Source organism: Porcincola intestinalis (assembly GCF_009696445.1).
GTDB classification, from domain to species: Bacteria; Bacillota; Clostridia; order Lachnospirales; family Lachnospiraceae; genus Porcincola; species Porcincola intestinalis.
Map to the genome: position 1 here is coordinate 115343 of NZ_VULZ01000007.1, position 45251 is coordinate 160593.

At 53.7% G+C, this 45251-nt stretch carries 42 protein-coding genes and 1 other RNA gene (1 of these 43 cut by a window edge); 27 read left to right on the plus strand and 16 right to left on the minus strand.

Going from position 1 to position 45251, the window contains the following annotated elements; all coding sequences use genetic code 11:
• Nucleotides 1-428 carry the beginning of a Trk system potassium transporter TrkA gene (gene trkA / locus FYJ35_RS08000; protein ID WP_154525343.1) on the minus strand. 931 nt of this gene lie to the left of the window's left edge, so the window shows 428 of its 1359 coding nt (coding positions 1-428); it begins with the start codon at nt 426-428; its stop codon lies off the left edge, out of view.
• Nucleotides 429-709: 281 nt separating this feature from the next.
• Between trkA and FYJ35_RS08005 the strand changes: the two genes are divergently transcribed.
• Nucleotides 710-1654, plus strand: a complete 945-nt coding sequence (locus tag FYJ35_RS08005; protein ID WP_154525345.1) for a pyridoxamine kinase — start codon at nt 710-712, stop codon at nt 1652-1654.
• Nucleotides 1655-2392: 738 nt separating this feature from the next.
• On the opposite strand, the gene FYJ35_RS08010 is transcribed toward FYJ35_RS08005, so the two are convergent.
• From FYJ35_RS08010 to FYJ35_RS08075, 14 genes are all read right to left on the minus strand, one after another.
• Nucleotides 2393-4753, minus strand: coding sequence for a hydratase (locus FYJ35_RS08010; protein ID WP_154525347.1), 2361 nt, complete (start codon nt 4751-4753; stop codon nt 2393-2395).
• 163 nt (nt 4754-4916) lie between these two features.
• Nucleotides 4917-5873: a class II fructose-1,6-bisphosphate aldolase gene (fba, locus tag FYJ35_RS08015; RefSeq protein WP_154525349.1), complete on the minus strand. Its 957-nt coding sequence runs from the start codon at nt 5871-5873 to the stop codon at nt 4917-4919.
• Between the two features lie 200 nt (nt 5874-6073).
• Nucleotides 6074-10921: a hypothetical protein gene (locus FYJ35_RS08020; RefSeq protein ID WP_154525351.1), complete on the minus strand. Its 4848-nt coding sequence runs from the start codon at nt 10919-10921 to the stop codon at nt 6074-6076.
• Nucleotides 10922-11162: 241 nt separating this feature from the next.
• Complete coding sequence (gene rpsR, locus FYJ35_RS08025; RefSeq protein WP_154525353.1) at nt 11163-11420, minus strand: 30S ribosomal protein S18; 258 nt, start codon at nt 11418-11420, stop codon at nt 11163-11165.
• A gap of 43 nt (nt 11421-11463) precedes the next feature.
• Nucleotides 11464-11958, minus strand: coding sequence for a single-stranded DNA-binding protein (locus tag FYJ35_RS08030; protein WP_154525355.1), 495 nt, complete (start codon nt 11956-11958; stop codon nt 11464-11466).
• Nucleotides 11959-11979: 21 nt separating this feature from the next.
• Nucleotides 11980-12267 carry a 30S ribosomal protein S6 gene (gene rpsF / locus FYJ35_RS08035; protein WP_154525357.1) on the minus strand — a complete coding sequence of 96 codons (288 nt, stop codon included), beginning with the start codon at nt 12265-12267 and terminating at the stop codon, nt 11980-11982.
• 204 nt (nt 12268-12471) lie between these two features.
• A complete protein-coding gene (locus FYJ35_RS08040) occupies nt 12472-13200 on the minus strand; it encodes an NAD-dependent protein deacylase (RefSeq protein WP_154525359.1) in 729 nt (242 codons plus the stop codon).
• 87 nt (nt 13201-13287) lie between these two features.
• Nucleotides 13288-14337 carry a class B sortase gene (srtB, locus tag FYJ35_RS08045; RefSeq protein WP_154525361.1) on the minus strand — a complete coding sequence of 350 codons (1050 nt, stop codon included), beginning with the start codon at nt 14335-14337 and terminating at the stop codon, nt 13288-13290.
• 36 nt (nt 14338-14373) lie between these two features.
• Entirely contained in the window at nt 14374-15768 is a 1395-nt protein-coding gene (asnS, locus tag FYJ35_RS08050; RefSeq protein ID WP_154525363.1) for an asparagine--tRNA ligase, read from the minus strand.
• Between the two features lie 190 nt (nt 15769-15958).
• Nucleotides 15959-16501, minus strand: coding sequence for a QueT transporter family protein (locus FYJ35_RS08055; protein WP_154525365.1), 543 nt, complete (start codon nt 16499-16501; stop codon nt 15959-15961).
• A 51-nt stretch (nt 16502-16552) separates the two neighbouring features.
• A complete protein-coding gene (locus FYJ35_RS08060) occupies nt 16553-17680 on the minus strand; it encodes a GntR family transcriptional regulator (protein WP_205839772.1) in 1128 nt (375 codons plus the stop codon).
• A 58-nt stretch (nt 17681-17738) separates the two neighbouring features.
• Complete coding sequence (locus FYJ35_RS08065; protein ID WP_154525369.1) at nt 17739-20210, minus strand: hypothetical protein; 2472 nt, start codon at nt 20208-20210, stop codon at nt 17739-17741.
• A gap of 23 nt (nt 20211-20233) precedes the next feature.
• Complete coding sequence (locus tag FYJ35_RS08070; protein WP_154525371.1) at nt 20234-21457, minus strand: transglutaminase domain-containing protein; 1224 nt, start codon at nt 21455-21457, stop codon at nt 20234-20236.
• A 34-nt stretch (nt 21458-21491) separates the two neighbouring features.
• Nucleotides 21492-23186 (minus strand): MBL fold metallo-hydrolase RNA specificity domain-containing protein, encoded by a 1695-nt coding sequence (locus FYJ35_RS08075; protein ID WP_154525373.1) that lies wholly within the window; start codon nt 23184-23186, stop codon nt 21492-21494.
• Nucleotides 23187-23357: 171 nt separating this feature from the next.
• Here FYJ35_RS08075 and FYJ35_RS08080 point away from each other — a divergent pair, with 171 nt between their 5' ends.
• Nucleotides 23358-24116: an HAD family hydrolase gene (locus FYJ35_RS08080; protein ID WP_154525375.1), complete on the plus strand. Its 759-nt coding sequence runs from the start codon at nt 23358-23360 to the stop codon at nt 24114-24116.
• A 118-nt stretch (nt 24117-24234) separates the two neighbouring features.
• Here FYJ35_RS08080 and FYJ35_RS08085 read toward each other — a convergent pair whose 3' ends face one another.
• Complete coding sequence (locus FYJ35_RS08085; protein WP_154525377.1) at nt 24235-25197, minus strand: AEC family transporter; 963 nt, start codon at nt 25195-25197, stop codon at nt 24235-24237.
• A gap of 251 nt (nt 25198-25448) precedes the next feature.
• Between FYJ35_RS08085 and FYJ35_RS08090 the strand changes: the two genes are divergently transcribed.
• The 25 genes from FYJ35_RS08090 to FYJ35_RS08210 all read left to right on the plus strand — a co-directional run bounded on the left by FYJ35_RS08090 (nt 25449) and on the right by FYJ35_RS08210 (nt 45199).
• Nucleotides 25449-26840, plus strand: coding sequence for an NAD(P)/FAD-dependent oxidoreductase (locus tag FYJ35_RS08090; protein WP_154525379.1), 1392 nt, complete (start codon nt 25449-25451; stop codon nt 26838-26840).
• Nucleotides 26837-27526 carry a class I SAM-dependent methyltransferase gene (locus FYJ35_RS14700; RefSeq protein WP_154525381.1) on the plus strand — a complete coding sequence of 230 codons (690 nt, stop codon included), beginning with the start codon at nt 26837-26839 and terminating at the stop codon, nt 27524-27526. Before FYJ35_RS08090 ends, FYJ35_RS14700 begins: the two co-directional genes overlap by 4 nt.
• A gap of 52 nt (nt 27527-27578) precedes the next feature.
• Nucleotides 27579-28142, plus strand: coding sequence for an alpha/beta hydrolase (locus FYJ35_RS08100; RefSeq protein WP_154525383.1), 564 nt, complete (start codon nt 27579-27581; stop codon nt 28140-28142).
• 53 nt (nt 28143-28195) lie between these two features.
• The gene (locus FYJ35_RS08105) at nt 28196-29272 is read left to right on the plus strand and encodes an undecaprenyldiphospho-muramoylpentapeptide beta-N-acetylglucosaminyltransferase (RefSeq protein WP_154525385.1); all 1077 of its coding nucleotides are present in this window, start codon (nt 28196-28198) and stop codon (nt 29270-29272) included.
• A 384-nt stretch (nt 29273-29656) separates the two neighbouring features.
• Nucleotides 29657-29869 (plus strand): Flp1 family type IVb pilin, encoded by a 213-nt coding sequence (locus tag FYJ35_RS08110; RefSeq protein WP_154525387.1) that lies wholly within the window; start codon nt 29657-29659, stop codon nt 29867-29869.
• An 80-nt stretch (nt 29870-29949) separates the two neighbouring features.
• Nucleotides 29950-31740, plus strand: coding sequence for a DUF5702 domain-containing protein (locus FYJ35_RS08115; RefSeq protein WP_154525389.1), 1791 nt, complete (start codon nt 29950-29952; stop codon nt 31738-31740).
• A 283-nt stretch (nt 31741-32023) separates the two neighbouring features.
• Nucleotides 32024-32686 carry a hypothetical protein gene (locus tag FYJ35_RS08120; RefSeq protein ID WP_154525391.1) on the plus strand — a complete coding sequence of 221 codons (663 nt, stop codon included), beginning with the start codon at nt 32024-32026 and terminating at the stop codon, nt 32684-32686.
• A complete protein-coding gene (locus FYJ35_RS08125) occupies nt 32683-33126 on the plus strand; it encodes a prepilin peptidase (protein ID WP_154525393.1) in 444 nt (147 codons plus the stop codon). Before FYJ35_RS08120 ends, FYJ35_RS08125 begins: the two co-directional genes overlap by 4 nt.
• A gap of 13 nt (nt 33127-33139) precedes the next feature.
• A complete protein-coding gene (locus tag FYJ35_RS08130; RefSeq protein ID WP_154525395.1) occupies nt 33140-33634 on the plus strand; it encodes a TadE family protein in 495 nt (164 codons plus the stop codon).
• Nucleotides 33631-35082: a DUF6382 domain-containing protein gene (locus FYJ35_RS14985; RefSeq protein WP_205839773.1), complete on the plus strand. Its 1452-nt coding sequence runs from the start codon at nt 33631-33633 to the stop codon at nt 35080-35082. The genes FYJ35_RS08130 and FYJ35_RS14985 overlap by 4 nt, the downstream gene beginning before the upstream one ends.
• A gap of 45 nt (nt 35083-35127) precedes the next feature.
• Complete coding sequence (locus FYJ35_RS08140; RefSeq protein WP_154525397.1) at nt 35128-35745, plus strand: rhomboid family intramembrane serine protease; 618 nt, start codon at nt 35128-35130, stop codon at nt 35743-35745.
• Nucleotides 35732-36139 (plus strand): HIT family protein, encoded by a 408-nt coding sequence (locus FYJ35_RS08145; RefSeq protein ID WP_154525399.1) that lies wholly within the window; start codon nt 35732-35734, stop codon nt 36137-36139. The genes FYJ35_RS08140 and FYJ35_RS08145 overlap by 14 nt, the downstream gene beginning before the upstream one ends.
• Before the next feature lie 41 nt (nt 36140-36180).
• Nucleotides 36181-37287, plus strand: coding sequence for a GDSL-type esterase/lipase family protein (locus FYJ35_RS08150; RefSeq protein ID WP_154525401.1), 1107 nt, complete (start codon nt 36181-36183; stop codon nt 37285-37287).
• A gap of 200 nt (nt 37288-37487) precedes the next feature.
• Nucleotides 37488-38312: a CpaF family protein gene (locus FYJ35_RS08155; RefSeq protein WP_154525403.1), complete on the plus strand. Its 825-nt coding sequence runs from the start codon at nt 37488-37490 to the stop codon at nt 38310-38312.
• 941 nt (nt 38313-39253) lie between these two features.
• Nucleotides 39254-39511 (plus strand): hypothetical protein, encoded by a 258-nt coding sequence (locus FYJ35_RS08160; protein WP_154525405.1) that lies wholly within the window; start codon nt 39254-39256, stop codon nt 39509-39511.
• 1 nt (nt 39512) lies between these two features.
• An RNA gene (locus tag FYJ35_RS08165) (hammerhead ribozyme type II) lies at nt 39513-39579 on the plus strand.
• Nucleotides 39580-39601: 22 nt separating this feature from the next.
• Entirely contained in the window at nt 39602-39883 is a 282-nt protein-coding gene (locus FYJ35_RS08170) for a hypothetical protein (protein ID WP_154525407.1), read from the plus strand.
• 2 nt (nt 39884-39885) lie between these two features.
• Nucleotides 39886-40383, plus strand: a complete 498-nt coding sequence (locus FYJ35_RS08175) for a J domain-containing protein (RefSeq protein WP_154525409.1) — start codon at nt 39886-39888, stop codon at nt 40381-40383.
• Nucleotides 40384-40489: 106 nt separating this feature from the next.
• Nucleotides 40490-41191 (plus strand): hypothetical protein, encoded by a 702-nt coding sequence (locus tag FYJ35_RS08180; protein WP_154525411.1) that lies wholly within the window; start codon nt 40490-40492, stop codon nt 41189-41191.
• Between the two features lie 363 nt (nt 41192-41554).
• A complete protein-coding gene (locus FYJ35_RS08185) occupies nt 41555-41755 on the plus strand; it encodes a hypothetical protein (protein ID WP_154525413.1) in 201 nt (66 codons plus the stop codon).
• Nucleotides 41756-41883: 128 nt separating this feature from the next.
• Nucleotides 41884-42594 carry a DUF3560 domain-containing protein gene (locus tag FYJ35_RS08190; RefSeq protein ID WP_154525415.1) on the plus strand — a complete coding sequence of 237 codons (711 nt, stop codon included), beginning with the start codon at nt 41884-41886 and terminating at the stop codon, nt 42592-42594.
• Nucleotides 42595-42610: 16 nt separating this feature from the next.
• On the plus strand, nt 42611-43093 hold the full coding sequence (locus tag FYJ35_RS08195; protein WP_154525417.1) for a hypothetical protein: 483 nt from the start codon (nt 42611-42613) through the stop codon (nt 43091-43093).
• 58 nt (nt 43094-43151) lie between these two features.
• A complete protein-coding gene (locus FYJ35_RS08200; protein WP_154525419.1) occupies nt 43152-43826 on the plus strand; it encodes a hypothetical protein in 675 nt (224 codons plus the stop codon).
• 41 nt (nt 43827-43867) lie between these two features.
• Nucleotides 43868-44059: a hypothetical protein gene (locus tag FYJ35_RS08205; RefSeq protein ID WP_154525421.1), complete on the plus strand. Its 192-nt coding sequence runs from the start codon at nt 43868-43870 to the stop codon at nt 44057-44059.
• Nucleotides 44060-44122: 63 nt separating this feature from the next.
• On the plus strand, nt 44123-45199 hold the full coding sequence (locus tag FYJ35_RS08210; RefSeq protein ID WP_154525423.1) for an AcrVA2 family anti-CRISPR protein: 1077 nt from the start codon (nt 44123-44125) through the stop codon (nt 45197-45199).
• Nucleotides 45200-45251 lie beyond the last annotated feature (52 nt).

Genomic DNA, 45251 nt, shown 5'->3' on the forward strand with positions numbered 1-45251 from the left:
TTGATCTCGATCGCGCTCGGGAACTTCAGAACCCGCGCCACCTCCTGCGCCGAGGTAAATTCCTGATTGATGACCAGCGCCAGCCCCAGCTCTTCCTTCAGGAACCCGGCCTCCTGGTTATACTCCGGGTTCTGAACCCTTGCGATGGTCTGGCAATGTCCCGCCTTTCGTGCAATCAGGCAGACAAGAAGGTTCACCTCATCCACGCCTGTCACCGCGATCACCAGATCGGCATGTACAATGCCCGCTTCCTGCAGAACCTGGTAGCTTGCTCCATTTCCTGAAAAACCCATGACATCAAACCGGTCGCAGATCTGATTCACGACAGAATCGCTCTTGTCCACGACTGTGACATCATGCCCTTCCCGGCACAGATCGGCACAGAGCTTCGCTCCGACCTTCCCGCACCCTACAACTATGATATTCATATCGTCCGCTGGAATCTGTTCAGATTCCGATTTCCCCGTTGCGCCTCAGTAGTTCTTCCGTTTTTCTGTATCCTGCACTGAAGCCCGATGCAGGCTGTCTGCAGGTGCCATCCCGGCCGCCTGTACAGAAGACAAAAATGCACAGTAACTATACCACGATTGCCGGTGGGTGGCAATCGGAGGGAAACAGCGTAAACGGACGATGCATCATCGGACACTGCATCCTGGTTGTATGTCCTGTGCGCTGATGCTAGACTAACGGAAAAAGGAGGATATGAACGATGCATCATCCGGATCAACTGGATCTGAGAAACGAGACAGAAGATAAGGATCAGACGAAACCCGGGATTCCTTCCGGCAAACGGCTTCTGACAATACAGGACATATCCTGTATCGGGAAATGTTCCCTCACCATTGCGCTCCCGGTCATCTCGTCGCTGGGTATCGAGACGGCCGTTCTTCCGACCGCACTGCTCTCCACGCATACCCTGTTTGACGGCTTCACCTTTCTGGACCTGACAGACCAGATGGTTCCCGTCACCGACCACTGGAAAAGACTGGGATTCTCATTCGACACCATCTATTCCGGTTATCTGGGGTCTGTGAGACAGATGGAGATTGTTCAGGATATCATCCGGAAATTCCAGGGCACTCAGAATCCGCTCGTCATCATCGATCCTGTCATGGCGGATTATGGAAAGCTCTATACCGGTTTCGACGAAGCCTTTGCGAAACAATATGCTGCCTTCTGCGGCTGTGCGGACATCATTCTGCCCAACCTGACAGAGGCGCATTACCTGACAGGTCTTCCCTACCTGGAAAGATATGAGAAGGATTATATTCTCGATCTGCTGAAAGCACTGTGTGCGCTTGGTCCGGAGTGGGCTGTGCTGACCGGGGTCTCCCTCAAAGATGGTCAGACAGGTGCCATGGCAAGAAACAGCAGAACCGGGGAGGTTGTCTCCTGTTTTACAGACCGCATTCCGGGGAACTATCACGGCACGGGAGATCTATTCACCTCCGTTGTCGCCGGTACCCTGACAAGGGGGCTTCCGCTGAAAAAAGCCCTTCGGCTTGCGGTCGACTATGTCCGGGAAACAATCCGTGTGACGCAGGCATCCGGCAGACCGGACAGCTACGGAGTCGAATTCGAGGCAACACTCCCGGCTTTGATCCGGCAGGCAGATCAGCTCTCCGCTTCGCCACAGCCATCTCCTTCCCCTTGAGACGCAGAATAACGGTTTTATAAGCCGCCATTATAAAGAAGGAGCCGGTGACTCATCTCACCGGCTCCGGAACGATTGACTTGAACGATTTACACTTCGAGTAGCTATTCAGTTGTGATCTTTCTCACATACGAATCGGAGGATTCTTCCCTGCTCTTCTATGACTCAAGATGCTGTGCTCTACAGCACCATCGCATAAAATAAATAATTGATATCGATCTTCGTTCCCTTTCTCGTCAGGAACGGATTCTGAAAATCATCTTCCCAACTTTCTACTGCAAGAATTCTTAACGATAGAATCTTATCCGGCAGCTTGCTTTCAATATAACAAGTGAAAGGCGCTTCTGTCGGTTCTCTACTTTTCTTCTCCGATTCTCGCTCTATACTGCGATTCCAGAAAACCGATCATCAGAAATCTTTTTCGCAGGGACCTGTCACTCTGCCTCTGTTATATTGAACTGAACTGTACGGTGTTCCACTGTCGATTTCCATCGGTCCAGCCCTCCTTTCTGCGATCAGACCCATCGGTTATGGATTCTTCTGTTTCCTCTGACTTTCAACCGATGTTCTTTGTGTAACTACATACTAGCAAAGGGCACTTGTATTGTCAATACGATTTGATTATATTTTTAATATTTTTGTATTATAATTGTTTCATATTATTATTGTATATATAATTTATACAATCCAGACAGTTCAGCCAGGTACCCATCCTGCCGCATCACACTGAAACGCCGCTCAAGCCTGGCGCTCATGCAGCTTCCGGTTGTAGTTGATCAGGCAGCCGTCCATGATGATTTCACGCTCATGGTCGGTCAGCTCACCCAGTGTCATATAGAACTCTTTCATGGCGCCGTTCTTCACGACAAAGCCCATGATACGGTCGCGCTTCTCGGCGACAGCCGCCCGAATATCCGGAAGGAAGACCCAGTCTCCATTTGCAAACGGGAGATCGCCCTCCCCGATCACAAGCGGAAGCATGCCCCAGTTGATCAGGTTCGAGCGATAACGCTTTGTCGCATACGAAAATGCAATGTTCGCCCAGCCGCCGAGCACCTTCTGGCAGGAAGCAGCCTGTTCTCTCGCAGACCCGTCTCCCGGCTTCACCGCAAAGATGGTCGAACCGACACCGAACGCCTTCGGGTCCTTGAAGCTTTCAACGACACCAGGGAGCTTCTCTGCGATCAGGCTGACTGTGTCCTGATAGGAATCCGCAAGCGGCTTCGAGCCCGCATCCTGTGTCTCTGCTGCGGAAAGCGCGGATGCAGGATCTTCTCCCGACTCAATTGCCTTCTGCACCAGCTGCACCTGCTTTGCCCGCGGCACATACGCCGGATCCTTTCGGGACAGCGTGAACTCCGCAAGTCCCAGCGGATTGGAACGGTAAGAGCTTGTCTCCCCGGACGGGATCAGCTCATCGGTCGTGGTCACCGGATCATGAATCTCGGACACAACACGCAGGAGAAGATTCTCCGGCAGCGGACTCATCGCCGGCCAGTCCTTGATATTCGGCCCGAACACCAGCTCTTTCTCCGGCTCCGCCTTTCCCCAGGCATTGAACACACGATTCTCGTAAATTGCCTTGTCAAAATGGTACTCCGGCTCGCTGTACTTCACATCCATCTCTGTCGCAGCTGTCAGGAAGCCCTTGTTTGCCGCCGTCGCTGCGATGGAACGCGCATCCATCAGCGCAACCGAAGCAATCTGGCCATTCTGCACCTTCGAGCCTTCCCGATTCGGGAAGTTCCGGGTCGAATGGCGGATGGAGAAGGCCCCATTTGCAGGGGTGTCGCCCGCACCAAAGCAGGGTCCACAGAACGCTGTCTTGACAACACAACCGGCTTCGATCAGATCAGCAAAGCGGCCATCCTTCACCAGCTCCATGTAAATCGGCATGGAAGCCGGGTAAACGCTCATCGTGAACTCGTCGTTGCCGATCGAATGGCCACGGAGAATGTCCGCAGCCGCGCAGATATTCTCAAATCCGCCGCCTGCACAGCCGGCGATGATCCCCTGGTCGACATAGAGCTTCCCGTCCACAATCTTGTCCTGAAGCGAATAGCTGATCTTTCCGCCGAAGGAAACCTTCGCACGCTCCTCCACATCGTGGAGCACGTCCTTCAGGTTCTTCTGCACATCCTCAATGGCATAGACATTGCTCGGATGGAACGGCATCGCGATCATCGGGCGGATTTTAGACAGGTTCACGCGGATACAGCCATCGTAATAGGCAAGGCTGCCCGGATTCATTTCTCTGTAGGCGGATCTCCTGCCGTGGATCTCATAGAAGTTCTTTGTCTTCTCATCTGTTCGCCAGATCGAGCTCAGGCAGGTTGTCTCCGTCGTCATCACATCGACACCGATTCGGAAGTCTTCACTCAGGCGTCCGATGCCGGGTCCGACGAACTCCATGACCTTGTTCTTGACATAACCCTTGTCAAACACCGCGCCGATGATGGCCAGCGCAACATCCTGCGGTCCGACCCCGGCTGCCGGCTCTCCCTCCAGATAGACTGCAACGACGCCGGGCATGTCGATGTCGTAGGTCTGGCTGAGCAGCTGCTTGACCAGCTCGCCGCCGCCCTCTCCCATCGCCATCGTCCCGAGTGCCCCGTAGCGGGTATGGGAGTCAGAGCCCAGGATCATCGCCCCGCACTCGGCAAGCATCTCGCGTGCGAACTGGTGGATGACGGCCTGATGCGGCGGGACATAGATGCCGCCGTACTTCTTCGCCGCTGAGAGGCCGAACATATGGTCATCCTCATTGATCGTACCACCGACAGCACAGAGCGAATTGTGGCAGTTCGTCAGGACATACGGGATCGGAAACTGCTCCAGGCCGGATGCCCTCGCTGTCTGGATGATGCCCACGTATGTGATGTCATGAGATGCCATCTTATCGAAGCGGATCTGGAGCTTCTCATCATCCCCGGACAGGTTATGGCTGTGAAGAATCGACCATGCCATCGTCTCCCTGCGCGCCTGCTGCCTGTCCGGTTCCTTTCCGGTCATCTGCCGTATCCGGGCCGAGGCCTCCTCCGTATCCGGCACGATATCGGTTCCATTGACCAGGTATACACCCTTCTCAGATAATTCCATATCTTCTCCTGTATTCATACATGAGGACGCCATGATCTCCGGCATCCGCCGCTGGTTACATCATATCTTCGGATACAGCAAAAGGGGCATTCCCGGGATCTTCTCAGATCCTGAGGATACCCCCTCCGGTTATTCAGGCCTTCTTCATCAGGCAGCCTGATCCTTATCTCTTGGACAGCTCAGCAGCCTTGCCATCGGATCCAAGGACATCCTTGATCTTGTGTGCAACGATGTCATGGACGTTCTGGCGGCCGACCTTCAGATACTGACGCGGATCGAAGATGGACGGATCGTCAACAAAGGTCTTACGGATACCAGCGGTCATGCCAAGACGAAGATCGGAATCGATGTTGATCTTGCAGACAGCGCTGCGTGCAGCCTGACGAAGCTGATCTTCCGGAACACCAATGGCATCCTTCAGAGCACCGCCGTTTGCGTTGATGATCTTGACATACTCCTGCGGTACAGAGGAAGCTCCGTGGAGGACGATCGGGAAGCCCGGCAGTCTCTTGACAACCTCATCGAGGATATCAAAACGAAGCTGCGGCTTTGTGCCCGGCTTGAACTTGTATGCGCCATGGCTGGTTCCGATTGCGATTGCAAGGGAATCAACACCGGTCTCGCCGACAAATTCCTCAACGTCGTCCGGATTGGTGTAGGAGGAATCCTCCGCCTTGACAGCGACAGCATCCTCGATGCCTGCCAGAGTGCCAAGCTCAGCCTCAACGACAACGCCATGAGCGTGTGCGTACTCAACAACCTTCTTTGTCAGCTCGATGTTCTCCTTGAACGGCTTGGAGGAAGCATCGATCATGACAGAAGTAAAGCCGTTGTCTACGCAGTCCTTGCAAACCTCGAAGTCTGCACCGTGATCCAGATGAAGAACAACCGGCAGGTCCGGATGAATCTCAAGAGCAGCCTCTACAAGCTTTACCAGATAGACGGAGTTAGCGTACTTTCTTGCTCCCTGGGAAGCCTGAAGGATGACCGGAGAATTCAGCTCGGCAGCTGCCTCGGTGATTCCCTGGACAATCTCCATGTTGTTGATGTTGAAAGCGCCAATTGCATAGCCGCCCTTGTATGCCTTCTGGAACATCTCGGTAGATGTGACTAATGACATGATTTTTCCTCCCTTTTTGAGTTGATAAAATCTGTTTGCGGGCGGGCAGACGCTTTTCTGCCCGCATCCACCCGCATTATACCTGCTTTGAATCCGGTTCGCAATAGACACGAATCTGTTTTTCTCTTCTGAGCCCTGTTAGTTCGATTGCCGAACCAGGCCAGACGACCAAAGATGCCTTTTCCTCAGGCGTTTAGCCCTCAGGCCTTGCGTCTGCGAAGAACAAGATAAAGACCCGCAGCCACACCGGCACCGGCGATCACAAGCAGCAGCGCATAGCGCATCAGCGGCGAATCATCACCAGTCCTGCTGTTCAGATTCGAACTGGAGGCAAGCGCCTGCGCATCCGCAAGAGCAGCTGAATCACCTGCAAACCCGGAATTCGGATCGGTCAGCCGCTCCGCCGCCCTGGAGCCGTCCAGAATCTCATTCGTAACGGTCACACTCGCATTCATATTCGACCGCGACAGCGTCACCTGGGGCGAGCTGATCGAGATATTGTAACCGGTCTTCTTTCCGCTCTCGACCACCTTGCCGTTTCTGTCCGTCTCCGCAAAGTACAGGGTGATGGTCCTGCCCTTCTGGGAGTTGATGTTGACCTTCAGTGTATCGGACATCGAGCTGGCATCCTTCAGGCTCATCGCCTTCTTGAACAGCAGCTTTGTGTGCGCTGCATCTGCGAAGATCCCGATGTAATAGGTCGCATTGACCCTGATCGGCGTCTTTTTATACATCACCGACTTTGTCAGCGTCAGCGAAGCCTTCTCGTTCGAGTCATTCTTTCTCAAAACGAAGACGACCGGTCCCTGATTCTCAGCATCTGCGTTGATCGTAAATGTCCGTTCGCCGGTTCTGCTCCCAACCTTCGAGAAGTTCAAGTTGATCAAATTTTTGAGCTGCGTGTAGTCCGTAAGCTGCGTGTAGTCTGTGAGCAGCGTGTAGTCCTTCGCAAGGCTCACACCTGCTGTCGTCCTGATCGACATCAGCGTGACCCCCATCGCCTGCTTCCCGATATCAATCGGAACAGGGAAGGAGATATTCTTCCGTTCTCCGACAGATGTATTTTTGAGTGTAATCTTCTGGTTGTTCTTCAGTGCCAGCTTCCCGTCCCTGGTCCGCACCCTGAATTCCGCCACCAGGTTGTCTACCGGAAGTTCATTGCCGGATGCATCGACCACCCTCAGCTGGATGTCAAACGTTCCGTTTGACATGAACTCGTTTCGGTGTGAATTGTAATACGAATCGGTATAAAGATTCTGGATCCTGATGGTCTTGTTCGTGACCACATAAGTTCTTTTGGTCCCGTTGCCGTAGGAGTCCACTTCCATCGCCTTCATCGTAACAGCTGCACCATTTCCACTGGTACGATCGCCGCCCTGGATCTGAATCTTCATGTCACGACTGTTCTTGATGGGCTTTCCCTCTGCATCGACCTCATATACATAATAGGTCGTCCCATGCAGTGCATCGACCGGAACGGTGAACCGCGCACTTCCGTTTGTCCCGGACGTCGAATTATTCTTCGATACTGTCAGCGTCTGGGCATCCCCATACGGAAGGGTTCCTCCCGCATCCATGAAAACCCGCACCTGATACTGTTTCTGAACTGTGACCGGAAGGCGCTTTCCTGTGGAAGCCCGGTACAGATCCATGTACACTACGATGGTTCCGACAGTTGACTGGCTGTCCAGCTTCGCATTAACCGTCACCCCGCTCCCATCCGCAGCCTGGTTTGTGCCCGTTATGATACCGTTCATCGGATTAAATGCATAGCCATTCCAGTTCTGTGTTCCAACGATGTGTGTCGTCTGTTCGTTGGGACCAGTCTGAAGCATCCCGACGACCTCATCATCCAGATTTGGATCGTTCATAACAAATGCTGTTGGATTCGCCTTGATCTCTCCCGCTGTCCCCGCAACCTTTGCCATGACAATTCCGGATGCCCCCGACAAATGCGCATTTCCGGCATCGTCGAACGAGCTGAGGTTTACAACCGCCTGGATACGACTCTTCAGCGTCAGAGTTAGGATCTGGCTGGAATAGGTTCCGGTCGTTGCATCTTCAGACGGTGCTGTAAGTGCGCCGGAAGCCTCACCGGGCATCTTGGTTCCAACTTTGACGAAATGGTAGTGGGAATCTTTCTCCCACGTTCCGGTTACCCCGACTGATTTGCCACCTCCGGCCTTTCCACTGAGAAGAACCAGCTGAACCGAGTTTTCCGGCATTGAGAAGCTTTCACTGCCATCGGAGACAGTCTGTTTCTGATCCGCCTTCCCGTCCTTTACCGTATAAACCAGATAATCAGCACCGGCTTTCAGAGGCTCACCGTCCGCCTGAACCGTTATGGATGCCCCAGCCAGATTCTGGACAAGCGTCTTTTCGTCGCTCTCTTTTGAATAGTAGTTTACCTGGCTGGAAGTCAGAGACATGAGATAGGCATCTGTAAAGGTGACTGAAGCAGCTGTCTGCCCTTCGATCCCCGGATCTGCATCCTGCGAACTTCCATCAGCATATACACGCGTCCTGGAAGTCATCTGCCACCCTGCCCCCGTCTCCTGACCTACCTTAAAAGTCAGAGTTGTGGAAGCCTGCTCTGTTTTCTGGGCTTTGCTGTCATTTCCGTAAGCCAGGGACGTCATCCCCGCCGGTGCACGTTCGGTTATACGGAAGACCGCAGTATCTCCTTCGTTCGGCCAACTGTCATTCTTTGACAGACCGCCTCCGAAATCAAAAGACACTGCACTCCCCTGCATGGTGAATGCCGCCACCTGCTCCCACTGAGCATTTCCGGACGCATCTGTCTCCGACGTTTGCCTTTCAATCGTAACCTGAGAACCCGGTACACCTGTTCCGGAAGGATCCTTCGACTCAATGGTGACAAGATTCCGCGGCGTCTCAGGTGTCTGACTGGATTTATGAATGTAATCCAGCTCATAATCGCTGCCACCTTCCATCAGCAGCTTCAGAGTTCCTCCGTTATTGTTTCCCGTAAGCTTAATTCCTGCTGAGGTTCCTGTGCCTGTCGCCGTTACGGTGAACACCGTCTCCGCCAGCTTCGCATAGGCAACCGTGCCAGCATTGCCTGTGCTGTTCTCGGAAACCGGCATCGCCTCCTCGCGGACAACATAGGTTCTGCCTTCCTTCAGAAGGCCTGCCGGGATCTGCTTTGCCTCTTCACCTGATGTCCAGCTGTACACAAGCTGATCGCTTTGCCCGTCATTCTGTCTCCCTGTCCTTTTATAAAGGGAGAAGACAATGCCTTCCAGCGGCTCCTGCTTCTGTGGATCCTCTGCGTTCTGACTGAAAGCATTCACTTTCAGTGTACCGGAGAATACCTTCCGGCTGTCATCTGTGCTGTCCTTGTCAGCGGCATTCTGGCTGACTTCCGCCGCTGTCTCCTCCATCAGAGCTGCCGAAGCCTTCTTTGTAGCAGCCTCTTCTGTACTCTCTTTCGACTTTCCTGCCTGGTCCGCTTCAGTAGCATAGGACAACTTTCCATCCACCGCAGCGTTTTTCGCATACACAGCTCCTGTCAGTGCGCCTGAAAACCGGATGGTTCCCGCCGGTGCCAGATACCTCCCTACTGCGCCGCCCCGGTCGGCCGTCCCTGTATAGGAGACAAGGCCAAAATTCTTCCCATCCTTGCCGTTTCCCGCAGCGATGTTGACGATCAGACGCCGGGCCAGCTCCGGATGCGCATCCGCTGTCACCGCCTGCGCCTTCCCGTTCTCCGAATAAGTAACGGCAAAGTCCGGGATGTGAATGCTCTGATTCGTGCTTTTGGCAATGATATTGACGACTACATAGCCGGAGCTGACATCGATTGTCCCATCCTCGGCCTTCACGCCGTACATCGGGTCGGTGACGGCATCAGCCGCTGTGTTCACATTGCCGCCATCATCTGCATACAGGTTCACCACGCGCACGCTGTCCGAATCCTGCGCATCTGCAAGCGATACCGAGTAAGATGCAAGTCCTCCCAGAAGGCTCTGCGCCTTCTTAAGATTCTCCGCCCTTTCCCTGTCATCCTTTCCGTTGTCTCCCGCGAGAACCTGTGTTTTTTCATCCTTCTTTCCATCGAAGTGTTCCGCAACAGCCGCATACGCGCCTACTCCGGCAAAGCCGTTCACGTCACCAGCCGACAGTTTTCCACCCCTGTTTTTCCTGTTCTGGAGGCTCGCAGCAGCATAGGTCAGGCTTTCCTTTCCTTCGCTGCCGAGGCTGACGGATGCAGAAACCAGCTTTGTCTGATCCTGCGATAATTTCAGCGATGCACCGGCATCCGATGCCTGATCCCCCATCGCCAGAAAATGAACCTCGCCTTCTCTTCTCTCTGCGATTCCAAGGTCAAGCCCGTTTCCGAATGAAAAGCGGAGGGTCGTTCCTTTTGGGAGCGTGACGTTTTTTCCGTCCTTATCAACGGCTGTGATAGTCAGAAGACGGACTTTTTCGACCGTATGCTGTGCCTTTTCGAGGGCCTTCCGGACAAGCACCGTCTGCTTCTGACCGCTTTTGGCATCTGATGTCTTCAGCGTAAGCTTTATATCAGCCGGAAGCTTTTCCCCTTTCGGCAGCGTCAGCTTCAGCGAAACACCATCCGCCTTTGCCTCGAAGCTCCCCTTTTCTACCTTTTTGTCCTTTTCTGCCTCTGTCTCGAACTGCAGCTCAGACGTTTCTGACGTTTCCGATATCTGGGCACCCGGATCGGTATTTTCCTGCTGCTGTGGCTGCGTCTCTGCTGTTGACTGCGTCTCGGAAGTGGATTGTGCTTGTGTCTCCTGTGCGGTCTGAGTCTCTGAAGCAGACTGTGCCTGTGTTTCAGCCACTGTCTGCGGCTGTGCCTCGGCTGCAGTCTGTGCCTGCGTTTCCGTTGCTGTCTGTGGCTGTGTCTCAGCCGCCGTCTCCGGGGCAGGCTGTGCCTGTGTTTCGGCAGGTGCCTGACTTTGTACCGATCCCTGTGTTTCCGCTGCGGATGCCGCAGGAGCTGCCGGGAATGTCATCACTGCCGACAGCATGAGTGCCATCAGACTGCGTGATCTGATCTTCATAAAACAGTCCCCCTCATCGTGGTTCTTTCATCTTTTCGCAGTCCCCGCTCCCCAGCGGACATGCCCCGCGCATCATGCTTTTCATGGCACTGCATGTTCAAATAGACTACACTAATTTATAGTATAGACTGCCCCGGAAGGATTGTAAACTTTTCCATTCTTTCGATTCTGTCACAAAAAAGGAACCATCCCGGCCGGAACGGTTCCTTCTTTTCATAACATTCAGTCTTCTTAATCAGGATTACTCTGCCACATACGGCATCAGTGCAACCTGACGAGCTCTCTCGATGGCAACCGTCAGTGCTCTCTGATGCTTTGCGCAGTTTCCGGTGATTCTTCTCGGAAGAATCTTTCCACTCTCGGAAACGTACTTCTTCAGCTTTGCAACATCCTTGTAATCGATCTCATTGTTCTCTTTTCCGCAGAACACACAGACCTTCTTTCTTCTGTGCATCGGTCTGCGTCTCGGAGAATCGCTTCTATCCTTTGAATACGGCATAATTGTTCACACCTCCATCTGTTCACTTCTTCAAATCAAACGGTCAATCCCACGGGAGCTTCTCGTCAACTCCCTCCGGGAACTGGGCAAATCCATCATCCGCACCTGCCGGGGCGGGCATCGCCGGCGCCGCTGAGGCCGGCGCCGGAGCACCTGCTGAAGGCGCTCCCGGGTATGCAGCCTGCGAGGCGTTCCTGTCAGACACCGCCTTGCTTTCTGCGAACTCCTGGTCGTCTATCACGACATCGGTCGTATAGACGGTCTGGCCATCCTTGTTCGTGTACTTTCCAGTCTGTAGTCTCCCTGACACCACAACCTTCGTGCCCTTCCGGAGATACTTCTCGGCAAATTCCGCCTGGCGTCCGAACGCCACGCAGCTCGGGAAATCAGCGGTCTGCGCATTCGGGTCATTGTTGTCCCTGCGCATCCTTCGGTCAACCGCAAGCGTGTACCTTGCAATGGCCATCGACTGATCACCAGCTGAATAACGGACATCGGGATCTCTTGTCAGACGTCCCATGAGGATGACTCTGTTCATACGAATACCTCTCTTCTTTATTTATGCATCCTGTCTAACGCATAAATATCTGAGAACATTGTCCATGATACGGACCCTGTCGACAACCTCTGCCGGGCAGGACGCCTCAGACTCGAAGTGTACGAAGTAGTAGAAGCCTTCCGTCTGCTTCTGAATCTCATAAGCAAGCTTCTTCTTGCCCCATTCATCGACGTCGGAAACCGTTCCGCCGAAACGGACGATCTGCTCCTTGATCTTCTCGATCAGTGCAGTTCTCTCCTCGTCTTCGAGCTTTGCGCTGACAACAACGCACAGTTCATACTTATTCATGTTCCTTGCACCTCCTTATGGTCTCGGCCCACCCTTGCACGCGGGTGAGCAAGGCAAAATGATACATCACGTTGTGGTATTATACGCTGGCTTTCAATCCCGCGCAACCACTTTTTTACAGCCTTGCCTTCAACCCTTGTCTTCAGCGCCTCACCTTCAAGCAGCCTTGCCTGCACTGCATTCATTGCGGCACTGGAAAAGCACTCAGACCGTAATCCTTGAAAAAACCTCCCCGATCGGATCCCGGATCACCAGATCTGCCCTGGTCTCCCGTCCGGTCGCTCCCTTATTGATCAGAACCAGACATCTGCCGCTGAAGTAATCGATCAGTCCCGCTGCCGGATAGACGACCAGTGAGGTTCCGCCGATGATCAAGACATCCGCTTCCGAGATCGCCCTGATGGATGCCGTGAGAATCCGCTCGTCAAGACCTTCCTCATAGAGCACGACATCCGGCTTGATGATTCCTCCGCACTTGCTGCATCTCGGGATCCCATCGGCATTCTTTACATATTCCGCATCATAGAATGCTCCGCACCGCGTACAGTAATTTCTCATGATGGAGCCATGCAGCTCATATACGTTCTGGCTTCCGGCCTTCTGATGAAGACCGTCGATGTTCTGCGTGACCACCGCACGCAGCTTCCCGGCCTGTTCCATTTTTGCAAGCTTTTTGTGCGCTGCGTTCGGCTGCGCATCGAGCACCAGCATCTTATCCTTGTAGAACCGGTAAAACTCCTCCGGATTCGCCTGAAAGAACGAATGGCTGATGATGGTCTCCGGCGGATACTTGTACTTCATATGATACAGTCCGTCCTGACTTCGAAAGTCCGGGATGCCGCTCTCGGTCGATACCCCGGCGCCGCCGAAAAAGACAATATTGCTGCTTCCATCCACGATTTCCTGAAGCTTCTGTACCTTTTCAAGATCCATCCTCATGCCTCCCTGTCTGAAAATTTCTTTATCTGCCGGTCCCCTTCAAAAAAGGCTGCCAAAGCCTTCGCTTCAGCAGCCTTTTGTTTATTCCCTGTACTTTGCCACATACACCTGCTGCAGCTTTCCCTGCACGATCCGGCGTGTATTGTCATCGCCCGTGCAGGTGGACAGCGTCACAATCCTGTCCTTTGTCGTGACAGAAACGTCGCCCCAGTTCACTTCCGATGCCTTCTTGCATGTGTCGATGAAGGACTGGAAGTCCTCCGTCAGAAACCTTGTCCGGTACGGGTCCCCGATCTTGCTCACAATTGAGCTGGAGAAGATCCGGTACTGGTAGATGAAGTCCGGTGTGAACACCCAGAAATACGGGTTGTCCGCCGCGTCTTTTTCCTCCCAGAACTTTCTCAGGGATGCGAACATCGAGCCATCCTTCATATTATGCCCGTAGATGATCGTATTCTGGTCTGTGAAATACTTCGAATTGTCACAGTTCAGGAAAATGCAGCCGGAGAACACCGCTTCCTTCTTAAATGTATGGTGCAGGTAAAAATCATTGTTGTCCGTCTGCGCCACCGGGTACGATATCCCGGCGCCGCCAACCCGGATCCAGCCGATCACCTCCGGGTTAATCGACTGAAGTTCTCTGAAATCAACCGGATTGTACATCTCCGGAAGGATCTGCGCCGTCCCGTTCTCCTCAACCTCTTCCTTCTTCGCTTCCTCGATCTTCTGAGGCAGGGTCGCCTCGGTCTCCAGCTCCCGGACATCGGACAGGATCACACCCTCCCCCGTCTTCCCGCCTTCTGCCTTCGTCTGGCCGTCCGGCGCTGTTTCCGGTGCGGGCTCAATCTGGACATACTTCTTGTTCAGATCGCTGTACTCACTTTCGCCGGCACGGTATTCCCGCCAGTAGCCGTACAGCTTATAGGCTGAATAGCCGAATACCCCGATCGCAATCACGAGAAGCAGCGTGGTGAGAAAGGAGCCAAAGCCGCCCTTCCTTTTCTTCCGGGCTCCGGTACCCGGAGCCGCCTGATACGGTTCCGGGTATTGTTCATCCGGATAGCGGCTGCCTCCGCGCCTCTCTCCTTCGTATTGTTCATCGTACGCTCTGCGGTCGCTGCGTCTTCCCAACCTGCTGCCACCTCCTTTATCATGGTCTCCCTGATTTTACTGAAGGTTTCCGACTGTCCTCGGATACGGCAGCACGTCTCTGATGTTGCCGACACCTGTCAGATACATGACCAGCCGCTCGAAGCCGAGGCCGAAGCCGGCATGTCTGGTCGTCCCGTACTTCCGGATATCGAGATAATTCGAGTACTCGCTCTCATCCATCCCGAGTTCCTCAATCCTCGCCTTGAGGATGTCATAGTTCTCCTCACGCTGGGAGCCGCCGATAATCTCGCCAATCCCGGGAACCAGACAGTCCATCGCCGCAACAGTCTTCTTGTCAGGGTTGAGCTTCATATAGAACGCCTTGATCTCGCGCGGATAATCCGTGACGAACACCGGTCTTTTGAATATCTGCTCCGTCAGATACCGCTCATGCTCCGTCTGCAGATCGCATCCCCAGTATACCTTGTAGCTGAACTGGTCGTTATGCTCCTCAAGCATCTTCACCGCATCCGTGTAGGTCACGCGTCCGAAATCGGAAGTCATGACATGGTTCAGCCGCTCTAGTAGTCCCTTGTCCACAAAGCTGTTGAAGAAATTCATCTCCTCCGGTGCGTTCTCCAGGACATAGCGGAAGATATACTTCAGCATCGCCTCTGCCAGCTCCATGTCATCCTCGAGATCTGCGAACGAAATCTCCGGCTCGATCATCCAGAACTCCGCCGCATGTCTGGTCGTATTGGAGTTCTCCGCCCGGAAGGTCGGTCCGAATGTATAGACATTCCGGAAGGCCTGTGCAAATGGCTCTACGTCCAGCTGCCCGGACACAGTCAGATGTGTAGACTGACCGAAGAAATCCTGCGAATAGTCGACACTTCCATCCGAGTTCTTCGGGACATTCTCCATATCCAGCGTCGTTGCACGGAACATCTCGCCTGCTCCCTCTGCATCCGATGCCGTGATGATCGGGGTATGAACATAGACAAAGCCGCGCTCCTGGAAAAACTGATGGATGGCGTAAGCCGCAAGCGATCTGACGCGGAAGGTTGCCTGGAACAGGTTGGTTCTCGGGCGAAGGTGCGGGATCGTCCTCATGAATTCAACGGAATGTCTCTTTTTCTGCATCGGATAGTCCGGTGTAGAAGCACCTTCCAGCACAACCTCCGCTGCCTGGATCTCGAACGGCTGCTTCGCATCCGGCGTCGCGACCAGCTCACCCGTCACAATGACAGCAGATCCGACGTTAAACCTGCAGATATCCGCAAAGTTCGAAAGCTTCTCTCCGAATACAACCTGAAGCGTCTCAAAAAATGTTCCGTCGTGAAGCACCAGGAATCCGAATGTCTTCGATGCGCGGATCGAGCGAACCCAGCCGCCGACGGTGATCGTCTTTCCGATGTAGGCTTCTCTGTCCTTGTAGATCTCCTTGACTGTTGTAAACTTTACATCCATGTATGTATTCCTCCGGAAGAATCATCTTGCAGCTCTCTTCCTCGCGCTGCGCCAGTCTTCCGGCGGCGGGGGTGCTGCTTTGGTCTCTTATTATAAACAGGAATGTCCTGAAATGGAAGTCGGACTTCCTTAAGGAATCCTTTACAAAAAGCCGGGGATCCTGTCTGGAGTCCCCGGCTTCGATGCTCATTCAGCCTTCTATGTTCGCTGTCCGAAAGATCTGACTTCTGTACTTTTCCAGCACTGTCATCAGGATGCTCCCAAGAAGGCTGCAGCTGACAACCTCGCCGATTCCAACCGTCACCATCTGCAGCGGAATCGGAAGATTCACGCCATATCCATAGTACAGAACGAGCGGCACTACAATGATATTCGCGATGACCGGGGGAAGTGTCGCAGCCGTCCTTGTAAGGGCAGTCACTCTGCTCCCGTCCGCGGTCTTCTTCCTGGCTGCCTTCCCGATCATCCAGGTCCCGCATGCGCCTGCCAGGGTTGCCAGACTTCCGCACACGATGTCAAGCGGGATCGCGCCGCCAAGCATGTTGGCGATGATGCAGCCCACAAACAGCCCCGGCACCGCAGCCGGCGTGAAGAATGGCAGCACCGTCAGCATCTCGGAAATCCGGACCTGGACCTCCTTGAAGCTGATCGGCGCGAACAGCACCGTCAGCACCACATACAGCGCCGCAATCACGGCCGCCTGTGTGATGTACAGAACTTTTTTGTCTCTCATATTCAGTTACCTCCATGGTTTTGATTAGAGTGGGGATGGCTTCAAACCCACTTATACCTGTAAAGCGGCCCTTCCTCCTGTCCTGCCAGGTGGCGCCCCGGTCGATTTTCTGACCGTCATTTCCGGCTGAAATTCGTAGGTGAAGGCTGACGATGGCCTCTCGGGATGATCAATCATCTCCAGCAGCGTCAGGGCTGTCTTCTCCCCCAGTGCTTCCATCGGATGATGAACCGATGTCAGTGGGACCGGAGACAGCTCCGCCAACCTGGAATTGTCGACACTCGCAATGGACAGATCCTGCGGGATGCGGATGCCCCGCTCTGCGCACAGTTCCGTCAGCATATAGGCTGCCTCGTCATTGTAGCAGACCGCCGCCGTACACCCCTCAAGGCGATCCAGAATCCAGTCGTCCTTTTTGAGCATACCCTTCAGCATGACGGTATCCACCCAGCTGACATGATCCTCCTCGACCGGGAGTCCGGCTCGGATGAGCGCGTCCTGATACCCCTCATAACGGCAGAGTCCTTCGCCGTCATCATTTTTAAAGATACCGCCGATTTTCCTGTGCCCCAGCGAGAGCAGATAATCGGTTGCCGCTTTTCCAACTGCCACATCATCCAACGAAACATGTGGAATGTCAAGGCTCGGATAGAAGGTATTGAAAAAAATGACCGGAATTCCCCGCTCCCTGAGCTTCCGATAGTAAACCAGATTCGGGTTCGGCAACGCTGAAGCGACCGGCTCCACGATCAGCGGATCCCGCACCTGCTGTCTGTCCAGCTCCGAAAGGATTCTTCGCTCCGTCTCCCGCCTGTTGCTCGTAAACATAATCCGGGTCGCATATCCGTGTTTCTGAAGCGTTGTCGCCATCGACTGGAGGATCCTGGGGAAGATATAGGAATCCGTGTAGGATGAAATGATTGTGACGGAGTTTGACAGCGGATCCCGGCGCCCTCCGCAGGTCTGCCCCCGGATATAGGACCCGCTGCCCTGAATCTTCTCGATGACCCCTTCCTGCTCCAGCTTTGCCAGAGCCTGCCGGACCGTCTGCCGGCTGTAAGAAAACCGCTGTGCAATCTCCGTCTCTGTCTCCAGGCGGTCTCCGGGGCGCAGCGTTCCTTCCTTCAGTCTCCCGCGCACCCAGTCTGCCACCTGCTGGTATTTTGAAGTTCCCGACATATCGTCCTCCTGCCTGCGGATAGCTCCGGATGCTGATGGTGTGGATCGTCTTCCCGGCTCAGGCTGCTGAATCCAAGTAGCTGTAGAAGACATTTCCGGCTGCAGCAAACAGATCCGTGGAATCCTGCATGCCGAAGTAGGTCCACTTTGTGTCACCCGGATTCAGCAGATAGGTGTTGTACTTGTCATACCCGACGATGATTTTGACACCTTCCGCAGTCTGTGCAATGACTGGTCTCCCATGGCTCACAAAGTAGAGCACCTCATCGAGCGTGCATCCGCTCAAATCGACCACCTGTTTTCCGATGCCGATCTGAAGCTGACTGACATCCGTCGTCCCGCTCCTTACAGACCCCGGAATCTTCTTCATCGGAATCTCCACCTGGTCCACCTTGTCGCCTCTGACCCAGACGTAATCCTGCGATTGATTGATGACAACGCCGAACACACTGTCTGCCTTCACAATGGCGTCGTTCGGGTATGTGTACATTGCTGTCAGACCGCCGGATGCATAGACATAGTAAAGGTCCTGCATATCCGGATTCATCGGAATCACGGCTGTCTTCGATGTGCCTGTTACCAGTCTGCTTACAGCTGTATCTGCCTTCTCGAAGCTGATCGTCCCGCCGACCCGCAGCAAAACCTCCGTCCTTTTCCTGTCATCGACCTGTGTCGCAATCCCAAGCTCGACATCCGCCGCTGTATCCGATGAAACAATCTGGTCTGCCGGCGCATCCTCATAGCCACTGTCCTTTTTTGCCACGCGGCTCAGATTCAGCATGTTTCCGGTCTTCTGGACACCCTTGACATAGATGCCGTCCGCCTGGTAAGTCTTGACTGAGTTCCCGTCCGCATCGACAATCTGGAGCTGGTACATCGGGAAGATGCCATTGCCGCCATGCGGGACCTGCACGTCTCCCTGCTTTGCGATTCCGTAAACCAGATCCTCCTTCATGAAGGAGAGCGGGCGCAGATATTCATCCTGCCCGCACGAATACGTCCGGATCTCTCCACTTTCCAGGTCGATTTCCTCCAGTTCGGAGGAGCCGTAAACCTTCCCCTCCTTCAGCCAGGCGAAATACCGGCCGGACTCCGACCCCGCATAGCACTCATTGCTGATCCCCTTCCGGACTTCCTTCACTTCACCTGAGGCCATGTCGACTGCATACAACACCCCTGACAGAAAGACATAGCAAGTCTTGTCGTTCTGTGTCAGGTACAGGCAGTCCTTCATATCCAGCTGAATCCGCTCCGTGTTGCCGTCACTCTGGAGAAATGCAAGTTCCGACACCATATTGGATCCGGCATCGTAGTAATACAGCGCGATGCCATTGTCTCCCTCATGACTGCCCCGGTTCATATAGCCGCCGACCGCAAAGGTGACATTCCCGTTCTCATCCACCCGGATAATCCGGATCGTGTTCTGCCTGTAGAAGTCCCGCGCATCCATGTTCTCTGTCTGCGGGAACCCGAAAACGCGTGTGAAGGAGCCCTTCTGCGTCATATAAGTCCAGAGCACATCCTCCTGAACAAATGCGATGCAGCGGTTTTTGGAGTCCGCCTTGTACTCGACCTCCTTCTGGGTGATGCCCAGATCGATTCCGTCCTTTGTCAGGACACTGCCGTTCTCAGGATCGAAAATCTGGTCCGTCGTCCGCTCAAAATTCAGCAGATAGACACGGCTGTCGGTATATCGCAGTCTGTAATACTCATGGACATCGTAAACCTCCTGTGCCCCGGCTTCCGAGGCCGCGGAAATGCGATAATCCATCGTCATCGTCGCTGTGTTTTCGTTGATCTCCGTCAGCCTCGGCGTCGGCTTATAGAAAATCTGCGGATTCAGCTTCCCCCATGTCAGCCGTTGAACACTGTCATGAATGTCCATATACGCCAGCGTATCATCCTGGTCGGTCGTATCGTCCGGCTCGATCGCCTGCCCGACAGAGTCCAGGTCCGTCTTGTTGATGCATTTATCCCAGAAGCCGGAGGCAAAATTCAGGTAATCGGACGTGTGAAGCCCGTCCGCCAGCAGCACGTGCGTATAGTAATAGATGTTCCGCCCGCCCGTAGCGACCTGGATCTTCAGCACATATTCCTGATTCATCAGGATCTTGTCCATCAGCGTCAAATCTGCCGTGATCGTGTCGCCGTCCTGATTCAGCTTGATCACCTTCGTATTCTCCAGCGACTTGGTTCCGTCGATCGTGGATACCTCGTAGGACACGGAATCCACCGCCGTTCCGAAGGTCTCAATCTTGATCGTGATCCCTCTCGTGTCCGAGAGCGGTGTGATGCTGTCACGCAGCTCAGAGGCATTGATCTCCCGGCTGTACCCGTGCAGCTCATTGAAGTCTACGCCATCCTTCTGCATGCAGACCAGCGGAAATGTTGAACTGCTCATGACCGTCGCGGTGTCCGGCGTCACCTTGTTGATCATGCGGCTGAATCCGATAACACTGACGATGAACAGCACCGTCAGAAACACAATCCGGATCAGCAGGTTTCGGATATACAGAACATTCTCTCTCAAGGGTTTCTCCCCGTCTGTCAGTGTCAGGACCACTGAATCGTGATCACGTGAAAGGAGTCATCGCAGGAATACCGGGTGTTCCAGGTATCCACGCCATTTTGCTGCATCAGGTACTGGACGGCGTCGTTGTACATCCTGTCCGTGAACAGCTGCTCTTTGGCCTCACTGTAGGCATCGGCTGACCCGAACTTCATAACGATGCTCTGTCTGCCGCTCTCCACGGAGTCCATCAGCGCATTATACACCGTATCATAGTCAAATGTCTCATAATACATGCCGTTGATTTTGTAGTAGTTCCAGGAATCATCCGTGCAGGCCGGCAGTGTGATGCTCCCGTCCGGGATGTGAGTCGGCAGAATTTCATCGTCCGTGCAGCACAGATAATTGTAGTTCATGACAGTAATGCCGGTTCCGCTCTCCTGACCGTCCGCAAAGACCGGGTCGCCCCAGGTGACATCGACATGGTAATACTGATCGCCGATCCGGACGATATTCCAGGCGTGGTCACCGCCATTTTTAATCTTTCCTGTCACATACGTACAGAAATAGCCCATCCTGTGGAGGATATACTGGAAAGCCTTGGCGTATCCCGCACAAACCGACTTATGATACAGAAGCGCACTCTGCGCGCATTGACTGGACGGTGCATTCACGTCGTATTCAACCTGATTGATCAGGTACTCATAGACCGACTTGATCCGTCCGTAGTCCGACCAGGTTTCATCCGTCTGGGCGATACACGCGTCCGCTGCGGCATCCAGCTGCTGTTTCATCTCATCGCGCTGGTCCGCCGGAACGGTTGACTCGATCTGGTAGCTGACCACCTTTCCGGTGAGATTGCTGACAACCGTCTGCGCGCTGGATCCGACCCAGAACAGCTCCGGATGATCCGCCAGGACGGCATAGTACGCCTTCCAGAAGTCGTCCGCGCTGACCTGTGCGTACAGATCCCCGCTGTCCTCCCGGTTGCTGAGCCTGGAATACAGCTCTCTGTAGATTTCGTTATAGCTGCTGTCCAGGTGGTCAAAGTAATATTCCTCGACGCCCCCGTGATCCCACTCCGTATCCCCCAGATGGTAGTACGGGCTCTTCTCCAGACCGGCGGAGACCGCCAGATGCCGCGCCCCGCAGCCGCAGAGCGCCAGCGCCGCGAGGGTCATCATCAGAATGGCGGCTCCCTTCTTCAGAAGCCCCCGGCCTCTTCCGGCCTCCGGTCTTCCTGTCCGGCTTCTCTCTTTTCTCTCCATTCAAACCTCATACTATGTACAGCTATGTGGCCGCTCAGCGCTTCCACTTTTCGCAGAGCCTCAGAATTTCCTGCGTAAACTCCGAGAGATCCTTGTTGGCTCCGCCCTCGCTGTCCCGGATCACGCTCATCAGCCGCGAACCGGCTGCAACCAGCTTCGTGTACACCTGGGCTGCTTTTCTGGTCTGCGAGGTCACGCGCACAGCCGCGCCCCTGTCGGAACCCTTTCTGCGGACAAATGCACCTCCGGCTGCCTTCGCCTCCGCAAGGCCTTTCTGCTTTTCCTTCGAGAGCAGCACCGGCTGCGCGTCAACCGTGATCTGGCCGCTGGCCAGATCAAACTCTGCGCCGGAATAGGGCGCATAGGCATCCAGTCCGAGCTCATTCTTCAGCCTGTCCCTGAAGATCTCCGTGACATAGTCCTCGCCATGCGTGACAAAGACCTTCTGAGGCTTTTCCTCCATCGAGGAAATCCAGCGCATGAGTCCCTCATTGTCAGCATGTCCGGACACCCCCGGCAGCTGGCAGATCTCCGCCTCGACATCGATGTCCTCGCCGAACAGCCGGAGATGATCCGCCCCCTCCAGGAGCGCCCGCCCCGGTGTTCCCGCTGCCTGGTAACCGACAAACAGGATGGTACACTCCGGCCGCCACAGATTATGCTTGAGGTGGTGCTTGATCCGCCCGGCATCGCACATGCCGCTTGCGGAGATGATGACCTTCGGCTCCTCGATGAAATTGATCGCTCTGGAGTCGTCCGCTGTGACAGCCGTCTTCAGCCCGTCAAAACCGATCGGATTAATCCCCCTCTGAAGCAGTGCCGTCGCTTCTTCGTCAAAATCCTCATACATCCGCTTCTGGAAAACCTGCGTCGCTTCATTTGCAAGCGGAGAATCCACATAAACCTTAAACCCCTCGTGTCCGGATACCATGTGTTTTTCCTTGATTTCCCGGATAAAATAGAGCATCTCCTGGGTTCTGCCTACGGCAAATGAAGGAATCACGACATTTCCGCCCCGGTCGAAGGTACGCTGGATGACCTCCGCCAGCGCCTGCGCATAGTCCGATCTCGGTGGGCGCGGGTGTGCACGGTCACCGTAGGTAGATTCCATCACCACATAGTCCGCCTTCTTCGGATAGACCGGATCCCGGATGAGCGGCTGATTCGTGTTCCCAATATCCCCGGAGAAAATGATAGACCGCGTCGTGTCTCCCTCCGTGATGGTCACCTCGATCGAGGCAGATCCAAGCAGATGACCCGCGTCAAAAAAGCGAACCTTGATTCCGTCGGCGATGTAGCGTTCTTCCTCGTAGTTCAGGTTTACAAAACACTTTATCGCGCCTTGCGCGTCCTCAATTGAGTACAACGGCTCGACCAGCTCACGGCCTGCCCGCTGATTCTTGCGGTTCTTCCACTCGGCCTCAAATTCCTGGATATGGGCAGAGTCGAGCAGCATGATGCTGCACAGATTTGCCGTGCCATAGGTCGAGAAAATCTGACCGTGGAACCCATGTCTGTACAGAAGCGGGAGATTTCCGGAATGGTCGATGTGTGCATGCGTCAGCAGGACCATGTCGATGTCCCCCGCCGCCACCGGAAGTGGTTTGTTCTCATATAAATCCGGTCCCTGCTCCATCCCGCAGTCAATCAGGATCTTTTTTCCGGCAGCTTCCAGATAGTAGCAGCTTCCTGTGACTTCGTGATCAGCTCCAAGAAAAGTCAGTTTCATGGACAAATCCTCCCTTTCACCAAATATTTCAGATAATGACAGTATATCCTATTTGAGGGACTTGATGAACTTTTTCCGGTATAATCAGGTTATCGATTGTGTATGGCTTTGCAACTGCCGAGCAGCTTGTGGCACCAGAAAGACCGGACTTAAAAGGATGGGGGAAAAGGAATGACCGGAATCTGTTTTGATATTGACGACACGCTCTACAGCCGCGGGGCACTACTGATCCAGGCAGCTGAGGAAACGCTCAGGCGGACAGATGGTTTTATTATGTCAGAAAGGACGTCTTTTTCCGGTGAAGTTTTTCTTAAGATTTTCTACGAAAAGAGCGACGAGAATTTCGCGCTTGTGGAAAGCGGCGCAATCACGGCAAGAGAGTCGAACATCTGGCGCCTTCAGCAGACGTTTCTGACAATGGGGCTGCCCACAGAATCGTGGCAGGGTGCGTATTTCACGGACCGGTACACGCAGCTCCAGAATCAGATTATGCTCTCTCCGATCATGAGGAAACTGCTGGAGGACCTGGCCCGGCGCGCCAAAGAACCGGCCGGGCAGCTCCGGCTTGGTATCGTCACCAACGGGGCATCCGGCCACCAGTGGAAAAAATACCGGCAGCTCAGGCTGGAGCGCTACATCCCGAAGGCCTATGTGACTGTTTCCGGGGACGTCGGCATATCCAAGCCGGATCCCGGCATCTTCCGCGCGGCGGAAGATGCAATCGGCCTGCCGCCCCAGGACCTCTGGCTTGTCGGAGATTCCCTGAAGCACGATATCGAAGGTGCCCATGCTGCGGGATGGCATACGGTCTGGATGAACAGAAATGCCGGCAGTCTGCAATGCGCAGATGCCGGCATCACCGTCCACAGCGAGGCGGGGCTTACAGCCGCCCTCCGGCGGCTGGTACAGACCGCTGAACCCAGCTTCTGAATCTGTCCGGTCTGCACATCCTGCCCTTGTCTACCGGAGCCGGCTTCAGATTCGAAGTCCTGTCGGCGCATGACGCAGCAGAATGCTGCATCCGGACCTCTGCCGTCCGGAGCCGGCTTCAGATGCTCATGATCAGCTGGTAGACTGCAGCCATAACCGGCAGCGTCACGATGGAAACGACCGACGTGAAGATGATGCCGTTGGAGCACTCCTCCGACCGGATCCCCCGCTCTGACAGCATAACGAGCGGCATCGTGCCAACCGGCATCGCCATCATGATCATGCTCAGCTGACGGACCTTCTCCGGCATCGGCACAAACCTGAGAACAATAACGCAGATGGCCGGAAGGACAATCATCTTCAGCAGCATGAAAAGATACATACGGCGGTCCTTGAAAATTGACAGCAGATTCTTCTCCCGGCCGACGCTGACACCGATGATGATCAGTGAAACCGGAACCGCTGCATCGCCAAGATACGAGATCGGGGAAGCGATCACATTTGGCACCCTGGCGCCGCAGACAAATACAATGAGGGCGGCCAGACAGGCGATCGTTCCCATGTTGATCATCGGACGGATCTTCTTCCAGAGAGACCCTTTCTCCGCCTTCCGCTCCGATGGTTCCATCTGGTCCAGATAATAGATGCCCAGCGTGTAGAACAGGACGTTGTATTCAAAGATATAAATGGCAACGTAGAAAACATACTCAGCCCCGAGCAGGCTTGTGACCACCGGAATCCCGATGAATCCCAGGTTGGAGAATATGAACATCATCTGATAGATAAGTCTCCTGACGCGGTCCTTCGACAGAAAGCGGGCAAACAGCCAGCCTGTCAGAATGGCGACCAGAAAGACCAGTGCCGCAACTGCGAAGATCCCTCTTGAGAATTCAGGGCGTTTCCCTTCCGTGTGAATCACCATGCTCGAGAATATGATTGCGGGATTGAAGACATCCGCTGTCAGTCTGGACAGCGTCTTCAGTCCCGAATCGGAAATCATTTTCAATCTGTAGGCGGCAAAGCCGACAGCAATGATCATCAGCACAACCACCATCTGCTCAAGTGTATGCAAGGGACTCATGACAATACCTCCGGGCTTTTTTATACGGCAGGAATATGATACATGCAGCAGATGAGCCGGTCAAACAGTTTCAACCGTTTTTGCCGCTCATTTCCGCACATTTTCAGGTACAAACCTGTCTCCGGTTGTGGTATCCTAGAACCGGTTGTGTGCAATCGACGTGCCTGTCTGAATCTGGCGCCCAGACGGCGCAGGCACTGCACCAGATACCTGATCATTCATCGTCTTACCAGAATAAAGAGGGGATCTATATGAATCATTACGATACCATTATCGTCGGCGCAGGTCCCGGCGGCATTTTTTCTGCCTACGAGCTGGTCCGCCTGTGTCCGGATATGAAGATCGCCGTGTTTGAGCACGGCGGGCCGCTCCCGGAGCGCAGATGCCCGATTGACGGCGACCGGATTAAGAACTGCATCCACTGCAAGACCTGCTCTATCATGAGCGGGTTCGGCGGCGCAGGTGCCTTCTCCGACGGAAAGTACAACATTACAAATGAGTTCGGCGGCACGCTCTACGAGTACATCGGACGTGAAAAAGCCATTGACCTGATGAAGTATGTCGATCAGATCAATATGGAGAACGGCGGCGGACAGACGAAGCTCTACTCGACGGGCAACTCGCAGCTGCGCACGCGCTGCCTGCAGAACGACATGCATCTGCTCTCCGCCTCCGTCCGCCATCTCGGAACGGACATCAACTACCAGGTGCTGAGCAACATTTACGACAGGCTGAAGGATAAAGTGGACTTCTATTTCCACACGCCTGTCAGCAGCATCCGGGCAGATGAGCCAGGATTTACCATCCAGACGGAGAAGGGTGCATTCACCGCGGACGACTGCATCGTCTCCGTCGGGCGATCTGGCTCCAAATGGATGGAAACGGTCTGCTCTGACCTGAATATTCCAACCAAATCGAACCGTGTCGATATCGGAGTCCGTGTCGAGCTCCCGGCTCCGGTTTTCCAGAACATCACAGATGAGCTGTACGAGGGCAAGATCGTCTATAAGACGAAAAAGTACCAGGATCTGGTGCGTACCTTCTGCATGAACCCCAAGGGCGCTGTTGTTACGGAGAACACCAACGGCATCGTCACGGTCAATGGACACAGCTATGAGGATCCGTCCCGCCAGACAGAAAACACAAACTTCGCGCTGCTGGTCTCGAAGCACTTCACCGAGCCCTTCACCGACAGCAACGGGTACGGCGAGAGCATCGCGCGCCTGTCGAACATGCTGGGCGGCGGTGTCATGCTGCAGCGATTCGGCGATCTGATCCGCGGCCAGCGGAGTACGGCGAAGCGTATCTCCAAATCCTTCACGCACCCGACACTGGAAGCGGTCCCCGGGGACCTGTCCCTGGTTATCCCGAAGCGCATCCTTGACGACATCATCGAGATGATCTATGCCCTCGACAAGATTGCACCGGGTACCGCAAGCGATGACACCCTGCTTTATGGCGTCGAGGTCAAGTTCTACAACATGACCGTCGATATCGACAAGGATCTCCAGACCTGCCACAAGGGTCTGTTTGTGATCGGGGACGGCAGCGGCGTCACGCATTCCCTTTCACACGCCTCCGCAAGCGGCGTGTATGTTGCAAGATACATCGCAGATCACCAGAAGGAATTCAAACAATCGTGAATACAAATACAGAGAACAAAGACATTACGGCTAATGCAACTGTCCCTCAGGCGGACACGTCGGAGCCGATCGATTTCACCTACATCGAGAACGCCAGAAAGCCGGTCGGCGAGCTGGGCGGAACCGTCCTGGATGACATGAACGAGAGTCATGCCGCCCTTACCGAATGGGGCTTTGCGCACCTTCATTTTGGAAGCACCGTCCTGGACGTAGGCTGCGGCGGGGGCAATGCGCTCCGCCTCGCCATGCATCAGGATCCCGGCGCGGCATTCTTCGGCATCGACTACTCCGACGTATCAATTGAAAAAGCGACGGCCTTCAACGGGGAGGCCGTGATGAGCGGGCGGCTGAGCCTGAAGAAAGCCTCTGTCAGCAGCCTGCCCTTCGGGGACGGTTTCTTTGACACCGTCTACTCGGTTGAAAGCTACTTCTTCTGGCCGGATCTTCCCAATGATATGAGGGAAATCTGCCGTGTCCTGAAATCCGGCGGCACCTTTGCCATCATCGTGGAAATGGTTGCCGGGGACATGAGCGATCGTTTTGAAAAGATCACCGAGCACCTTCACATGAATGTGCTTGCCCCGGAGCAGCTCGCTGAAGTCTACAGACAGGCCGGATTCACAGACGTGACGTATGACTGGGACAAGGAAAAAGGCTGGCTCGTCATGCAGGGCAGGAAAGCCTGAGGCCGGCAGCGCATGTGTCCGGGAGAAAATCGCTGAATCGGAGGGGATACAGATGAGAAAAGCTGCTGTTCTGTTTCCGGGAATCGGCTACAGCGTCGAGAGACCGCTGCTTTACTATTCCGGAAAAATGGCAAGGGCGCAGGGATACGATGTCATCCCTGTTCCGTATTCAGGCTTTCCGAAAAAGCAGGCGGGAAGTCACGACATGCTGCTGAAGGCATTTCAGATTGGCAGAAACGAAGCGGAAGTACTTCTGAAGGACGCACATCTGGAAGCCTGCGACGATCTGATTTTCTTCTCGAAAAGCATCGGGACAGCGATCGGCGCGTCCTATGCCGACAATCACCACCTCGACCGGAAGGTCCGGCATGTCCTGTACACGCCTGTTGCCGAAACCTTTGATTTTCTGAAGGGCTCCGGAATCGCATTTCACGGCACAAAAGACCCCTGGGCGGAAAATGATGCCATTCTGAACACCTGCCGCAGATGCAAGATCCCGCTCTTTACCTTTGATGGCGCAAACCACTCCCTTGAGATCGGTGATTTCCGGACGGACATCCAGAACCTGGAACAGATTATGGAAACCGTCTGGGACTACCTCTTCTCGGGGATGTAACAACAATACACACTTTGACGGCGATTCATTCATTTACAGGGAACTGTTTCACTATGAGTAAAAAAGTCGTTCTGACCGGCGGCGGAACCGCCGGCCATGTTACACCGAACATTGCGCTGCTCCCGACGCTGAAAAAACTCGGGTATGAAGTCTCCTACATTGGTTCCTATAACGGAATTGAAAAAAAGCTGATCACGGAGCAGGGAATTTCATACAGCGGAATCGACTCCGGAAAACTCCGCAGGTACTTTGACTGGAAGAATTTTTCCGATCCCTTCCGCGTCCTGCACGGCTACTTTCAGGCGAAACGCATCCTGAAGCGGACAAAGCCTGATGTAGTCTTCTCAAAGGGCGGCTTTGTCAGCGTGCCTGTTGTCCGCGCCGCCGCCAGCCTCCATATCCCGACCATCATCCACGAGTCAGACATGACGCCCGGGCTGGCCAACAAACTGGCCATCCCGGCAGCACAGAAGGTCTGCTGCTCCTTCCCGGAGACCATGCAGTACCTCCCGAAGGACAAAGCCGTCCTGTCCGGCTCCCCTGTCCGTCAGGAGCTGTTTGAGGGTACCCGGGAAAACGGACTGCAGTTTACAGGTTTTCCGGATGATGGAAAACCCGTTCTCCTGGTCGTCGGCGGAAGCCAGGGAGCGGCCTGCATCAATTCTGCACTGCGCGCCTGCCTGCCGGAGCTTTTAAAACAGATGCGGATCATCCATCTCTGCGGGAAGGGCAACCTGGATCCGTCCATCCATTATCCGGGCGAATATGTCCAGTATGAGTACATTGAAAGCGAGCTCAAGGACCTCTTCGCGCTCGCCGACATGGTTCTCTCGAGAGCCGGAGCCAACGCGATCTGCGAGCTGCTCGCGCTGCGCAAGCCGAATCTCCTGATTCCGCTCTCCGCGGCGGCCAGCAGAGGGGACCAGATCCTGAACGCGCGTTCCTACGAAAAACAGGGCTACAGTATGGTTCTGGAGGAGGAAAAGCTTACGCCGGGGATTCTGCCGGAGAAGCTCCAGGCTCTTTATGAAAACAGACAGCGCTATATCGACGCCATGAGCAGAGCAGCTCAGAGCAATGCCATCGATATCATCTGCGGGCTGATCACTTCCTGTTCAAATGTCACATAAATGTGCATGATACATTTTCACTTCATTCGGAGGTTCTCTGTGCAGACCTCCGAATTTCTTTTTTCTGCCTCCGAAAGGGTTTACAGCCCGCATTGCAGATGATATAAAACCATCATTCCCAATTCACTTTTCTTTTACATCTCTCTTTGAAAGCCACTCTGAGCATCCATCCTCTTCCCTCACATGAAGATCTCCAGATCTCAACCGGGTAGCCGATGGACCCTGATCTCTCTTCACGCTTCCAGCAGGTCTGTCTCCGGAAACGCATAAACCTCTTACGCTGATGTGTACAGGCACAAGTCCGCCGTTCACTGCACAGGCATCTGAAGAGTCCCGCTCCGCAGAAAGATCCTGACGGAAAATCCCAAAGAAAGGAGGCTCCGTATGAACAGACTGGCTGCCCATCTCACCCATTTCTCTTCTCTCGCGCATTCTGCCGCCAGGGACTTCATCCAGGACGAGGACGGTGTCACCGTTGTTGAAATCATCCTGGTACTCGTAGTTCTGATTTCACTCGTCGTCATCTTCAGAAAGCAGCTCACGAATATCGTCAAGGACATCCTTGACCGGGCTGCAAGAGACGCAAGGGGCGTCTGATGGCACTGCATCCCCCACAAATGCCGGCAATCATGCCGGAGGTGTCTGATGACGCATCCTGATGCGTAACCGGAGGGCATATGAGGCGCTCGCGTGCGGTTATCACCGTTTTTTTCAGTCTTCTGAGTATTCTGTTTCTCAGTCTGATGTTCACATGCGCCGAGGCGGTCCGATATCGCAGTGCGCGCGCACACTGCGCCAATCTGACAGCGGTCGGAAGCTGGTCGGTATTCTCCGAGTTTGAGAACCGGCTGCTTGAAAAATTCGACCTGTTCGGCATCCACAGCGCGGGAGGCGGCGCAAGCCTGTCCATCCCGAAGCTTAATGAATCCCTGAAATCCTGGATGGATGAAAACGCTGATGTCCGGGGATCGATCAGCGAAAAGCTGCCCGGACTGACATTTGACCCCTTCCAGGTAACAGTCCAGTCGACCGAGATCACCGCGTATGCTCTTCTCTCAGACAAAAGAGGCGAGTATTTCTACCAGCAGGCAGTGGATTTCATGCATGAAACGGCATGGATGAATGCGCTTGGCAAGCTTTCAGACGCTGCAAAATCCGCAAAAGACGCACAGGAGGCATTGAAAACCTATGAACAATCAAAAAAAGATGCTGACAAAAAGGCTAGACAGCTCAAAGAGAAAACAAAGCAGCTTGAGGGGACCCTCAAGGCCGATTCGGACACCGACTCTTCTCAAACGGGTTCCGTCGTCATCATCGGCGCGGACAACTCCGCCTCTGTGGGATCCTCCCCCGACGGCCTGTCTCCTTCTCAGCAGCAGATGAAGGCTGAAAAAGAAAAAGCCTCCAGGGTCAAAAACCCCCTCTGGAAGATGATCACGCTCAGCTGGAAGAATGTCCTTCCGCTCGTCTGCGGAGATCTGAACATCTCCGCAGGAAAACTTCCCGGAAAGGAACTTCTGTCCAAACGCCGGAAAGAGTCCGGTATGCTCGACCTTGATCAGAAACGCGGCGGCGCGGCGGATAACCTGCTGTTTCGAGAATACCTGCTCGATCATTTTCCCAGATGGCATTCCGATGAGCCGGCTGCCCGCCTGAAGTACCAGATTGAATATCTTATCGGCGGGACTGCCTCCGATTCAAAAAACCTGAAAAAGACCGTGAATCGGCTGATTCTTCTCCGCGAGGCGTACAACTATCTCCATCTTCAGAAAGACCCGAAGGCACTGAAGGAAACCTCCACCCTTGCTGCGCTGATTCTGGGCTGGACCGGCAATGCTGCTCTGATTGAATCGTTCCGGGAACTTCTCGTGATCTACTGGGCATACGGAGAATCTCTGTACGACGTCCGAATTCTGATGCACAAAGGGAAGGTTCCCCTGATCAAGACCACTACTGACTGGCACGTCCCCTTAAGCCAGCTCCATGACCTTCCGTCACGACTGGAGAAGGCTGACCGGACAGCCGGAAAAGGGCTTGCCTATGCTGATTACCTGCGGCTTCTTCTGAATATGCAGTCCGTCAAGGTTCAGAAGGAACGGGCCCTCGATCTTATCGAGCTCAATCTTCAGAGTGAGGAAGGCTGCGAGACGTTCCGGGCAGACGCCTGCGTCATCGCCATGAAGAATGTCTGCACATTCCGCATCCGTCCCGTCTTCTCTGCCGTTCCAAAGTCTTTCCTTGGTACAGGGTATTCCGGCGGAGAGATCCGGATTGAAGGCGGATTTGCATACTTATGCAGCTTTCGGTTCACCAGACCGAACCCTGTTTTTTGTCCCGTCAACGCTGACCACGCAAGTGAGGTGAGAAAGGATGTCCTTTCCAGGCAGAATGCAATCCGAATTACAATTATGTGTTCTCAGTCCCCTCTCCATCCCATCTACAGGCGGCAGCTCTGCACGCCCGGCTGAGAACCCAGACAAATCTGCCATGCTGACGCTGGCTGTAAAGAATCAGTGCAGCTGCGGAAGCATTCAACCAACACACTCAGGAAAGGAAAACGCACTCTCTCCCACAAAAAAGCGGTCAGGATTCCCCTCAATCCGCCGGATTGAACCGCGCCGAAGAAGGACATCCTCTCCCGCCTCACTTACAGTTGAAGCCGCGCTGGAACTCCCCCTGTTTTTCCTGTGCATGGTGCTGATTCTGCACCTGTCCGTCGTTTTCAGAGTCGCTGCGGAATTCTCTGGAAATATGACTCAGGCGGCAGAACAGCTTTCCTTATTTGCCTACTCCCGCGCCTATGAGGACTCCAACCAGTTGCTTCGCGGGGCTCTCTCCGATGCCTGGGTACACAGCCAGGTCATCCCGAAGGCCACAGACAAGGAGGTCATCCAGCATCCCTCCTTTCTGCTCTCATCTTTTCTGAAGGAGAACAGCCGCATCTCCCTTGTCCTCACCTATCAGATCAAAGCGCCTGTTTCGGTCATCCGGCTTCCCTGGAAAATCTTCGTTCAGAAGATCACCATCCGCGGCTTTACAGGCCGTAAAAGTGTCTCGGGCGAGAACAGCGGCGAAGACAGCGTAAAGGAAAACCGGGAGGTTTATGTGACAGACTCCGGAACGGTCTACCACACGGATGCTGACTGCTCCCACCTGAAACTGACTGTCGCGCAGATCCCCCGCCCGCAGCTGAAAACCGTCCGGAATTATAAGGGTTCAATCTACAAAATCTGCCGGTACTGCGGCTCGAAGAATCCCGGAAGCAGCACTGTTCTTGTAAACCCCTACGGTGATGCCTGGCACACCAGCTCCGCCTGTCCGGGGCTGAAGAGAAGCATCCGGACTGTTCATGCAGAGGATGTCCATGACCTGCGCGAGTGTCTGGACTGTGCGAAAAGGAGGGCTGCGGCATGACCTGGAACCTGCTGATTTCCTACCTCGCAGCCCTGGTCTATCTCCTGCTGAGCGCCAGAAGCGACCTGAAGTACCGTTCGATCCATCCGCTTTACGCCATTCTGACCGCTGCTGCAGCGCTGCCCTTCAATCTGCTGACCGGTCTGTACCCGCCGGCGGAGCTTGTATATCTGCTCGGCGGCGGGGCTTTCCTGTTTCTGATTTCCTTTGCCAGTCACTTTGCTCTGGGAGCCGGTGACTGCTTCGTCATCACCGCCTGCGGCTTTCTGATCGGTTTCTCCGAAGAGATTGCCTGCGTGACATCCGGTTTCCTGTTTTGCGCCATATGGTCCTTCTCCCTTCTTCTTCGGAAAAAAGCCGGCAGAAAGGACACGCTTCCATTTCTGCCCTTCCTGTTTGCCGGGCACCTGACTGTCTTCACACTCAATCTGATCACCTGAGAGGATCCAATTCATGTCGAAACTGTTTTCTGCTGCTTTTATTTTTGCCAGAACACGCCTTTCCGCAGTTTTCACCGTGGAAGCCGCCCTTCTGATGGCTCTGATCCTTCCTGTCCTGCTCAGCCTGATCTATCTGGGATTCCTTGACCATGACCGCGGTGTCCTGCAGGGCGCTGCCTGTGAAACCGCCGCCCTGGCTGACAACAGTGTTCCAGATAAAGCCCGCGCGAACAAACTGCGTACCCTTACAGAAGGAATCGGAAAGGATGCTGTCCTTGTATCCCGCAGCCTGGAGTCTTCTTTTTCGCTCAGCAAGGATTTGGTCCAGGTTTCCTACACAGGAAGCATGAAGGTCCCTGGCCTTCTTCCGCGGCTTTTCGGCAGGGAAACACTCCCGACCGGGCGGACCTTTTCGAGGAAACTGTTTTCTCCTGCTCCCGCCATCCGGAAAATCCGGGGACTGCGGTATCTCAGCTCCAGGCTGAACGGAAAAGAGGATTCATCGTGAATATCACCGTTATCAAAGAAACAGACCAGGCATACCTCTCTCTGGACGGATTTGATCCTCAGGAATATGGCTATGCTGTCAATATGGTACAGAACTGTCCACTTGAAGGTCTCCTGCCGGTCCATATCTTTTTCTGCGACGGCAAAAGTCTTGTGCGGTACCGCATCACCGGTTTTACTTCCCTTACAGAACGGTTCAATGACAGTCCGCTTCGACTGGCTGACCTCCGGAACATCCTCTACACCCTCCGCGATATCTGTCAGAGGCTTCCGGAATACCTGCTGTCCTCAGAGGATCTTCTCCTCGATCCGGAAAAACTGTTCATCAGTCCCGGCGACAGTAAAGTCCATGTCTGTTATATCCCCGGTCTCCCGACCATGCTTCCTTCCAGCCGGATGCTTCTTGCGGAGTTTCTTCTGAAGCATACCGACCATGCGGACCAGCTCGCGTCCGCCCTGGTATACCGGTTCTATGATCAGGTATCCGAGAACAGCCGGTCTCTGTCTGATGCGCTCGCCCAGACGCTCCAAAGCCAGCCCGATCCCGACTCGAATCCGGGATCCGCGGCTTCTTCCACGCCGCTATCGGGCTGTCCATCCGGAGAAAGTCCCTCCCCCGTTTTCCAGAACACTGCCGAATCCGGGATCTCCGCAGCGCATGCCTCCTGTGCATCGAAACCTTCCTCTGTCCCTCATCCCCATCCCTCTCTCTCGGACACCGGCTGTCCGACACCCCGGCCGGCGGTCCCGAAGGTCATCCGGGAAAGGATGGAGCATGACCGGAAAACCCTGATCCTGCTTCTTCTGGCTTTCTCCCTGCTGGGCATCGGCTGCGCAGTTGCCCTGAAAATGGACGCTGCACAGATCGGCGGAATCGGTTTTCTGACTGCCTCCGTCATCTGGCTGGTCAGGCAGCAGCAGGTCAAAAAAAGAAGTGAACTCCGGAATATCTGGTCTGATGAGGAGCAGGAGATGGAAGACGATGATACCTTCTACCGTTCTCTTCTGCGTGAGGTGTATGCGGATCAGGACAACGCCCCACAAGGTCCTCCGTTTTATCCCCGGGACAACATTCCACCGGGTTCTCCCTCTTTCCCCCAGGGTAGCATTTCGCAGGACTCCAAGTCCTTCCCGGTGAATGACACACCGGCCGGATCATCCTGCCTCCAAAGCCTCTCCCCCGAACAGTACAACGACATCCCTCTTCACAGGCGGCTACTCATTATCGGAAAGAGCCCCAGAGAGTGTGACATCTGCCTGAAGTCCGACACCGTCAGCCGGATTCATGCCAGAATTGAACGCGTCTCTGACACCTATTATCTGACCGATCTGTTCTCCACGAACGGCACCTTCCTGGATGGACGCAGGCTGGAGCCCAACCATGCCTCCCCCATCCCGCCTGGCGCGGAGATCCGGATCGCCGGGTACCGTTACCGTGCAAATCTCTAACGGTAAGCAGTTCACCCCCGGCATTAAACGTGCTATCATGGCCCTATGAATGAGCTGATCTATTTTTTCAAAACCAGAAAAAAGGCAAACCTGACCATCGTCATCATCAATGTCGTAGTCTACATCGTCCTTGCCCTGACAGGAGACCCGGCTGACTCTGCATTCATGCTGAGGCATGGCGCCTGCTACCTCCCCGCTGTCATAAACGGCGAGTACTACAGGCTGTTTACCTCCATGTTCCTGCACTTTGGTTTTTACCACATTGTCTACAACATGCTGAGTCTGATCTTCCTCGGTGACATTCTGGAGACCATCGCAGGACCTGTCCGCTACCTGGTCATCTATCTGGCCGGCGGAATCGGAGGCAATCTTCTGTCACTGGCCGTCAGTATGAAAACCGGGAGCTACGCTGTCTCAGCAGGCGCCTCCGGCGCGATCTTCTCCGTCATCGGGGCACTGCTCTACATCGCCCTGCGAAACAGGGGCACCTTCGGAGAGCGGAACATGAAAAAGCTGGTCTTCATGGTCGTCCTGATGATCATGCAGGGAACGGTTGACAAGGGTGTCGATGGTGCTGCCCATCTTGGCGGCCTGATCAGCGGCTTTCTTCTGGGCATTCTTCTTTACCATCAGAAAAGGAGCACACAATATGAAAGACTGTAACTGCATCTTCTGTAAAATCGCCAACGGAGAGATTCCCTCAGCCACGCTTTATGAAGATTCGGATTTCCGGGTCATCCTTGACCTGAATCCTGCCTCTAAGGGGCACGCGCTGGTTCTTCCGAAGGAACACTACGCGAATGTTTTTGAGCTTCCCGAGGACCTTGCCGGAAAAGCTTTTGTGGTCGCGAAAAAGGTTGCTTCAAGACTGTCTGAAGGACTCGGTGCGATCGGTTTTAACATCGTCCAGAATAACGGGGAGCCGGCAGGACAGACGGTTTTTCATTTCCATATCCACCTGATTCCCCGCTATGAGGGAGACACCGTGCATGTCGGTTGGAAGCCCGGCACGCTGTCCGATGACGACAAGAAGGAAATTCTGGATCTCTTTGAATAACAGGAACTGTGCTGATTCATGTCCACGGAGGGAAGCTGTCTATGGAGAACCGAACGATTGATCTTCTGCCCATGATCAGAAGAATGGGGCGGACAACCATTCAAAACGGAAAACTCTATCTATTCTGGACAGCCTCCGGGATCGACTTCTGCTTCCGAGGAGAACGCATCAGTGTGGTCTTTACAGCCGGTTTTACCTCCATGGAACAGTGGATTTCAATGGAGCTTGACGGTTTCTTCCTGCTTCGCATGCCCCTTCATCGCGGTGAAAACCGGATCGACCTGCTCCAGGGACTGAATGCCGGCGTTATGCACCGGGTTCGCCTTTTCCGTGAGGTCCAGATGATTCCGGATGATCATGCCTGCTTTCTGACCCTGGACTGTCTCCAGTATGAGGGAGAGATCACTGCTCCCCCGGAATCCAGCCTGACCATTGAGTTTGTAGGCGACAGCATCACCAGCGGGGAGGGCAGCTGCGGCGCCCAGATGGAGGAGGACTGGATCAGCCCCTACTTCGGGGTAGAGAACAATTATGCCCGGATGACAGCTGACATCCTTAATGCCAGGTTCAGCTGTATCTCCCAGAGCGGCTGGGGTGTTGTGTCTGATTATCAGAATAATCCGCACCGTGTCCTTCCGCGTTTCTATGAGCAGATCTGTGGTGTCACATGCTGCCGGGAGAATATCCTGGCGCATGCTCACGATCCGTTTGATTTTTCTGCAGACCCTTCCGATATTGTCGTTGTGAATCTTGGCACCAATGACGACGGGGCCTTTCACGCAGCCCCGTACTTCGACCCGGAGACAATGTCTGTTTTTTGCCAGCGGCTCGATGAATTTGGCCGTCCGCAGATGAAGGACGCGGAGCGGCTTCAGGAAGCTATCATCGCTTTTCTTCAGAAAATCCGCAGGTACAATCCGCATGCGCAGATCATCTGGTGCTATGGGATGCTGGGAGACTTCCTGTCCCATGAAATCGCCGGTGCCGTGCGCATATACCGCACAGAATCAGGCGATACAGACACCCATTTTCTGCTTCTGCCTCCTACAAAACCGGGTATGTTCGGTGCCCGGCAGCATCCCGGGCGCGCTGCGCATCAGGCAGCCGCACAGATTCTGTCATCGTATATCAGGCAGCTGCGGGGATAATCGGCCTGCCGCCACCCGTATATGCTGCCGTTTTTTTCGGTGCGCTTTATTGTTCTATTATTGTTCTTTTATTGTTTTTTCTATCTTCTATCTCTCTGTCTTCTCCGGTTCTTATCGTTCCCGGCGCTTGCCGGTACCCCCTCTTTTTCCTTTCACCCGTCAGCCTCGGCTCGTCCGCCAAACCCCGGAGGTACTTTCTCATGGACCAGAAACGCTTTCAGGAATGCCGCAGCCAGCTCATGGAGCGCATCGAGGTAACCCGCGATCTGTCTGACGCAGAGATCTATACCATCATTGACGAGTTGATCGAGGAAAGCGACCCGCGCAGAAGACTGCGCCTTTCTGACCGCTGGGAAATGCGCAAGGAGCTGTTCAATTCAGTCCGCCGGCTCGATGTCCTTCAGGCTTTCATCGATGACGACTCCGTCACGGAAATCATGGTCAACGGCCTTCAGAGCATTTTTATTGAACGTTCCGGCCGACTGTTCCGCTGTCCCGAGCATTTCTCGTCGCAGGAAAAGCTCCAGGATGTCATACAGCGCATCGTCGCACTCTCCAACCGTGTGGCAAATGAGGCTGTCCCGATTGTCGACGCCCGTCTGGAGAACGGCGCACGCGTGAACATTGTCATGAGTCCCGTCGCTGTCGATGGACCTGCCATCACTATCCGACGTTTTCCCGACCATCCCATCTCCATGCAGCAGCTGGTCGAATGGGGCTCCGTCTCCCGTGAAGCGGTCGACTATCTGAAAAAACTGGTGAAAGCCGGCTACAACATCTTTATCTCCGGAGGAACCGGATCCGGAAAAACGACATTTTTAAACGCACTCTCCAACTTCATCCCGAAAGACGAACGGATCATTACGGTCGAGGACAATGCAGAGCTTCAGATCCAGGGCGTCCGGAACCTCGTCCGGCTGGAAGCACGCCGGCCAAACGCCGAGGGCGGCGGAGAAGTCACCATCCGTGATCTGATCAGAGCTTCTCTCAGAATGCGGCCGAACCCATGCATTATAAAAAAGTGATGTAATCAAATAGCGCGTATATTTCACAATAGCGCTACATGTCTATACTATCAGATATTACGTGCATTTGGTTCTATTCATTGCGTATATTCGCATTATTAACTGAATTGTCGCACATATACGCATATTGTCAAAAATACCCCCTCAATTTTCAGCCCATTTTAGCGCCTCAGACCGTGAATGAAACAGTCAAAAAAATCGTAAAAACTAGGTGGGTTGTGGGCTCCCCGCGACCGCATTCCGTGGTTCCCGTTAGCAGTACCTAACGGACGGCAACCCATTGCCATGCTAATGCATTGTGCGCCTTTGCACGTATACCCGGAAGGGGTATCTGACCGCTGCCAGGGGTATCTACAGGCGCTTCAGGGGCGGCCCGCGGGCCCGTCGTCCTGCTGCCAGGGCCGTAGCTGCCGCATCGACGCGCCGCGTCGCATCGGATCGGCGCCGACACGATGCCAGGCTGGCGCCTGCAGGGTGCGTCTGGCATCCGCGGACCTGCTGCCACTGCCAGAGCTGCCGCGGATCCGCGACACGATGCCGCGCCGCACTGCAGCTGCCGCCTGCCGTAAATGGATGCGATGCCTGCCGCCTGCCGCCTGCCGCATCGCGCCGCGCATCCCATCTAATAGACAGATCTGGCGGGCCTACACGCATCCCGCTGCAGGATCCAGCACGCAACGCATCCGGATCCGCGCCGCCTGCAGGACGTGCCGGAGAATAAGGGGGACTATAGGGGGATAATTGTTATAGCTAGATAATATCTACCACTACATAATACAGGGGCCGGAAACATAGGCCCGCGGCCGGTCCGAAAAAAATCAAAAAAAAAATTAAAAAAGGGGTTGACACGAATCGTACACCGGTGTACTATACAGCCAGAACGAAACAGGAAACAAACAAACGGAACACGAAAGGGTTCCAACACGAAAGGAGAACAAAATATGAAGACTTATTTTTATAGTGACGAAAATGAAGAATATACACTTCTCGTTGGTTCTGCTGATGAGATCCACAAGGAATTTGAAACTCGCATAGCGAAAGGGTATTTCTTCCGATATGTTGAAGATCCAATTTTTATCCCGGGCCGTACATATGGCCTGATAATTTCCAAGTCGGATTCGATTGACTCCGATTTTGGAATGGAAGTGATCGGCGAAAAGGTTGTGAAACAGGTTGCTAGAGAGCTAACAACCTGCTAATAGCCGAAACGGGGCACACGCCCCGTCTGCCAGTGGCTGGTCGCCTGGCACTGATGAGGCAGGCCGCAAAAATGGAAGGAGACGGAAACCATGAAGAAATATACAGTTATGTTCCGTTCGTGCCAGGACGACGGGCGCGACAACTGGACTGCATGGGATGAGGACCCCTACATGCAGCCGCAGGAAGGCAACCCGGCTGACATCCTGTGTGACTATATGTCATTCCTTGATGACAATTTTCGCGGGATGGGTACAGAATACGCGCTCATTTCCGCGAGCGATACGGATGCGACGTATCGCTACAAGGCACACGATGACGCGGAAGATTATACCCTGATTGAAATCATGGTATTTGAAGTTGAGGAGGACTAACTATGAGTAGATACTTTGACGGCTGTAAAACAGCCGAAGAACTGAAAAAGGCATATCGGGAAGCGGCCGGAAAGCTGCATCCAGATAACAACCCGGACCGGGATACAACCCGGGAATTTCAGGACATGCAGCAGGAATTTACTGCTGCATGGGAACGCCTGAAGGACGTTCACCAGAACGCGGCTGGATCCTTTTACACGAAGGCCGCGACGGGGACGGCGGCGGAATTTATGGACATGATCAACGCCCTTCTTCGGATGGGTGTTGACGTTGAGGTCTGCGGATCCTGGATATGGGTTTCCGGCGACACCCGGCCCGTTAAAGGTGCCCTGAAGGGTATGGGTTTCAGATTTTCCGGAAACAAAAAAGCCTGGTATTGGCATGAAGGACCGTTCCGCAAATGTGGGAAACACGTTTTCAGCATGGATGAAATACGGGATATGTACGGTTCGGAAAAATACGCGGCCGGAGACGAACGCCGCAAAACCATTTCCGCCTGACGATGGGCAGCCGGTTACTGCCCGAAACGCCCGAAAAAGGGCGTCGCGGAAAACCGCAACGCCGGGAAATCATTCTGGCCGTAAAATACAGAGAGGAGACATATCCATGATTAAAATTAGATATTCGAATGGATCCATGGAAATTAATCCGGATGCAATTTTTCCGGCAAAACCTGCTGAGATGAAAACAATTGTATCCGCGATGCTGGATACAGGCGACACCGACGCCGCGGAATCAATTCATGCACATATTCTTGAAAAAGTTAACGCACTGAAAAAGGCGCGTGACGCGATGGATCCAGAGCAGGAAACGGCACGTATTGCAAAAGTGAACGCTGAAATCAGGCGCTATCTGGCAAACGCGAAAGCACTTGAGCGTTTCGGATGCAGCCCGATTATCGACGACGCCGCAAAAATTGTTTTGAAAAAAGCAATTGTTCATACAATTGTAATGGATGCCGAAACGAGAAAACGGACAATCAAAACATATTCCGGATGGACATTTAATAAGAGTGGATATGAATTCGAACTGTACAAGTACAGCGAAAAATGTTATCGCATCCAGATTTGCGGAACTGGATTATATATCATGGAACTCCGGAGCCGCACCGCCGCTATTGAATCGATCACGCCGAACATGATCGAAAAGCTGCACCAGGCAGCGAAAGCAATTGAAAAAGCTAAAGAAGAGTTTACCACTCTGCAGAACGCGGAACGCGCCGAAACCATTTCAGAATCGGCACCCGCTTCAGATCCTGAACAGAAGCCGGAGCCGAAGCAGGAAGAACAGCCGGAGCAGCCGAAGTAGGCTTCCGCGACGCCTGAAGCGGAGCGGACCGCGAAACCGGAGAAATTTTTCATCGGCACAACCATCAGCGGCGACGGCTGGAAGATATTCTTCGACGGCGACGCACAACGCACACGAATCATTTTCAGCCGGGATCCATCAGCTGATGAGCGTGCAGAAGTTGAGGATGCAGGGTTCTACTACTCTAAAAAAATGGGTAGTTGGAATAAAAAGCTGACGTTTAAGGCATACCGCGCCGCGCTGAAGGTTGCGAAACACCTGCAGAAGATCGCAAGAACGGCTGCAGCATAAGCCGCCCGACGCGCTCGAAACATTTCCATTCATCGCTGGCCTATCGGCACGACGGGGAGAAAGGACAAAATCATGAAGCTTAATGAAATCATGGATAAACTCGACGGATTAACGAATGTCGAAGTAATTGTTGATGTTTGCGGGCAGATTGCAGACGAGTGCACCGATCCTGCTAATATTGCACTGTACAAAGATTGCGATGTCCTGCAGATCGGGACAACAGCGGACGGCATTCTTGTTGTAACGGTATCAGATACATACGATGACAATTAACGCTACAGGGCACCGCCGCTGAATTATTCCGCCTGATGAGTGCCGGATTGTTACCGGCCGAAACAATCCCTTCGGGGATTGTCGCGGAAAACTAACGCCGCAAAATCATTTTAGAAAGGGGTGGGACTATGGACAATTATTTTATTGAGAACCTGGAAACAGGTAAGCTTGAATTGCATTTTGAAAAAGCTGCTTATACTGCTCTGTCAGATGAGCAGAAGAGCGCTATAAAAGGTGCGTTTCTTTGGGGGCGCCATTCCGGCTGCTGGATATCACGCTGCAAGCGCCCGAATCTGTATTATCCGCGAGAAATCGCTAAATCGATCGGCCTGGAAGACGCCGGGAAAACGGGCGAAAAGATGAGTTTCGCGGAGCAGATGCAGCAGAAGGCTGAACGCGCGGACCGTCGCGCGGATCGCTACGAAGGATATGCAGACAATGCCGCTGCACGCGGTGAAACCCTGCAAAAACCCATTCGTGATATGCACGGGGATATTGCATTTTTCACGCAGCCGAACATTAACACAAACGCCGGCAGATCATTTACAAATCGCCGTAATAAAATGTTCGCGGCCTTTGATAAGGGATTCGAAGAATTCCGGAAGTCTGCATACTGGAAGGACCGCGCTGCAGCCGCCAGAACAACGGCGGGACAGGCAGAACTAAAAGACAGGGCATTCGTATCGCGCCGGATCGCAGAACGTGAACGTGATATCAGGGCGCTAAAGCGTGGGATTGAATCGAATGAGAAAATGCTGCAGGAAATGAACGCCGGGAAAACATTTTCGAATTATGCAGGAGAACCATATACGGCTGAAAAAAATCCAGGAATGGCTTAATGATCAGCTTGATCTGATGGAAGACAAGCTAGACGAGCTGGGATTCTATCAGGGATGCCTTGAGGATCTGGGCGGGACGCAATTCTCGAAGGCCAACATCAAACCCGGATACACTGTAAAAGTTCAGCGATTCGGCACTGCGGTTGTTGTGTCGGCCGGTCCGAAGAATATCACTGCCAAGCTGTCAACTGGTAGTGTTCTCAAATTCGCATACGCCGAGATTCTTCAGATCGTCAGCGACGCAGTGAAAGAAACTCCGCAGCATCCTTTTAATATCGGAGATACGTTCAACTGTCATCGATGGAACCCGGAAAACAGCAGCTATGAGAATGCAACATACACGATCATAAAATCATCCGCCAGCACAGTTACCATGCAGCACGGTTCCGAAAAGCCATTCATCAGAAAACCACATCAACTCCCCTGGGCGAATGCCAATGAATGGGCTATCAAGGTTACAGATGGCTTTGATGGAATCTGGCGTAAGCGATCAGCATGAACATTCTACGCGGGGCGTCAGCAACGCCCCGGAATCATTTTAAATGGGGGATAAAGCAATGACACGATATATTATCACGCACGGGAAGAAAACAGAATCGAAGAAGATCGTCAGCATGTATACATATTCTGTAGAACTGGCGGAGTCGCCTGAACAGGCAGCTGCACAATACGCAGAGAAGCATCCGGATGAGGTTGTGCATTACGCGCGCGAGGCGACAGCATACGACCGAGACATGCTAGGCCTGGGATATCTCACAGACGATGAATGTGCGGCCCAAATGATCGCGCTTCAGGACATGTATGCACATGACAAGACAGAGCTTTCAGCCGTTGAGAAGCGCCTTATGGAATATACCCCCGAGGAGTTTTCTGCTCATGCGGCTTATCAGAAATCCCGGCAGTTTGAGTCGCAGAACGCAGACGGTGTATTTATCGGTGATATTTACTATACTGAATGGGGCTACGATCAAACCAACGTTGACTTTTATCAGGTAGTACAGCTTAAGGGCAAGCACACCGCCGTGCTCCGCCAGCTGGAAGCCAAACGCGGCTTGTCGGGAACAAGCTACAACGGCCTGACGCGCCCGATCCGTAATGCATTCAAAGCTAATACTAAACCGATCACCGTCCGGACAAAATACGAAAATCACGAGCTGACTATGCGTATCGAGAGAAATTACCTCAGACTCGCAGAATTTGGCAAGCTGTACAGTTATTCGGTTGGGGCGTAAGCCCCTTCCGTGCTATGATATATGCACAGGAGGGAACAACCATGGACGAGAGAAAACAGCATCAAATAGAAAGACAAAGCTCATGGCGAAAGCAAAATACAACTAGGCGTGAGATTCAATTTAATAATATTAATGATCAAGATATTCTAAAGTGGCTTGATTCAAAAGGACGCGATGCCGCTGGATATATCCGGAAGCTTATCCGGGACGACATAAAGCGAAGCCAGGAATAACGCCGCCGAATCATTTTGATTTGCGACGCCGCAGGATCATTTTAAGCACAGGATGGCAATTCCATGAGTAAGAAAAAATATAGATGCGTTCCATTGGATCTGATGCGCAAAGTGGAAGGCGAATACCCTGAAGCCTGGGATCAGATGGCGTATTTCCACTCACTACGCGGGAGTGAACCAGATATGCAGTGGCCGGAATGGTGTTATGCGCCTATGGCCGCCGCATCAGCAATTGTCACAAATGCCATGATCCCCGATTTTTCAGAAAAAGCATTTTTCGACATCTCATCGATCTTCGCACTGGCTCCGTGGCGGTTAACCCGGCAAGTATACGCCATGGATGCTGATCTTGAACGGGAGCTGATTGATTCGGAACCAGCGACAAAGATCCCGACTGAGATTCTGCATCGCCTTCCGTACCAGAGCTTTTACGTGCAGACGGCAGATATATCTGTCTTCGGACATAAGATCGATGGTTTTTTCGTAACGCTGGAATACGACGTGAAAAACGGCGAGCATGAGCTTCGACTGCTGCCGGTGTCAGCAGACCTGTCGTTCATTCTTCCGCTGTCGCTGCACATCAACTGCGAGACGATCGGTGAGGCGTTCGACCGGTACGAGGATGTAACTAACCAGCGTTCGCTGGAATTCCTGGGCGTTGAATATAAAAAGCTGGTAAATACTCCCATCAAAAAGATGGGAGTCGACGTTACCCGCCAGAGCGCGAAGGCAGCGATTCAGGAGCTGCTGCCCATCGTTGTATATATCTGCTCTACGGATAACGACATTCGGGAGCGGAAACCGGCGAAACCGAAACCGCCCGTAGTAACTGCTGCGAAGCCCCAACCGACACAGAAAACGGAGCCTGTAGCTAAGAAAATCAACTTCTGGGATGTCGGTGTGAGGATCGGACCGGCGCTGAAAAAATATCACGAGCATCAGGTTGCGCGCGGATCCACGCATGAGGGATCGCACACACCAAAGCGGCCGCACATCCGCAGGGCGCATTACCATTCATTCTGGACCGGGCATCGGAACGATGAGGCAAATCGAGAGCTGGTGGTGAAGTGGATCCCGCCGATCTTCGTCAATGCCGAAGATGGCAGCGATGCGCCGGTGACGATCCACAGGGTAAAATAAAAAAACGGGGCATTACGCCCTGTTTTTTTATTCCCAATCGGTCCATGGGGAA

What these genes read in the sequence shown, in the direction of transcription:
- FYJ35_RS08200 (WP_154525419.1), top strand. Translation starts at nt 43,152, where the DNA reads ATGACACGATATATTATCACGCACGGGAAGAAAACAGAATCGAAGAAG.
- FYJ35_RS08030 (WP_154525355.1), bottom strand. Translation starts at nt 11,958, where the DNA reads ATGAACAGAGTCATCCTCATGGGACGTCTGACAAGAGATCCCGATGTC.
- FYJ35_RS08100 (WP_154525383.1), top strand. Translation starts at nt 27,579, where the DNA reads ATGAGAAAAGCTGCTGTTCTGTTTCCGGGAATCGGCTACAGCGTCGAG.
- FYJ35_RS08105 (WP_154525385.1), top strand. Translation starts at nt 28,196, where the DNA reads ATGAGTAAAAAAGTCGTTCTGACCGGCGGCGGAACCGCCGGCCATGTT.
- FYJ35_RS08185 (WP_154525413.1), top strand. Translation starts at nt 41,555, where the DNA reads ATGAAGCTTAATGAAATCATGGATAAACTCGACGGATTAACGAATGTC.
- FYJ35_RS08130 (WP_154525395.1), top strand. Translation starts at nt 33,140, where the DNA reads ATGTCGAAACTGTTTTCTGCTGCTTTTATTTTTGCCAGAACACGCCTT.
- FYJ35_RS08205 (WP_154525421.1), top strand. Translation starts at nt 43,868, where the DNA reads ATGGACGAGAGAAAACAGCATCAAATAGAAAGACAAAGCTCATGGCGA.
- FYJ35_RS08090 (WP_154525379.1), top strand. Translation starts at nt 25,449, where the DNA reads ATGAATCATTACGATACCATTATCGTCGGCGCAGGTCCCGGCGGCATT.
- FYJ35_RS08155 (WP_154525403.1), top strand. Translation starts at nt 37,488, where the DNA reads ATGGACCAGAAACGCTTTCAGGAATGCCGCAGCCAGCTCATGGAGCGC.
- fba (WP_154525349.1), bottom strand. Translation starts at nt 5,873, where the DNA reads ATGTCATTAGTCACATCTACCGAGATGTTCCAGAAGGCATACAAGGGC.
- FYJ35_RS08005 (WP_154525345.1), top strand. Translation starts at nt 710, where the DNA reads ATGCATCATCCGGATCAACTGGATCTGAGAAACGAGACAGAAGATAAG.
- FYJ35_RS08115 (WP_154525389.1), top strand. Translation starts at nt 29,950, where the DNA reads ATGAGGCGCTCGCGTGCGGTTATCACCGTTTTTTTCAGTCTTCTGAGT.
- FYJ35_RS08110 (WP_154525387.1), top strand. Translation starts at nt 29,657, where the DNA reads ATGAACAGACTGGCTGCCCATCTCACCCATTTCTCTTCTCTCGCGCAT.
- FYJ35_RS08060 (WP_205839772.1), bottom strand. Translation starts at nt 17,680, where the DNA reads ATGTCGGGAACTTCAAAATACCAGCAGGTGGCAGACTGGGTGCGCGGG.
- FYJ35_RS08120 (WP_154525391.1), top strand. Translation starts at nt 32,024, where the DNA reads ATGACTCAGGCGGCAGAACAGCTTTCCTTATTTGCCTACTCCCGCGCC.
- FYJ35_RS08180 (WP_154525411.1), top strand. Translation starts at nt 40,490, where the DNA reads ATGATTAAAATTAGATATTCGAATGGATCCATGGAAATTAATCCGGAT.
- FYJ35_RS08190 (WP_154525415.1), top strand. Translation starts at nt 41,884, where the DNA reads ATGGACAATTATTTTATTGAGAACCTGGAAACAGGTAAGCTTGAATTG.
- FYJ35_RS08195 (WP_154525417.1), top strand. Translation starts at nt 42,611, where the DNA reads ATGGAAGACAAGCTAGACGAGCTGGGATTCTATCAGGGATGCCTTGAG.
- rpsF (WP_154525357.1), bottom strand. Translation starts at nt 12,267, where the DNA reads ATGAATAAGTATGAACTGTGCGTTGTTGTCAGCGCAAAGCTCGAAGAC.
- FYJ35_RS08140 (WP_154525397.1), top strand. Translation starts at nt 35,128, where the DNA reads ATGAATGAGCTGATCTATTTTTTCAAAACCAGAAAAAAGGCAAACCTG.
- FYJ35_RS08150 (WP_154525401.1), top strand. Translation starts at nt 36,181, where the DNA reads ATGGAGAACCGAACGATTGATCTTCTGCCCATGATCAGAAGAATGGGG.
- FYJ35_RS08055 (WP_154525365.1), bottom strand. Translation starts at nt 16,501, where the DNA reads ATGAGAGACAAAAAAGTTCTGTACATCACACAGGCGGCCGTGATTGCG.
- FYJ35_RS08145 (WP_154525399.1), top strand. Translation starts at nt 35,732, where the DNA reads ATGAAAGACTGTAACTGCATCTTCTGTAAAATCGCCAACGGAGAGATT.
- FYJ35_RS08170 (WP_154525407.1), top strand. Translation starts at nt 39,602, where the DNA reads ATGAAGAAATATACAGTTATGTTCCGTTCGTGCCAGGACGACGGGCGC.
- FYJ35_RS08070 (WP_154525371.1), bottom strand. Translation starts at nt 21,457, where the DNA reads ATGGAGAGAAAAGAGAGAAGCCGGACAGGAAGACCGGAGGCCGGAAGA.
- FYJ35_RS08210 (WP_154525423.1), top strand. Translation starts at nt 44,123, where the DNA reads ATGAGTAAGAAAAAATATAGATGCGTTCCATTGGATCTGATGCGCAAA.
- FYJ35_RS08010 (WP_154525347.1), bottom strand. Translation starts at nt 4,753, where the DNA reads ATGGAATTATCTGAGAAGGGTGTATACCTGGTCAATGGAACCGATATC.
- asnS (WP_154525363.1), bottom strand. Translation starts at nt 15,768, where the DNA reads ATGGATGTAAAGTTTACAACAGTCAAGGAGATCTACAAGGACAGAGAA.
- rpsR (WP_154525353.1), bottom strand. Translation starts at nt 11,420, where the DNA reads ATGCCGTATTCAAAGGATAGAAGCGATTCTCCGAGACGCAGACCGATG.
- FYJ35_RS08080 (WP_154525375.1), top strand. Translation starts at nt 23,358, where the DNA reads ATGACCGGAATCTGTTTTGATATTGACGACACGCTCTACAGCCGCGGG.
- FYJ35_RS08085 (WP_154525377.1), bottom strand. Translation starts at nt 25,197, where the DNA reads ATGAGTCCCTTGCATACACTTGAGCAGATGGTGGTTGTGCTGATGATC.
- FYJ35_RS08020 (WP_154525351.1), bottom strand. Translation starts at nt 10,921, where the DNA reads ATGAAGATCAGATCACGCAGTCTGATGGCACTCATGCTGTCGGCAGTG.
- FYJ35_RS08075 (WP_154525373.1), bottom strand. Translation starts at nt 23,186, where the DNA reads ATGAAACTGACTTTTCTTGGAGCTGATCACGAAGTCACAGGAAGCTGC.
- FYJ35_RS08125 (WP_154525393.1), top strand. Translation starts at nt 32,683, where the DNA reads ATGACCTGGAACCTGCTGATTTCCTACCTCGCAGCCCTGGTCTATCTC.
- FYJ35_RS08040 (WP_154525359.1), bottom strand. Translation starts at nt 13,200, where the DNA reads ATGGATCTTGAAAAGGTACAGAAGCTTCAGGAAATCGTGGATGGAAGC.
- FYJ35_RS08160 (WP_154525405.1), top strand. Translation starts at nt 39,254, where the DNA reads ATGAAGACTTATTTTTATAGTGACGAAAATGAAGAATATACACTTCTC.
- FYJ35_RS08175 (WP_154525409.1), top strand. Translation starts at nt 39,886, where the DNA reads ATGAGTAGATACTTTGACGGCTGTAAAACAGCCGAAGAACTGAAAAAG.